Source organism: Vibrio sp. YIC-376, from assembly GCF_052353105.1.
GTDB lineage: Bacteria > Pseudomonadota > Gammaproteobacteria > Enterobacterales > Vibrionaceae > Vibrio.
Window position 1 is genome coordinate 1 of record NZ_JBBWFK010000013.1, and the last position, 57,671, is coordinate 57,671.

Here is a 57,671-nt window from a genome sequence, read left to right on the forward strand (position 1 = left end):
TCAGATTGATGACGAACCCCACTTTTAAGGTGGGGTTCTGTTTTTTTTGCGGCCGCAGGCCGCGATCGCGATATTTTTTGTTAGATAAACTCTAGAGCGTTAGTGTTCTTAAATTGGCGTATATAAGTGAGGATTTGCGCTATTTCACCTCGATTTAGGCCGAGTTTACGCAGAGTGCTCACCACCAACGCTATCTTCTTGATGTTTTGAGCAGCCGCCGCCAACCAGCACTGCATCTGCACCTTGGCTAACCCTCGAAAGCGAGCGTATCGATGACCGTGATGTTGTTTTGCATCGGCGAAGCTTCTTTCTACCGTTTCACTTCTCCGCCTGTAGGTTTTCTTTCCATAAGCAGAGAGCCGCATCTGGTTGGCTCTATCCATGGCCTCCGTATAGATATGCCTCGTGATGACCTTCTTCATGTTTTTACTTTGAGTACAGTCATCACGCATTGGGCAGAACGCACATTCTTTAGGGTCTGAGTGATACTCTCGGTAAGCGCCGCGTGACGTCGTCTTGTAGATAAGGTCCTGTCCGTTGGGGCAACGATAGCTGTCTTTTTCTTTGTTATAGATAAAGTGTTTCTTCTTGAAGGCATTCTTTGTGCGTGATGGTCGGCGATAGCCGAACACGCCAAGTATCCCTCGGCGCTCAAGGGATTCAGCAACAGGGGCCGTGAAGTAACCGGCATCAAGACCAACGGCGATAGGATTGAGGTTAAACTGTTCAAGCGTGTGGTCGAGACGGCAGATATAAGGCTGGGAGTCATTGACATTCCCCGCGGTCGCATGGGTATCAACGATGATGCCATGCTGACCATCAACCGTGCGATGGTCGAGATAGAAGAACCCTTGCGGCTTATTGTCTCGGGTCATGAAGCCACTTTCTGGGTCAGTCGTACTGCTCTTCGTGTTATTAGCTTTCTGCTCAGAAGTTCGTTCTTTAAGTGGCTTCTTTCCCTCTTTTGCTCGGTCTAGTGCAACGTCTTCATCCAGCATATCTAAATATGCACTCGCTCGGACTGCCGTTTGTTTATTGGTGTGCTTGTTTTTGTTCGCGTTCGCTTTGAGGTGAGTGCTGTCAGTAAAGAGCTCTTGTCCAGCGACTAAGCCTTTAGCCATCGCTTGTTGAACGATGTTAATAAAGATACGTTCGAAGACATCCGTACCATTGAAGCGACGGATACGGTTTTGACTGAGTGTCGAGGCATGGATGACCTTTTCAGTGAGGGACATGCGGAGGAACCAACGATATGCGACATTCACTTCGATTTCTTTGACAAGCTGACGCTCGCTTTTTACGCCGAAGATGTACCCCAGTAGGATAATTTTGAATAGGCGGACAGGGTCTACAGGTGGTCGGCCATTGTCTTTGCAATAGAGGTGGGCGACTTCATCACGAATGAATTCAAAATCGATAGCAGAGTCAATTTTACGCACAAGGTGGTCTTTGGGAACAAGTTGTTCCATCGTCACCATTTCAAGTTCGTATTGTTGTGGAGAAGGTTCTTGAAGCATGTCGAGGTATCCAGATTTCGATACTCCTATTAGATCAAAGGACTAGCCTGATGGCTAGTCCTTTGTCAGCAGTCTGAGCCTGACATAGTCAGGCTCTTTTCATTTATAAAGCATATCGCCAGACAACAGCCAGCTTAGTCGATACGTAACTCTTTTAGCATCGACTCAGGCAGAGCGAGCTCATCATTCTTATTTACAGATACGCCTGCATCTAAAATGTTCTTAGCAATTTGCTTCGCTTCATCTAGCGAGTGCATTGCAGCAGTACCACATTGGTATTCATTTAGCTCAGGAATTTTGTTCTGGCTTTCTACTTTAAGTACATCTTCCATCGATGCAATCCACGCATCTGCCACTTGTTGCTCCGAAGGAGTACCAATCAAGCTCATGTAGAATCCGGTACGGCATCCCATTGGTGAAATATCAATAATCTCAACACTGTCACCGTTTAAGTGATTACGCATAAAGCCTGCGTAAAGATGCTCAAGAGTGTGGATCCCTTTCTCAGAAAGGATGTCTTTGTTTGGTGCAGTAAAGCGTAAATCGAAGACAGTAATGGTGTCCCCTTTTGGGGTTTGCATGGTTTTCGCAACTCGCACTGCTGGCGCATGCATACGAGTGTGATCCACAGTAAAACTATCGAGTAAAGGCATTACATCTCTCCTGATTGTAATTCCAACACCTATGGGCGTTGGTTTTTCTATTCGTCCCTACAAGGGTTAAAAGAACCAGCTGCTGTTGTCTTCCAGTTCCTGACGACATTGCTTCAGCTGCCAGCCATAATTCTTCGCGGTTTGTTCTACACGCCGCGCGACTTTAACTAAGCTAGGCTTCCTTTTATAAGTTCCACGTTGATAACCGCCTCTACCTTCATGATAGGCAAGATACTGGTTATATGGATCCCATAAAGAGATGCCGAGCTGACGACGGGTTTCATGGGTATACCAACCGACAAACATCATTGAATCATCAAAGTCAGTACGCGAGCCACCTTGCCCCGTCGAATCTTGAAAATCATCCCAGGCAGGATCTTGCGCTTGGGCGTACCCATAAGCGCTGCTGACTCGTCCCCAGGGAATAAAACCTAGCACGTAATCTTTGGGTGGTTTTGCATCATGTCGGTAGCCACTTTCTTGCTTAATGATGGCCATTGCAACATGGATTGGAGTTCCCCACTCCTCTTCCATATCTTTGGCATCACCATACCAACCAGACTTTTCTCGGAATATCTCGCACAGGTTATCTTGCTGCTTTGGTGGAGCCGTCGCACACCCTGCGAGCAACACACTGCCTAGCACCGATACCATTAGAGGCTTAATATTCACTTCCACCCAATCCTTATGATTTCGTTATTGTTTTAAATAAGAAAAGTAGTCAGCCAAGAAGTCATCAAAACTCATCGTATCACTTAACTCTGCCTGCTTCTGTTTTTCGATTGAAGCAGCAACTTCCGCTTCCATCATCTCTTGTGAGTAAAATTGGTAACTATGATTCAAATTCTCTTCACGATGCTTCAAACCCAGAGTGCACCCAACTTTTCCTAAACTGCCTAATTCTTTAGTCAGCTCTAACAACTGACCTGATGTTGTCTGCTCAGGGTTATCAATCCACTCAGAGAGCTTATTGCAAACATCTTGATATGCATTGTCTTCAGAGACTGCATCCATCGCTACTGCAATTTGGCGAAGCTCAGCAAAAACTCGATGCGCCCAATCTTGCAGAGACAAACGCTCGCCATTACAACCTATCTGTAACATCAGGCCTTTTTCACGACCAGAAACAATCACTTTGTTCCAGTTGTCACGCCAACACTCCAGCTCACAATTGTCCATTGGATCTGAGTCTGATAATGCAGCCCAAGTCAGGAATAAATCGAGGAAACGCACTTGTTCTTCAGTCACACCGACAGCACTGAATGGGTTCACATCCAAAGAGCGCACTTCGATGTACTCAACGCCTGCACGCTTTAATGCTTCTGATGGTTTCTCACCACTCTTAGCAACACGTTTGGGACGAATTGGTGCATACAGTTCATTTTCAATTTGCAAAATATTCGAGTTAAGCTGGCGGTATTCACCATCCACCTTGACACCGATTTTGGCAAATTCTTCTGACGGATGATTAATCGCGTCGTTTAAACCTTCAAGATACTGATCGATACTATTAAAGCCAATTTTTAACGAACTTTGCGCACTATTCGTGTATCCCAAATCACTTAATCGCAGAGAAGTCGATTTTGGTAAATACAAAGTGCCACCAAGGTTCTCAAACGGTAATTTCGTTTCCCGACCTTTAATAAATGAACCACATAGCGCTGGTGATGCACCAAAGAAGAATGGGATCATCCAACCAAAGCGGTAGTAATTACGAATCAGATCAAAATAAGCGGCAGATTTTGTTTCCTGACGAGTCTCTGAATCCTGCTCACCATAAAGCGCATCCCAAAACGAATCAGGAAATGAAAAGTTAAAGTGAACACCAGAAATAATCTGCATCAAACTGCCGTAACGACGCTTTAGGCCCGCACGGTAAAGCGTCTTCATTCGAGCTGAGTTTGAAGAGCCGTATTGGGCAAGTTGAATATCGTCTTCATTATCGACATAACACGGCATCGAAAGTGGCCACATCTTTTCTTCACCCATTTTAGTTTGGGTAAAGTGATGAATATCTTTCAGTTGTGCTATTAGTTCCGGAATATCATGAGAGACAGGAGTGATAAACTCGAGTAACGACTCTGAGAAATCCGTAGTAATCCACTGGTTTGTGAACGCTGAGCCCACCCCCTCTGGATGAGGTGTTGTTGCCAGATGTCCATCCTGACGATAGCGCAAAGTTTCGCGCTCAACACCGCGTCCAAACTGCTTAAATACTTCGGGGTTTGATGCAACTTTTTCCAGTCGCGCAGCAAAATCAGTCAAAATGAGGTTCGCTTATATTAGGAGCAGGACACTTGCCATCCGAAGCAAGTGAAAGCTAAGTTATTGATAATCGGTTCATCTAGATAAATAACCCACGAAAAGTCACTTATGTAGATGCATAGCGGAGAGCACGCCCTCCGCTATTAGATGTGTACTCTATCGAATGATTTCAAGCTCTTCCACGTCTTTCCCTAACTTTTCTAGTTGAGGGCGGAGTGATTTTGCATCACCAACAACGACAATTTGATAGTCGTTTGGATTAAACCATTTTTTCGCCAGCGTATTTAAAGTCTCTTTATCGACTTTTTCTACAATGGAATTTCGTTGTTGTAAGTAATCTTTATCAAGATTGTACTTAAAGATATTACTGATGAGTTCTGCTTTTTGTGTCGGCGTTTCGTACTTGAGTGCATCTTTTTGACCCACCGCCTGACGCATGAATTTCAACTCATCGTCAGTCATACCAGATTCAGAGAATGCTTTCATTTCATTTTCCATCTCTATGATTGACGCAACGGTTGAATCAGCACGTACTTGCGCAGTAAAAACAACAGAGCCAGTTTCTGGATTTCCAGAGAAGTATCCGTAAGCACCATACGTATAGCCTTTCTCTTCTCGAAGATTTTGGTTAATACGGCTGTTAAAGTTCCCCGACAAATTAAAGTTCGCCAGCTGGCCAAGGAAGAACTCACCGGTCGCATCGTACGGCATTCCCTGACGAACCATCATAACAACACTCTGAGGCGCTCCTGGTTTATCCACAAGATGAACTTTTTGCGAACCCAATGCAGAAATGTTTTGCGGTGCGTACAGCGGAGCCGCATCATCTTGCCAATTTGACCAAAACGCTAGCTTCTGCTCGATATCCTTTTTATTGACGTCACCCACCACAGTGATCTGCGCACCATGTGGCGTGTAGTGCGTTGCATAAAACTCACGGATATCATTGAGAGTCAGTGCCTTCATTCCAGCCTGTGTGCCGTCTTCAGGTCGGGCAAAAGTGGAATCACCGTAAAGCACCTGGCGGCTGGCTTGCTCGGCCATCCAACTTGGACTTTGGTGCTCATAAACCAAACCTTCCAGAGCTTGCTCTTTCACACGGTCAAAATCTTCTTGCTTGAATGCTGGTGATAGAAGAACTTCTTCGACAATCTTCAACGTCGGTTCTAAATTTTTCTCTAATGCAGAAACACTGATGTTCGTCGTGTAATCCGTCGCATCGACAGAGATAACACTACCCAGCCTATCTAACTCAGCCTGAATTTCTTCCATGCTACGTTTTGTCGTTCCCTCTTGCAGCATTGCTGCTGTCAGTTGAGCCAGTCCCTCTTGACCATTTTCAACAAAACGCGTTCCTGCAGGTAAACGGAATTGCATCATAACGGTTGGTGTCTCATTGCTGACAGTACCCAACAGTTGAGAACCATTGTCGAAATGCACCGAGTACAGTTCCGGCATGGTTGCCTCAACCGGATCACCAATAGGTGGCTGAACTGAACGATCGAAGTCGTCAGTTGCACGACGGTAAGCAAGCTGATCATCAGTAATCTTTTTGTACTCTGGTAGCGTGCGTTCTGGCGTCACAAACGTTGCTGATTTTACAGCCAAATCCGTTTTCCCTGTTGGTACAACACTCAAGGTTACTTTTGATTTACCTTTAATAAAATCACTGTACGCTTTCTCAACCGATGCTGGCGTCACAGCTCGAATTTGCTCCAGCTGTTCCTCAATCATGTCTGGCTTACCAAAGAAGGTCTCGTTAGATGCCAACTGAGTCACTTTGCCCTTAACACTTTCCAGCGCGAAAATGGCGTCAGCTTCAGCCTTGCCAGTTAACTGTTCAAGGCGATCTTCTGTTACACCCTGTTGTGAAAACTTGTTCAGTGACTGTATGACTTCATCATACAACTTAGTCAGGTCACCCTTATCACCGGAATCCCCCATCGCATAAACGAAGAAGGTACAAGACAGTTCGGCACAATCATGGAATGAGCCCGCATCGACCGCTTTCTGAGTTTTAACCAGTTCTTGGTAAAGCACACTGTTCGTGCCACCGCCAAGAACTTCAGATAGTGTATCGAGTGAAGCCTGGCTCTCTTCGCCACTGTATGTGGTTGGCCATGCAATCATCACCATCGGCTGCTGTATACGATCTTCTAAGGTGATGTATTTGCTTTCGCTCAGTTTTGTCGGTTGCTTTGCAGCATTCTCGACTTCCGGGCCACGAGGAATAGAACCAAAGTACTTGTTAACCCAGTCAAGTGTCTGTTCGACATCTACGTCACCACCAATGGTCAAGGTGGCATTATTCGGACCATACCAGCGCAAGAAGAAAGCTTTAAGGTCATTCACGTCAACGCGATCTAAATCTTCGACGTAACCAATGGTTTGCCATGAATATGGGTGACCTTCTGGGTATAGCGCTTCTGATATACGCTCCCAAATCAAACCATAAGGACGGTTGTCGTAGCGCTGTGCACGTTCATTCTTAACTGTTGAGCGCTGAATCTCAAACTTGTGTTGTGACACAGCATCCAGCAAGAACCCCATGCGGTCTGATTCGAGCCACAGCATTTTTTCTAGTTGGTTGGCTGGTACGGTTTCAAAATAGTTTGTGCGGTCACGATTGGTTGTCCCGTTAAGCGTACCACCCGCCTCAGTGATGATTTTGAAATGCTCTTGATCACCAACATTCTCTGAACCTTGGAACATCATGTGCTCAAAAAAGTGTGCAAAACCAGACTTGCCGATTTCCTCTCTCGCTGAACCAACATGATAAGTCACATCAACATGTACGAGCGGATCGGAGTCTTCTGGCGCGAGAATGACGGTAAGCCCGTTATCAAGTTTGTATTTTTGGTAAGGGATTTTAACTTTGCCTTCTTCCGCTTGTGACGACTCAACGAAAGTGACCCCTTCAGGCAGTGATGAAACAGGGGATTGTGATACACAACCCGTGATCACTAGCAGTGAACACGCGCCAACCCAAAAAATTCTCATGTACTTTCCTTAAAATAATCCGAGATAGATGGCTGCTAGAAGGCTGTACCTAGCGGCCTTTCCAAAAAATATCAGAACTACACACGGCAGGAATTTCATCCGTAACCAACCCGCCGCTAAACACAACGGATCACCAATAACCGGTAACCAGCTGAAAAATAAAACCCAGTAACCATATTTAGATAGCCACTTTAACGCGGTATGACCATGTTTTTCATATTGGGTTTTATTTGGGATCCATAACCCTAACCAGTAGTTAGTCAAACCACCAAGAGTGTTGCCTATCGTGGCGACGAGAATTACGGAATAGACGGAATATTGATTTAAAGAAAGGGTGGCGACTAACCCCGCCTCAGAGCCACCGGGTAATAAGGTGGCACTGAGAAAGCCGGTCATAAAAAGCACCCACAATGCAGAATCAGAAAACCAATGAGCTAAGTTTTCAAAGCCTGCATTAAATGCTTCTAGCATGTCATATCAAGCAATACCTTGCCTCTAGTCCGCCCGGATTCCACTTGTTCGTGAGCCGCAACCACCTCATCCATTGGGTAGATATGTTGTACCTCAGATTTTAGTAAACCTACATCAGCCATGTACAGCAACGAATCCAGCTGCTCTGGCTTAGGTTCAACTAACATACCGCTTGCTTCTATACCCAACAATTTCGCTTGCTCACAAATTAACTCGGCGGTGATCGTAGGCACAGTGATAACTCTTGCATCAGGCTTGAGGCATTTAAGCGCATCTAACGCAGCATCACCACCCACTAAATCAATCAAAACATCTATATCTTCAACACGTTCTGACACTGGACCTAATTGATAGTTCACTGCATGAACACCAAGTGACGTAAGATAATCTACATTTCGCTCACTGCAGGTAGTAAATACTTCAGCCTTACTTGCCGTTGCCAATTGCACGGCGATATGTCCTACGCCACCCGCACCGGCAAGAATTAAGACACGATCGCTTTCGGTGACATTGGCTTTACCCAAAGCCTGAGCAGCGGTTTGCCCAGCAAGGGGAAGTACAGCCGCCGAATCCAGTGTCACATTGCTTGGCACGTGGCTTAGCTCTGATTCTGGTACGCATACATACTGACTGTATCCACCACCTTTCACAGGGAAGCCGATGAAACCGGCAACTTTATCTCCGATAGCGAAACGGGACGTTTGCTCACCACAAGATACGACTTCACCTGAGATGTCATAACCCGGAACCCAAGGCAACTTATCTTTATTCTGAGCAGCAGCCCAGCCAAGTCCAGCACGGGTCTTTACATCAATAGGGTTCACACCTGAGAAAAAAACTTTAACTAAGACTTCATCTGATGTTGGTGTTGGCGTCGGGGCATTCTGAATCGCAAGTACGTTTGCAGTGCCAAATTCAGTGATAACGATCTGTTTGTGTTCCATAACCCATTCCTTGAAAGACAAAAAGGGATGCCGTAGCATCCCTTTGACTATAAACCATTTTGTTTAACGAAGTTAATGGTCACTTTGTAATTTGGCGGATAATTTTATCTCCAGCACAATCACAGCCACTGCGTGCTACAAAACTTCTACCCGACCAGAGCAAGTAGAATACCGGCCGCAACTGCAGAGCCAAGAACACCAGCGACGTTAGGACCCATAGCATGCATCAACAAGAAGTTTTGTGAGTTTGCTTCTAAGCCCACCTTATTCACAACACGCGCCGCCATAGGTACTGCTGAAACACCAGCTGCACCAATCAACGGGTTGATGTCTTCTTTCGAGAACTTATTCAGTAACTTCGCCATCAGAACGCCTGCAGCAGTACCGATGCTAAAAGCAATCGCACCCAGCGCTAAAATACCCAGCGTTTCCAGATTCAAAAATTTGTCAGCTTGCAACTTAGAGCCAACACCAATCCCAAGGAAGATGGTAACGATATTGATAAGCTCGTTTTGCGCCGTTTTCGATAAACGGTCCACAACACCAGCTTCACGCATCAAGTTACCAAGACAGAACATCCCAACCAGAGGCGTTGCCGACGGCAAGAATAGAATGGTCATCAGGAGCACAGCAAGCGGGAAGATGACTTTTTCCCATTTACCGACATGGCGCAACTGAGCCATTTTAATCTGACGCTCTTCTGTCGTGGTTAAGGCTTTCATGATTGGTGGCTGAATAATTGGTACCAACGCCATGTAGCTATAAGCCGCAACCGCAATAGCACCCAGTAAATCGGGCGACAGCTTGCTCGCCAGAAAAATAGCCGTTGGACCATCAGCACCACCGATAATCGCGATAGATGATGCATCGGCCATGGTGAATTCCATACCAGGAATGTAGTTCAGTAAAATCGCTCCAAATAGCGTAGCAAAAATACCAAACTGAGCTGCAGCACCTAACCAAAGCGTTTTCGGGTTCGCAATCAAGGCACCAAAGTCTGTCATCGCGCCTACGCCCATAAAGATCAATAACGGGAAAACACCCGATTCGATCCCGATGTGGTAGACGTAGTAAAGCAATCCACCTGGCTCGGTAAAACCAGCGTTTGGAATATTCGCCAAAATGGCGCCAAACCCGATTGGAAGCAGAAGTAATGGTTCAAAGCCCTTTCGAATCGCTAAAAACAGCAGGGTACAGCCAACCAACATCATACAGATTTGGCCGAACTCAAAGTTAGCGATCCCTGTTTCTGACCATAGGGTCATCAATCCGTCCATGATACTCCCTTACGCCAGACTCAGAAGAGGTGCACCTACGGTCACGGCATCACCTTCTTTTACATTCAACTCCTGAACGATACCACCACGAGCCGCACGAATTTCCGTTTCCATCTTCATTGCTTCAAGGATTAGCAACACATCACCCTCTGCAACCTCAGCACCTGGCTTAACATTGACTTTAAAGATGTTGCCCGCAAGAGGAGCTGGTACAAATTCAGCAGAAGTGCTGGCTGTTGCAGCAGGAGCCGTTGATTTTGCTGGTGTAGCTGAAGGTGTCACGGATGTCAGTTCACCCTGCGGACCAACTTCTACTTCATAAACCTGTCCATCAACACGAACGCTGTAAGTTTCTACACCGCCAGCAGCTTGAGCTACAGGTGCAGCAGCCGCTTCTAGAGTAGGAGCTGGCTCAAAGGCTTCTGGATTACCTCGGTTTTTAAGGAACTTCAGGCCAACCTGTGGGAACAGCGCGTAAGTTAGTACGTCATCAACTCGCTCGCTCGCAAGTTTAATGCCTTCTGATTTTGCTTTATCCATAAGATCGACAGTCAGAGCTTCCATTTCAGGCTCTAATAAATCTGCAGGACGGCACGTGATAGGCTCTTTACCTTCAAGTACTCTAGCTTGTAACTCGGCATTAAGTTGCGCTGGTGCTTGACCGTACTCACCTTTTAACAGGCCAGCAGTTTCCTTAGTAATGCTCTTGTAGCGTTCACCTGTAAGAACGTTAATAACCGCTTGAGTACCAACAATTTGCGAAGTTGGTGTTACCAATGGAATAAAACCAAGATCTTCACGAACGCGAGGGATCTCTTCTAATACCTCATCAATACGATCAGCTGCGCCCTGCTCTTTAAGCTGGCCTTCCATGTTGGTTAGCATGCCACCAGGCACCTGAGCGATAAGGATACGAGAGTCAACACCTTTCAACTGACCTTCCCACTTCGCGTATTTCTTGCGAACTTCACGGAAGTAAGCAGCAATAGGCTCAATCTCGTCCAATTTCAGATTAGTATCACGCTCAGTTCCCTGTAGCATCGCCACAACTGTTTCTGTTGGCGTATGCCCGTACGTACTGCTCATTGATGAAATGGCAGTATCAAGGATATCAATACCAGCTTCTACCGCTTTAATCGCAGTTGCTGTGGATAGCCCAGTGGTCGCATGGCAGTGAAGTGCTAACGGGACGTGACATGAAGCTTTGATTCGAGTGATCAACTCTTCGGCTTCATAAGGTTTTAGTAAGCCTGACATATCTTTAATACAGATAGAATGGCAGCCTAAGTCTTCCAAACGTTTTGCCAGATCAACCCACGTCTCTGTGTTGTGTACAGGGCTGGTTGTGTAAGACAGCGTACCTTGTGCGTGAGCGCCAACATCCACCGTCGCTTTTACAGCTTTTTGGAAATTTCGCACATCATTCATGGCATCAAAAATACGGAACACATCCATTCCATTAGCATGAGCGCGTTCAACAAACTTCTCTACTACGTCGTCGGCATAATGGCGGTATCCTAAAAGATTTTGACCACGCAATAACATTTGCATCGGGGTATTTGGCATCGCTTTCTTCAATTCTCGTAAGCGCTCCCATGGGTCTTCCCCAAGGAATCGAATGCAAGAATCAAACGTTGCTCCTCCCCAAGTCTCTAAAGACCAGTATCCAATCTTATCCAATTCAGCCGCAATCGGCAGCATATCATCGATACGCATGCGAGTAGCAAACAATGATTGATGGGCGTCTCGAAGGACCACATCCGTAATAGCTAGTGGTTTAGACATTCTCTTAAACTCCTTTTAATCCTATTTCGGCTACTTCGCGATAGAGGCGCGATGTTTATGAATCGCAGCCGAGATCGCCGCCACGACTTGTGGACTAACAGCGGAAGAGGTTGATTGAATATTGTTGTTTGTTTTTGGGCTTGTGATCGGCTCTAGTACTTCTTTTGGTACTAATTTCGACATGAGCCGCACGAGATAAACAAGCATAGTGAGGAAAATAAATACAACCGCCATCCCAGTAACCATGAGAGCGGCCGCATCTACTAGCAGGCTTCCTATATTAGTCATGTTGCTTCCTTTCTTTGTCATCCTGACAGGCGCAGGATTTTAATTGTGTCAGATCCCGACCCGAGGATTATCTCGACTGGTTAAATTTTGTCAATTTTGTTTAAGGAAGGTTTGTAGTAATCCCTACAAATGATTATTCATTCACTACCTAGATCACAATTCGTGTGCAAATGCTGCAGGAAAAGTACCTGATTAATTAACAGACAGACTAAATGAAAACGGACATAAAAACTGCGATTAGGGTGTCAAACCCGCTTCAAAGATGATAGGAAAAAGTTGATAACAAACAACTACATAATTACATTTAACATTATCACAACAATAAACAAATAAAGTAATTACATTGTCAGTTTAAGGCAGTTCGAAGACAGAAGAAACAAGATTAGAATTGAGCCATCAATCCAATCTGCGATTTGAAGTGAGGCGATTAGAATAGCAGAATTTTGAATAAACGAGCATGAATTGGTATCAAATCAGTACGGATGCTCTATCAAATGAGAAGTACATTCAGCAGATATGAAAAAGCCCCGCATAAGCGGGGCTTCTTAAGAAGTGGCGCGTCCTGGAGGATTCGAACCTCCGACCGCCTGGTTCGTAGCCAGGTACTCTATCCAGCTGAGCTAAGGACGCGCAGTTTTCGATATCAATTCCTACAAACATCTAGGCATCAATATCAGGGCATTACCCTCAATAAGTGGCGCGTCCTGGAGGATTCGAACCTCCGACCGCCTGGTTCGTAGCCAGGTACTCTATCCAGCTGAGCTAAGGACGCGCAGTTTTCGATATCAATTCCTATAAACATCTAGGTATCAATATCAGGGCATTACCCTCAATAAGTGGCGCGTCCTGGAGGATTCGAACCTCCGACCGCCTGGTTCGTAGCCAGGTACTCTATCCAGCTGAGCTAAGGACGCGCAGTTTTCGATATCAATTCCTATAAACATCTAGGTATCAATATCAGGGCATTACCCTCAATAAGTGGCGCGTCCTGGAGGATTCGAACCTCCGACCGCCTGGTTCGTAGCCAGGTACTCTATCCAGCTGAGCTAAGGACGCGCAGTTTTCGATATCAATTCCCACAAACATCTAGGTATCAATATCAGGGCATTACCCTCAATAAGTGGCGCGTCCTGGAGGATTCGAACCTCCGACCGCCTGGTTCGTAGCCAGGTACTCTATCCAGCTGAGCTAAGGACGCACACGTTTCGATATCAACTTTAGTCAATATCAGGGCAATACCCTAAATTCTTTTTCAAAAAAGTCAGACTAATTTGAAATGTGGCGCGTCCTGGAGGATTCGAACCTCCGACCGCCTGGTTCGTAGCCAGGTACTCTATCCAGCTGAGCTAAGGACGCACATTTTGTGAAATACATCACATTATTTTTCTTTAAGAACAAAAAAAATTGACTGCTACGTCAATAAATGGCGGTGAGGGAGGGATTCGAACCCTCGATGCGGCTACAAACCGCATACTCCCTTAGCAGGGGAGCGCCTTCGGCCTCTCGGCCACCTCACCGCATTATTCATACTCGAATACATCATCAAAGAATAACGTAAAAGAATATGGCGCGTCCTGGAGGATTCGAACCTCCGACCGCCTGGTTCGTAGCCAGGTACTCTATCCAGCTGAGCTAAGGACGCACATTGTTCTTTGTTTGGTTGCTAAATCAAACAAGGCAAGAATGGCGGTGAGGGAGGGATTCGAACCCTCGATGCGGCTACAAACCGCATACTCCCTTAGCAGGGGAGCGCCTTCGGCCTCTCGGCCACCTCACCGTCTTGCGGAGGCACATATTACGTTTTACCAAAAATAAGTCAAACACTTTCTTTGAAAAAAACCTTAAAAAACGCTCAACCGTTGCGGATTTAATCAAAGTGACTATTAAACGAACTTTACCACCCTATTATGATGAAAAAAAGAGAGTCTTCTCTTAAAAAATGACATTTATCAGAAACTAAAAAGGCCAGCCGATAGGCTAGCCTTTTCCATTCAAACTAAGCTCTGTAAACAGAAGTATCTTAGTAGTTACCTGAAGCAACGTTACCATTGCCTTTTTCTGCTTGAATGCGCATGTAGATTTCTTCACGGTGAACTGACACTTCTTTCGGAGCGTTAACGCCGATGCGCACTTGGTTACCTTTAACACCTAGTACAGTTACAGTCACCTCATCACCAATCATCAGTGTTTCGCCTACGCGACGAGTCAAAATTAGCATTCTGTGCTCCTTGAGTAATCTCTAAATTTTCTTGCTACAAAGCCATTATCCAATAAAAGTTATATTTTCGTAAACTACCTTGTTATCGAAAATCATCCTAATAAGGCATGTTTTTGCTGAATGTTCAATGCTTCAGAGGACATAATGTAAGCATCATGAAGAATGTTTGCCGCGATATCCACGTTTTCAGGTGATAAAACTAGCATCATAGTGAGTGCATTTGTCGCGCAGAAATTGATCTCAATATCTTGCTGTAACAACAAATCGCATGCGTGCTCAACCATTCCATTGGCTTCAAGCCCAACTGCGGTTAACAGGCTAACCATTTCACTATTACGGATTTTATCGCTGAAGACCAGATCGAACTTGGCACATGCATCTTGTTTTATCATGATACCTGTTCGTTCTGTTTCCTCGATCACATTCCAAATGTCGATACCTAACATCTGACATTGCTTTGTAGCACTTGATAAATGTTCTTTATCAACTTCAATAATGGCAAGATCACGTTGAATAGCTATACCAGATACAGCTTGAGTACCTGTATCCCCCTTGACTAAGCTGCCTTCATTCACATCAAATGTCGAAAGCACGCGCAGAGGTACATTATTCTTCCATGCAAATTGCACTGAAGGTAAGTGTAAAACCTTAGCTCCACGGCTTGCCATTGCTTCCATTGAAGGGAAATCAATCACAGCCATTTTTTGAGCCGTTTTCACTACACGTGGGTCACAAGTATAAATACCATCAACGTCGGTAAAGATTTGACACTCATCAGCACGCAACGCGCCTGCTAGTGTCACAGCGCTCGTATCTGAGCCACCTCGACCTAATGTGGTGATATCCCCATTTTCATTCACACCTTGAAAACCCGCGACAATGACAATTTGCTCTTGTTCAAGCAAAGCCATTATTCTCGTAGTATCAATGTGCTTAATCGTTGCGTCATTGTGTTGGTTATCTGTCACAATGTTCGCTTGTGCTCCGGTAAGTGAGCGAGATGCATAACCCAATTTGTTCAGGGTCATTGCCAGTAGCGCCATAGACACTTGCTCACCAGCAGAGAGCAAAACATCAAGTTCGCGGGCTGTAGGAACACTATCGACCTGTTTAGCCAGATCCATCAGCCTGTTTGTTTCTCCTGACATAGCAGAAACAACTACGACAACTTGATTACCATCATTTTTCGCTTTAATGATGTGTTCAGCAACTTGGTGGATTCTTTCAATAGAACCCATAGAAGTTCCGCCAAACTTTTGCACGATAAGGGGCTTTTTCACCAGTCTTCACCTTCCCAAGACCAAAGTCTCATTAGGACCACTAACATTTTGTTCGTTAAAATTAATGTAAGTGGCAGTTACAACAAAAACCAAGTAGCTTAACTAACCTGATTAATTATCGGTCAATTAAACCACTTGGTTACCGTTAAAAAATTACGCCCAATCAAAGAAAAATTGATTGAGCGTAAATTTGTTATTTATTGCTTATAAACGCTCTTCCAGCCAAGGCTGAACTGCTTTAATTGCCTCTGGCAATGCCGCGACGTCAGTACCACCAGCTTGAGCCATATCTGGACGACCGCCGCCTTTACCACCGACTTGTTCAGCAACCATTTTAACCAGATCACCAGCCTTCACTTTGCCAACAAGATCTTTTGTCACACCAGCAATCAGACCAACTTTGTCATCAGCGACGTTTGCCAGAAGTACAACACCAGAGCCCATTTGGTTCTTGATGTCATCAACCATGGTGCGTAAGTTTTTGCTGTCTGCGCCTTCTAAAGCTGCAATCAATACTTTCGTACCATTTACTTCTGTCGCTTTACCCATGATGTTCGCACTTTCTGCTGCAGCCATCTTGTCTTTCAGCTTTTGAATTTCTTTTTCAAGCGCTTTCGATTTTTGTGCAGATTCTGCAAGCTTCTCTTCGTATTTAGCCGTCTGAGTTTCGATTGCGTCCAGAGCCGCTTCACCAGTTACCGCTTCGATACGACGAACACCCGCTGCAATGCCACTTTCTGAGATGATCTTGAACAGACCAATATCACCAGTGCTTGAAGCGTGGATACCACCACAAAGCTCAGTAGAGAAGTCACCCATCGATAGTACACGAACTTCGTCGTCGTATTTCTCACCAAACAACGCCATCGCACCTTTCTTCTTCGCAGACTCGACGTCCATAATATTGGTTTCGATAACGTGGTTACGGCGGATTTGAGCATTAACCAGACGCTCAACTTCTTTCAACTCTTCAGCTGTAACAGCTTCCAGGTGCGAGAAGTCAAAACGAAGGTTTTCTGGTCGAACTAAAGAGCCTTTTTGCAGTACGTGTTCGCCTAGTACTCGACGAAGTGCTTCGTGCATTAAGTGTGTAGCAGAGTGGTTTAATGAGGTTGCGGCACGACGCTCTGCGTCGACAATTGTTGCCACTTCATCACCTTTAGCAAGAACGCCTTCAGCCATTACGCCGTGGTGTGCAATTGCGCTACCCAGTTTCTGAGTATCCTCAACACGGAAGATACCTGATTCAGTGCGAATTTCACCAGTATCACCACACTGGCCACCAGACTCAGCGTAGAACGGCGTTTCAGCCAAAACGATAATCGCTTTATCGCCAGCAGACAGAGAATCAACTTCGTTGCCTTCAACGAACATGGCTTCTACTGAACTTGAGCCTTTTGTACCTGTGTAGCCACAGAACTCAGTTTCAGCGTCTACTTTGATTACGGCATTGTAGTCTGTACCAAACTGGCCAGCTTCACGAGCACGTTGACGCTGCTCTTCCATCGCTTTCTCAAAACCAACCTCGTCAATTGTGAATTCACGTTCACGTGCAACGTCGTTAGTTAAGTCAGCTGGGAAACCGTAAGTATCGTAAAGTTTAAATACTGTTTCGCCGTCTAGCTCTTTGCCATCTAAGTTATCTAGCGCTTCGTTTAGAATCGACATACCACGTTCAAGTGTACGACCAAAGTTTTCTTCTTCGATACGCAGAACTTTTTCTACTAACGCTTGTTGGCGTTTCAGTTCTTCACCTGCCGTACCCATGATATCAGCAAGTACACCAACCAATTTGTGGAAGAATGCACCTTGTGCACCTAGCTTGTTACCGTGGCGAACAGCACGACGGATAATACGGCGTAGAACATAACCACGACCTTCATTTGAAGGCATGACACCATCAACGATCAGGAATGAACACGAACGGATGTGGTCAGCAATAACACGTAAAGACTGGTTAGATAAGTCATCGTAACCAACCACTTCAGCAGCTGCTTTGATAAGCGCCTGGAATACGTCGATTTCGTAGTTTGAGTGAACGCCCTGCATGATTGCAGAGATACGCTCGATACCCATGCCTGTATCTACAGATGGTTTTGGTAGCGGCTCCATTGTACCGTCTGCATGACGGTTGAACTGCATGAATACGTTGTTCCAGATCTCGATGAAACGGTCACCATCTTCCTCTGGCGTGCCAGGACGGCCACCCCAGATGTGCTCACCGTGATCATAGAAGATTTCAGTACACGGACCACAAGGACCAGTGTCACCCATTTGCCAGAAGTTATCTGACTCGTATGGCTTGCCACCTTTCTTGTCGCCAATGCGAATAATGCGGTCAGCTGGAACGCCTACTTTTTTGTTCCAGATATCAAATGCTTCGTCGTCGGTTTCATAAACGGTCACCAGTAGACGATCTTTAGGCAGTTGAAGAACTTCTGTTAAAAATTCCCAAGCGTATGCAATCGCGTCTTCTTTGAAGTAATCGCCAAAGCTGAAGTTACCTAGCATTTCAAAGAAAGTATGGTGGCGAGCTGTGAAGCCCACGTTTTCCAGGTCATTATGTTTACCGCCAGCACGTACACAACGTTGAGCCGTAGTCGCTCGAGTATAGGCTCGTTTTTCCAAGCCTAAGAAACAATCTTTAAATTGGTTCATACCTGCGTTAGTAAACAGCAGAGTTGGGTCGTTATGTGGTACTAACGATGAACTTTCTACGATTTGGTGTCCTTTGCTTTCAAAGAACTTGAGGAACGAGTTACGAACCTCGTCAGTGCTCATGTACATGCAGCTCTTCCTGAAAATAGTCGAGTTAGAATTTTGCCGTATTGTAGATCATGCAATCAGCTACGACTAGTTTTCTTGCGGAAAAGAGGGGTTAGAAGAAAAATTTTGAAGAAAAACAGAAATCAACGAGAGAGAATATCCTTTAATCATGCTCCTCAAAGCTCAATGCATAGCTAATTTGTTCAAAAGAATAACCACGATATTGCATAAAACGCACCTGTTTAGCGTACTCTTTCTGATCTTTGGCTTTTATTGCTTTGAATTTTTTGTCCGCAGCCATTCTCGCCAATTCAAACCAATCTTGCGGCTCTTCTGCCATCGCTTCTTCAATCACCGATTCGGACACACGCTTCTGGGCTAATTCTTGGCGAATCCTACGCTCACCGTGGCCTTTATAGACATGCTGGCGAATCTGGCTTTTGGCATAACGTAAATCGTCGAGATAATTATGATCCAAACAGAAATTTATCGCGGCTTCGATATCAGCATCTTCATACCCTTTCAAAGCAAGCTTTTGATGCAGTTCATACTGACCGTGATCACGTCGGCTCAAAAGTTGGATGGCGGCTTCTTTACTAGATAGGGTTGGTGCTTGACGCTTTTGGTACATAGTGATCCTAAACCTATTATTCCTGTACAAGCTTGGTTTTTAGCAACTCAGATACAGCAGATATAACAAAGCCCTGCAGTGCAGGGCTTTTCATTGTTCTAATCAAGCTGAAGATTAAAACTCTTCTTCTTGCTTCTCTGCTACTTCAACAGCTTCTGGTGCTTCATGAGCTGCTGGTGATAGCAACATTTCGCGTAGTTTCGTGTCGATAGTTTTCGCCACTTGCGGATTTTCGCGAAGGTAGTTACAAGCGTTTGCTTTACCTTGACCAATCTTGTCACCATTGTAGCTGTACCAAGCGCCCGCTTTTTCAACCAGCTTGTGCTTCACGCCCAAGTCAATCAGCTCACCTTCTCGGTTAAAGCCCTGACCGTACATGATTTGTGTATTTGCTTCTTTAAACGGTGCTGCAATCTTGTTCTTAACAACTTTGATACGAGTTTCGTTACCGACAACTTCGTCGCCTTCTTTGATCGCGCCAGTACGACGGATATCCAGACGAACAGAAGCGTAGAACTTAAGTGCGTTACCACCAGTTGTGGTTTCTGGGTTACCAAACATCACACCAATTTTCATACGGATTTGGTTGATGAAGATACACATACAGTTAGACTGCTTTAGGTTACCAGTTAGCTTACGCATTGCTTGAGAAAGCATACGAGCTTGAAGACCCATGTGGCTGTCGCCCATTTCGCCTTCAATTTCTGCTTTTGGTGTCAGAGCGGCAACAGAGTCGACAACCATAACGTCGATAGCACCAGAGCGTGCTAATGCATCACAAATTTCCAGCGCTTGCTCACCAGTATCTGGCTGAGAAACCAATAGCGCATCGATATCAACACCAAGTTTTTTCGCATAAACTGGATCCAGAGCGTGCTCTGCATCGATAAACGCACACGTTTTACCTTCGCGCTGTGCTGCAGCGATTAACTCTAGAGTTAGCGTTGTTTTACCTGAAGATTCTGGACCGTAGATTTCTACGATACGACCCATTGGTAAACCACCAGCACCCAAAGCAATATCAAGAGAAAGAGAACCCGTTGAGATGGTTTCTACGTCCATTGCGCGGTTATCGCCAAGGCGCATGATTGAGCCTTTACCGAATTGTTTTTCAATTTGACCTAGCGCAGCGGCGAGCGCTTTCTGTTTGTTCTCGTCCATTACTTTCTCCGATTTATTCATCTTCTTTGGGCGACGAATAGTCATTAAACTTTTCTTAAGCAGTTATCCTGCTCAGCAATGAAAGTCATTATACTGTTGATTCATACAGTGTCTATACCTGTATGAAAAAAATTTGGGTTGTACTGCACCATATTTTGCTCCAGACCTTATCACGTCTGGGCTAAGGAAATTTTAAATTTTCTCAGACAAATGTTGATAGATTCGAGTGAGTGCATGAAATACAGCTTGCTCCCGCACCTCGGCACGATCACCATCAAAATGCATAGTTTCCACCAAAAGCCAGTCTTGCTTATCTGCAAATGCAAAGCATACTGTTCCTACTGGCTTCTCTTCACTGCCGCCTCCCGGCCCTGCAATACCACTGATCGACACTCCAATCGTCGCATTCGAGTGCTTAAGCGCTCCCTGAACCATTTCAATCACGACAGGTTCACTGACTGCGCCGTTCTCCTCAAGAGTCTGAGAACGTACGCCAAGCATTTCCATTTTCGCTTCGTTGCTGTAAGTCACAAAAGCGCGGTCCAGCCATCCTGAGCTGCCTGCTATATCTGTAATTGCAGCAGCAACGCCACCGCCTGTGCAAGACTCAGCCGTCGTCATTATATGCCCATGTTGCGCGAGTAGAGCCCCTAAATCTGCACTTAATTTCGTTGTTCTTTCCATAGCCAAAATGCCCGTTGTCTCTTTTTACTTGAAGGGGATTCACGTATCCTAAGCCGCTCCGGAAATAAACAAAAGAACTTACCTGTGAAAGCTGAACAAAAACACACTCCGATGATGCAGCAATACCTCAAGCTCAAAGCTGAGAACCCTGAAATTTTGCTGTTCTACCGCATGGGCGATTTCTACGAGCTCTTTTATGATGATGCTAAGCGTGCGTCTCAGTTGCTCGATATCTCCTTAACCAAACGTGGTGCTTCTGCCGGAGAGCCGATTCCTATGGCGGGTGTACCGTTTCATGCCGTAGAAGGGTATTTAGCCAAACTTGTTCAGCTTGGTGAGTCTGTTGCTATCTGTGAGCAGATTGGTGACCCAGCCACCAGTAAAGGTCCTGTTGAACGAAAAGTTGTGCGTATTGTGACTCCGGGCACTGTGACAGATGAAGCCCTACTTTCTGAACGCATCGACAACTTAATTGCGGCGATTTATCACCATAACGGTAAGTTTGGCTACGCAACGCTGGATATCACTTCAGGCCGCTTTCAATTAACAGAACCTGAAACAGAAGAATCGATGGCGGCAGAACTCCAACGTACAGCCCCTCGTGAGTTACTGTTTCCTGAAGATTTTGAGCCCGTTCACTTGATGTCGAGCCGCAACGGTAACCGTCGTCGTCCGGTATGGGAGTTTGAACTCGATACCGCGAAGCAACAGCTGAACCAGCAATTTGGCACCAAAGACTTAGTTGGCTTTGGCGTAGAACACGCTGCGCTTGGCTTATGTGCTGCAGGTTGTTTGATCCAATACGTCAAAGACACACAGCGTACCGCGCTACCGCACATTCGCTCTTTAACCTTCGATCGTCAGGATCATTCCGTTATTTTGGATGCAGCAACACGTCGCAATCTCGAAATCACTCACAATCTAGCGGGAGGTGTCGATAATACGTTAGCAGCCATACTCGACCACTGCGCAACTCCAATGGGTAGTCGCATGCTCAAACGTTGGTTGCATCAGCCAATGCGTTGTATCGATACACTGAACAACCGTCTGGATGCGATTGGCGAAATTAAAGATCAAGGCGTGTTTGCTGATCTACAGCCAGTGCTAAAACAGATCGGCGATATCGAACGTATCTTGGCTCGCCTTGCTTTGCGTTCAGCCCGTCCGCGTGATATGGCTCGTCTACGTCACGCAATGCAGCAACTTCCTGAACTGGAGGGAATTACTGCCTCTTTAGCTCATCCATACCTTGTGAAGTTAGCGCAGTTTGCTGCACCTATCGACGATGTCTGCGAGTTACTGGAACGTGCAATCAAGGAAAACCCACCCGTGGTCATCCGTGACGGTGGCGTTATCGCTGAAGGCTACAATGATGAGCTGGACGAGTGGCGTAAACTTGCCGATGGTGCAACTGAATACTTAGATAAGCTCGAAGCGGATGAACGCGAGCGTCACGGTATCGATACGCTAAAAGTGGGTTACAACAACGTACATGGTTTCTATATTCAGGTCAGTCGTGGTCAAAGCAAACTGGTACCACCGCATTATGTGCGTCGTCAAACGCTGAAAAATGCAGAGCGCTACATTATTCCTGAGCTGAAAGAGCACGAGGACAAAGTGCTTAACTCAAAATCCAAAGCCCTTGCGTTGGAAAAACAGCTATGGGAAGAGCTGTTTGATCTGCTGATGCCAAATCTTGAGAAGCTGCAAAACTTAGCTTCGGCTATTTCTCAGCTGGACGTGCTGCAAAACCTAGCAGAACGTGCAGACTCGCTCGATTACTGTCGTCCGACACTTGTCAAAGAGCCGGGAATCCAGATTCAATCAGGTCGTCATCCTGTCGTAGAGCAAGTTACAAGCGATCCATTTATCGCCAACCCGATCGATCTCAACCCAAGCAGAAAAATGTTGATCATCACTGGTCCAAACATGGGTGGTAAATCCACATACATGCGTCAAACCGCATTGATCGCTTTGATGGCTCACATCGGTTCATACGTGCCAGCGGAATCCGCTCAAATCGGCTCGTTAGATCGCATCTTTACTCGTATTGGTGCATCCGATGACTTGGCTTCTGGACGCTCCACGTTCATGGTCGAAATGACAGAAACAGCAAATATTCTGCACAACGCCACTAAGAACAGCTTAGTGTTAATGGATGAAATTGGTCGAGGCACCAGCACTTATGATGGTCTTTCTCTGGCATGGGCAAGCGCAGAGTGGCTGGCAACACAGATAGGTGCTTTGACTCTGTTTGCCACGCACTACTTTGAATTAACAGAGCTGCCAAGCCAGTTACCAAATCTGGCTAATGTTCATTTGGATGCCGTCGAACACGGGGACAGCATTGCATTTATGCACGCGGTTCAGGAAGGAGCAGCAAGCAAATCTTTCGGTCTCGCTGTTGCAGGACTGGCCGGGGTACCTAAAACCGTCATTAAAAATGCGCGTAACAAACTGTCTCAGCTTGAGCAGTTGAGCCATGGTAGTAACTCCCCTCGCCCAAGTACTGTGGATGTGGCAAATCAGCTAAGCCTGATCCCTGAACCAAGCGAAGTGGAGCAAGCCTTGTCGAACATTGACCCCGATGACCTGACACCTCGCCAAGCACTCGAAGAACTGTATCGTCTAAAGAAAATGCTTTAGCCATTAAAGATCATCGGCTTAAAACGCAAAAAGGCTATGGTTACCCATAGCCTTTTTAATTTATACAAGATGCAGATTAATCATCTTCAACGTTAAACAAGTTTTCCATATTCAAACCTTGTTTAATCAATACTTCACGTAGACGACGCAAGCCTTCCACCTGGATTTGACGCACTCGCTCTCGAGTTAACCCAATTTCACGTCCAACCTCTTCCAGTGTTGATGGCTCATAACCAAGGAGCCCAAAGCGACGAGCCAACACTTCTTTCTGTTTTGGATTCAGTTCTTCAAGCCAATGAATCAATGAAGATTTAATATCATCGTCTTGAGTAGAGACTTCAGGGTCTGAATTGTTTGCATCAGGGATAATGTCGAGTAGTGCTTTTTCTCCATCGCCACCGATCGGAGTATCGACTGAGCTGATGCGCTCGTTCAGACGAAGCATCTTGCTAACGTCTTCCACTGGAATATCCAGCTGAGCTGCAATCTCTTCTGCAGTTGGTTCATGATCGAGCTTCTGGGAAAGTTCACGCGCAGTACGCAGATAAATGTTCAGCTCTTTCACAACATGAATCGGTAGACGGATTGTACGAGTTTGGTTCATCAACGCACGCTCAATCGTTTGTCGAATCCACCATGTTGCGTATGTAGAGAAACGGAAACCACGCTCCGGATCGAACTTCTCAACCGCACGGATCAAACCTAAGTTACCTTCTTCGATAAGATCAAGCAGAGCCAAACCACGGTTACTGTAACGGCGAGAGATCTTCACAACCAAACGCAAGTTACTTTCGATCATACGCTTACGAGCAGCTTCGTCACCACGCAATGCACGGCGAGCATACAGCACTTCTTCTTCAGCGGTAAGTAGAGGTGAGAAGCCAATTTCGCCCAAATACAACTGAGTGGCATCTAAGCTTTTGCTGCTCGCATCAAACTCTTCACGCGCAGCCGTTTTGCCTTCTGTAGGTGATGATTTTTCGAGTTCATCTTCGACTTCAACGGACTTCATTTCCTCTTCGTCGAATTCAAACTCGTCAACTTTGGATACTGTGTTGCTGATACTCATAACGCCTCCCCCTGGCGAGTTAGCAAGACATGACAACTACTTATGTCGCTAAATGGTTTCGCAAGTTGTTTTTCAAAGTTTTATGGCAAATAGCGTTTTGGATTCACTGATTTACCTTGGTAGCGAATTTCAAAGTGTAATTTAACGGACTTAGAGCCTGAACTACCCATCGTGGCTATTTTTTGTCCGCTTGAGACACTTTGTCCTTCAGATACCAGCAGCTTGTCGTTGTGAGCGTATGCGCTTAAATAATTGTCGTTATGCTTCACTATAATTAGGTTGCCATAACCTCTTAGCGCATTACCGGAATACACGACCGTGCCGGCTGCGGTTGAAACGATAGGCTGACCACGCTGTCCTGCGATATCTATGCCTTTATTTCCCTGTTCTCCCGCTGAAAAGTTCTTGATTACTCTCCCTTTTGTAGGCCATAACCACTTAGATACATTCTCATTTTTCGCTGTAGTTGTTGGCGTCGTTTTCTGCAGATTTTGGTTATCTTTTGAACCAACATACTCCTTTGTTTTGGTTTGTTCAACCATCTTTGGAGGCGGTTTTTGTACTACTTTAGGAGTAGTAACCTGCACTTTTGGAGTAGAGTTTTTACTTGAATTTACAGGCTGTGACACTGTTGATGTTTTAGTCACTGGGGGTAGTGTCTTCGCAACCACAGGAGCCACAACGGGTTCGACTTTATGCCCGTATTTAGGGGCAATATATTTCGGAGCCCAAAGTTTTAGGCGCTGACCGGGATAGATCGTGTAGGGTTGAGAAAGATCATTGTAACGAACAAGATCATTTACATCTTTATCTGTGACGTAAGCTATGAAATAAAGCGTGTCTCCTTTCTTTACTTCATAGTAACTCCCTCTATAGCTTCCTCTCTCAACATTTGAGTAATCTTTTTTTAAGCTTGATACAGGTGCAGGTGAGTGAGCCGCGCAACCCAGAAGTCCCGCAGCTAATATAGAGCTAATACCAATTCGACGTAATAACTTGCTCACCTATCCTTAACCCTTACGCTAAGTCACCTGCTACCAGAGGGACGAATCTAACCATTTCCACTACAGTAGAAATATACTCCTCGCCTCTACGCTCAATTTTTAATAGCTGTTGTTCAGCCTCACCAACAGGAATAACCATCTTACCGCCATCTTTTAACTGCGCCAGAAGTGCTTGGGGAATGACTTCCGCCGCAGCGGTGACGATGATGGCATCAAATGGGCCTTTGCTTTCCCAGCCTAGCCAACCATCTCCGTGTTTGGTCGAGACATTGTAAATATCAAGCTGCTTCAAACGACGCTTCGCTTCCCATTGTAAGGATTTGATTCGTTCGACAGAGCAAACATGATCCACGATTTGCGCTAACACCGCGGTTTGATAGCCTGAACCAGTACCAATTTCCAAAACATTGCTGGTACGTTCAAGTTCTAGCAACTCTGTCATACGAGCCACTATGTAAGGCTGAGAAATAGTTTGTCCCTGACCAATCGGTAACGCATTGTTATCGTAGGCTTGGTGCACCATCGCCTGAGAAACAAAACGCTCTCTAGGCAAGTGGTGAATTGCATCCAAAACTCGTTGATCTTTGATGCCACTGGCGACCAAAAATTCAATCAACCGGTCAGCATGTGGGTTACTCATTACTTCTCTTCCTTCAACCAACTGTCCATGGCACGCAGAGACTCATGGGCTGTGAGATCGACTTGCAGAGGGGTAATCGATACCCGACCATGCTCGATTGCATAAAAGTCGGTACCTTCACCCGCATCTTGCTCTTTTCCTGGAGGGCCTAACCAATAAATATCATGACCTCGCGGATCTTTCTGCTTGATCATATTCTCGGCATGATGGCGCGCCCCTAAACGAGTCACTTCAATTTCACCCAGTTTTTCTAGTGGCAGATCTGGTACGTTAACATTTAATAAACGGTTGGTTGGAATGGGCATAGCTAAATGTTGTTGTACCAGCTTACGTGCAATTTTTGCTGCTGAGTCAAAATGGTGTTTTCCAACCAGAGAGAAAGCGACAGACTGAACACCAAGAAAGTGACCTTCCATTGCCGCAGCAACCGTGCCCGAATACAGCACGTCATCGCCCAAGTTCGCTCCATGGTTGATGCCGGTAAGAACAAGATCCGGCAGGTCACCTTTCATTAGCTCATTCAGAGCAAAGTGAACACAATCCGTTGGGGTTCCTTGTACCGAATAGGTATTTGGCGCAATCTCTGTCACGCGCAGTGGCTGTTCTAACGTCAACGAGTTTGAGGCTCCTGAACGGTTTCTGTCCGGTGCGACAATCGTAACTTCAGCAATATCTCTCAACTCATCTGCAAGAGCATGAATTCCCTGAGCGTAAACACCATCGTCATTGCTTATAAGAATGCGCAGTGGCTTGATGCTTGATGAACCTAGTTCCATTAGTATTCTCTTTCTACTTTAACCTCGTTGACTAACTCACGTACAATCGACGTAGCAAAAGACCCAGCATCTAATGAGAAAGTCAGCGTAATATTATTACCTTCAACGTTCCAAGCGAAATCTTGCGGCTTTAACGCGATATTACGACGGTCATGGCGCATACGGTTACCGCGAATAAGAGCCATCAGATCAGGCTCTTCATCCAGAAATGGCTGCTCTAACGCAAGAGCATCAGCTTGTGTCGGTAAAGCATTGTCACCAGCTAATGCAGCGGTAATTGACGCCTTTCCATCGATAAGCTGAGCCTGGATTTCTGCCATGTTATCTGCATCGACCACAATGTTACCTGAGGACGTTTGTGCGACATCACCTAAGATAAACTTATCGAACACATCCTGTTCCAGACGTGCTGATACGATACGGTTAAATATCCACGAACGCGCCGCAGACAGATAGAGACTGCGCTTATTTTGATTGCGAGTACGTACGTTTTCACGTCCCCAGCGGCGAGCTTCTTCCAGATTATTACCATCGTTACCAAAACGCTGGCTCCCAAAATAGTTTGGCACACCGACTTGTTTAATTTTTTCAAGACGTTGTTCCACGTCTGCGATATCTGTAACTTCAGACAAAGTGACAACAAACTCGTTCCCAACCAAATCGCCAGGACGCAGTTTTTTGTTGTGACGATCTGTTGCCAGAATTTCAATACTCGGGTACTGCGCTAAAAACGCACTGAAATCAGGTGTGTCACCTTTAGGTAAATGAATGCTTAACCATTGCTCTGTCACCGCATGGCGATCTTTTAAACCTGCCCAGCTCACATCCTTAGATTTCACACCACACGCTTTGGCTAACTCATTAGCGACGAAGCTGGTGTTCTCACCTGTTTTACGAATACGCACCATCAAGTGCTCCCCTTCACCAGTGAAGGAAAAGCCCAGATCTTCGCGAACCTGGAAATGTTCCGGTTGCGCTTTAATTTTTGCTGATGCTACCGGCTTACCCGCGAGGTAAGCCAATGAAGATAAAATGTCTGACATGATTTATTTCCGCTGTTCACACAGCATTAAAGAGCAATTATTGCTTGAAAAGAAGCACAACTGCTTCTGTAGCAATACCTTCTTTGCGTCCAGTAAAACCCAGGCGCTCTGTCGTGGTTGCTTTAACGTTGATGTTGCTGATATCGGTTTCAAGATCTTGAGCGATTGCTGCACACATAGCTTCAATGTACGGAGCCATTTTTGGTGTCTGAGCTATGATGGTAATGTCCGCATTGCCTAATCGATATCCTTGATCTTTTACTCGGCGGTAGACATCTTTGAGTAACTCACGGCTGTCAGCGCCTTTCCATTTATCGTCAGTATCAGGAAAATGACGACCAATATCACCCGCTGCAATAGCACCAAGCAACGCATCACTTAACGCATGCAGGGCGACATCACCATCTGAGTGTGCAATGAGTCCTTGTTCATAAGGAACAGAGACACCGCCGATAATAACCGGGCCTTCACCACCAAATTTATGCACGTCAAAACCGTGACCAATTCGAATCATTTCTTATCCTTACTTACTCGCCGCGCTCACGACTTAGATAAAACTCAGCCAATGCGAGATCTTCTGGCTGAGTAATTTTTATATTGCTCGCATTGCCTTGAACCAAAGCAGGGGTTTCTCCCAACCACTCTAAAGCCGATGCTTCATCCGTGATGGCGATACCTTGCTGCAATGCAGCATCCAAGGCCCGTTTTAACTGCTGAGTTTTAAACATTTGTGGGGTTAGTGCATGCCACAATGCTTCTCTATCTACAGTATGATCAATATCCTGTGCTGGATTTGCACGTTTCATCGTATCTCTCACCGGCGAAGCAAGAATGCCGCCCGTAGGATGACCAACACAAACATCAATCAGACGGTCAATATCCGTTAAAGATACACAAGGTCTTGCAGCGTCGTGGACAAGTACCCACTCACAGGAGAATTGTGCACTTACATAGTTTAGTCCTGAAAGCACAGAGTCGGCTCTTTCTTTACCACCCGCAACTCGAATCACATCTGGATGATTTGCAATGGATAGCTCAGGGTAATATGGGTCACCTGCCGTAATCGCCACCACCACTTTAGAGATTTTAGGATGTGAGAGAAGTTTCTCAACGGTATGCTCTAGCACCGCCTTTCCATCAATCAATAAATACTGCTTGGGACGATCTGCTTTCATTCGGCTGCCGACACCAGCAGCAGGAACAATAGCGATATGTGATGAGACTGAATCCAACATCTTACTGGTTGTCCTCACCAACAATTCGGTAGAAAGTCTCACCATCTCTGACTAAGCCAAGTTCATGACGCGCTCTTTCTTCAATCGCATCAATACCTTGCCTTAAGTCGTCAATTTCAGCAAACATTTCATTATTGCGAGCTTGTAGCTTGCTGTTCACTTGCTGCTGTACTTCAATTTCATCTTTTACTGCATAGTAATCAGACACCCCGTTCTTGCCGAACCAGAGAGTGTATTGAAGTAAGCCAAACAGTAAGGTAAGGGCTATAACAAAGATTCGCATATCGTTGCTAACATTCTGTACCGGAAGGAATTAGATAAGATGACATATATAGCATAAATGCGTGATTGCCTCTAGGGCAGAAAGGAAGACTCACAAACTCCTCACATGAAAGAGTGTAAAGAAACGCTATTTCAGCCCTGCGACATAAAAAAATACCCCGCCGAAGCGAGGTATCTATAAAGAGCGATAAAGCTAAGCTAATAATTATGCTTGGCCTTTATCTTCTTTAAGACCGCTTTCTTGTAAAAACGGGGGAGCGCGCTCACCTAGAGCTTCCTCGATACGGATAAGTTGGTTGCTTTCTTTAGGCATAGCAGCAACACGGTCAGAACGGCTCATCGCTCTTAATTACCCGTATTTAAACAAAAACCCCCGCCGTAGCGAGGGTTTCAAAGTTTATAAAACCAATATTAATTCAATAAGAATTAAGCTTGGCCTTTAACTTCTTTAAGACCGTTGAAAGGAGCGCGCTCACCTAGAGCTTCCTCGATACGGATAAGTTGGTTGCTTTCTTTTAGGCATAGCAGCAACACGGTCAGAACGGCTCATCGCTCTTAATTACCCGTATTAAAACAAAAACCCCCGCCGTAGCGAGGGTTTCAAAGTTTATAAAACCAATATTAATTCAATAAGAATTAAGCTTGGCCTTTAACTTCTTTAAGACCGTTGAAAGGAGCGCGCTCACCTAGAGCTTCCTCGATACGGATAAGTTGGTTGTACTTAGCAACACGGTCAGAACGGCTCATAGAACCAGTCTTGATTTGACCTGCAGCTGTACCTACCGCTAGGTCAGCGATAGTTGCATCTTCAGTTTCGCCAGAACGGTGAGAGATTACTGCTGTGTAACCTGCGTCTTTAGCCATCTTGATTGCAGCTAGAGTCTCAGTTAGAGAACCGATTTGGTTGAACTTGATTAGGATAGAGTTAGCGATGCCTTTCTCGATACCTTCAGCTAGGATCTTAGTGTTTGTAACGAATAGGTCGTCACCAACAAGTTGGATCTTATCGCCTAGAAGTTGAGTTTGGTGTGCGAAACCAGCCCAGTCAGACTCGTCTAGACCATCTTCGATAGATACGATTGGGAATTGCTCTACTAGACCAGCTAGGTAGTGGTTGAACTCTTCAGAAGTGAAAGTTTTACCTTCACCTTTCATGTTGTAGATGCCAGCGTCTTTGTCGAAGAACTCAGATGCAGCACAGTCCATAGCTAGAGTAACGTCTTTGCCTAGCTCGTAACCAGCAGCTGCAACAGCTTCTGCGATAACTTCTAGCGCTTCAGCGTTAGATTTTAGGTTAGGAGCGAAACCACCTTCGTCACCAACAGCTGTGTTGTAACCTTTAGACTTAAGTACTTTAGCTAGGTTGTGGAATACTTCAGCACCGATACGTAGAGCTTCTTTAAGAGTTTTCGCGCCAACTGGTTGGATCATGAACTCTTGGATGTCAACGTTGTTATCTGCGTGCTCACCACCGTTGATGATGTTCATCATTGGTAGAGGCATAGAGAATTGACCAGGAGTGCCGTTTAGTTCAGCGATGTGCTCGTATAGAGGCATGCCTTTAGCTGCTGCAGCAGCTTTAGCGTTTGCTAGAGAAACAGCTAGGATAGCGTTAGCACCGAATTTAGATTTGTTTTCAGTACCATCTAGTTCGATCATTACTGCATCGATTGCAGCTTGGTCTTTAGCATCTTTGCCAACTAGAGCTTCAGCGATTGGGCCATTTACAGCTTCAATTGCTTTAAGAACACCTTTACCTAGGAAACGCGCTTTGTCACCGTCACGTAGCTCAAGAGCTTCGCGAGAACCTGTAGATGCACCAGATGGAGCTGCTGCCATACCTACGAAACCGCCTTCTAGGTGTACTTCAGCTTCTACAGTTGGGTTACCACGTGAGTCGATGATTTCACGACCTAGAACTTTAACGATCTTAGACATTAATGTTTCCTCTCGTTTCAAATATAAATGTCAATTTTAAAGGGCAGCAGCACAACCTTCGCAGCCACCCGTATCCCTTAAATTACTTCTCGAACTCGCCGCGTGAGAATTGACCCGCAGCCTTAACGAAGCCCGCAAACAATGGGTGACCATCGCGAGGCGTCGATGTAAATTCTGGATGGAACTGCGCTGCTACAAACCATGGGTGAGCAGGGTTCTCAATCACTTCAACCAATTTCTTGTCTGCAGATAAGCCTGAAACTTTTAGGCCAGCTTTTTCAATCTGCGGACGAAGATTGTTGTTTACTTCATAACGGTGGCGGTGACGTTCATGGATCGTCGCGCTACCGTAAAGTTGGTAAGCTTTAGTACCTTTTTCCAGGTGGCATAGCTGAGAACCCAGGCGCATTGTACCGCCAAGATCAGAAGTCTCAGTACGCTCTTCTACGTTACCTTCACTATCTACCCATTCAGTAATCAAACCTACCACAGGGTACTTAGTGTTTTTGTTAAATTCTGTTGAATGTGCACCTTCCATGCCCGCAACGTTACGAGCGTACTCGATAAGCGCTACTTGCATACCTAGACAAATACCTAGGTAAGGAACCTTGTTTTCACGTGCGTATTGAGCTGCACGGATCTTGCCTTCAACACCACGATCGCCGAAACCACCTGGTACTAGGATAGCATCTAGACCTTCTAGAACTTCTACACCTTTGGTTTCAATATCTTGTGAATCTACGTACTTAATTGTTACGTTTAGACGGTTTTTCAAGCCAGCGTGCTTAAGCGCTTCGTTTACAGATTTGTAAGCGTCTGGTAGTTCGATGTATTTACCTACCATACCGATGGTTACGTCACCAGTTGGGTTCGCTTCTTCGTAGATAACCTGTTCCCATTCAGAAAGGTCAGCTTCTGGCGCATTGATACCGAAACGAGCACACACTAGGTCGTCCAGGCCTTGAGATTTCACTAGTTGAGGGATCTTGTAGATTGAATCTACGTCCTTCATTGAAATTACCGCTTTCTCAGGAACGTTACAGAATAGCGCAATCTTCTTACGCTCGTTCGCTGGAATCATACGATCGCTACGGCAAACTAGAATATCTGGTTGGATACCGATAGATAGTAGCTCTTTTACAGAGTGCTGAGTCGGTTTAGTTTTTACTTCACCTGCCGCAGCAAGGTAAGGAACTAGAGTCAGGTGCATGAACATCGCGCGTTCACGGCCTACTTCGATTGCCAACTGACGAATCGCTTCCATAAACGGCAGTGATTCGATATCACCAACAGTACCGCCAACTTCAACAATAGCAATATCGTGGCCTTCAGAACCAGCGATTACGCGGTCTTTGATTGCGTTAGTGATATGAGGGATAACCTGAATCGTTGCACCTAGGTAATCACCACGACGCTCTTTACGAAGTACGTCGGCATAAACACGACCTGCAGTGAAGTTGTTACGCTTAGTCATCTTCGTGCGGATGAATCGCTCGTAGTGACCAAGGTCAAGGTCAGTCTCTGCGCCATCTTCCGTAACGAACACTTCACCGTGTTGAGTTGGGCTCATAGTACCCGGATCAACGTTGATGTAAGGGTCAAGCTTCATCATAGTCACTTTAAGACCACGAGCTTCAAGAATAGCCGCAAGAGATGCTGCTGCAATACCTTTACCTAGAGAGGATACAACCCCGCCAGTAACAAAAATGTAATTTGTCGTCATGTTTAACCTGAAATTGGTTGAATGAGGGAAATGGAGTGCTTCTGGACGGGAGATAAATATACCAGAAGCTCCTTACCGCCACAACGTGAAATCTATCACACCGCAATTTTTTATTTTTTGCTTCAAATCAAAGTGGACAGAGAGAAACTAAAGTGCGTATTTATGTTCTGAGTCAATCTTGCCCCATAAATAGCATTCTCTACCCATTCCAACTTTACTCTTCCGTTTTCACTTCATCCCAAAACTTATCAAGCTCGGTCAAAGAGCAATCTTTGAGTCCCCTGCCAGATTGAGCTACTTTCACTTCCACCTGCTTAAAGCGTCTTGCAAACTTCAAGTTCGCTTTACCTAATGCAACCTCTGGATCTTTGCCTAGATGACGAGCCAGATTGACGGTAGCAAAAAGCAAATCGCCCAACTCAAGCTCAACTTTTTCCTCATCCGGGTCAATTTGAAGCGCTTCTTCCATGACTTCATCAACTTCTTCCCGAACCTTGCCAACGACAGGACCAAGTGAGTCCCAGTCAAAACCGTATTTCGCACATTTTTTCTGAATCTTTGTAGCACGAGAAAGCGCCGGCAAAGAGTTTGGTATTGAGTCTAGGATACTTTCTTCCGATTTGCCTACTTGTGCTTTTTCTTTCGCCTTTTCTGCTTCCCAGTTCGCCGTAATTTCAGCATCGGATTCAAACTCAACATCAGAAAAAACATGAGGATGACGACGAGTCAGTTTTTCATTAACGGTTTCTACCACATCAGAAAATTCAAACAGCCCCTGCTCTTTGGCCAACTGGCTGTAAAAAATCACCTGAAACAGCAAGTCGCCCAGCTCTTCTTTAAGATTCGGCCAATCACGATTTTGAATCGCATCAACGACTTCGTAGGTTTCTTCTATCGTATGCGGCACAATGGTGTCGAAGCTTTGTTTCAGATCCCACGGACAACCACTCTCAGGATCGCGCAACTGCGCCATGATTGCTTCAAGCTGTTCAATTGGATGACTCATATACTTTTATTCCTTTAAACAAAAAAGGTGAGCAGCATAACCACTCACCTCTATTTAATTTGATTGTTTAACTCTCTAAATAGTTAACGTTGTAGCTAGGCGACAAGCAAACGAGACTCCTGAGCATGGTTCGCCATGTGATGGGCCTGAGCCGGCACCCCGGAGTGCGTGCAGTCAACAACGCTACAACGATAACTATGACGAGAGTTTTAGCCGAGACGTTTTACGGACATAACATCTTTTATTTGTTCAACACGTTTAGAAACGCGAGACAGCGCTTCCACATTGCTCACTTCGAGATCAAAGTCCATGATGGCCAGTTGACGACGATAATCGAGGCGGCTCTTCATGCTGGTGACTTTGATTTTTTCGTTCGCTAATAGGGTTGTGATGTCTTTAAGCAGACCACCACGCTCCATCGCTTCTACCCGTACGGTGAGAATGTATGAGCCGACAAAGCCGCTACCCCAGACGGTATCTATGATTCGCTCTGGCGCATGATGTCGTAACTCTTCTAGCTGCTCACAGTCACTACGGTGAACCGAAATACCACGACCTTGTGTTATGTAGCCACAGATCTCATCACCCGGAATTGGTTGACAACAACGAGCGAGGTGCGTCATCAGGTTATCTACACCTTCTACGACGACGGCATCTTTCTTAGGTCGGCTTTGAGCAGATGCTTTTTGCTCTGCTTCCTGCAATTTCTCTAGTGCTTGCTGGTCTTCTTCTTCAGCGGTCGGCTTATTTACCAGGGCATTAATATGATTAATGATCTGGTTGATGCGCAAATCTCCACTACCTACACCGACAAAGAGCTCATCTGGTGACTTGACGTTGAATCGCTTCAGCGCATAGCGCTCTGCATCTTTCAACGTAGCTCCAATCTTAACCAGTTCGTGCTCTAAGATTTCACGTCCGGCCTCTAAGTTTTTCTCACGACTCTGTTTACGGAACCAAGCGTTAATTTTAGCGCGAGCACGTCCGGAGTGAACGAAGCCCAGTGAAGGGTTCAACCAGTCACGTGATGGGTTTGGTTCTTTAGAAGTGATGATCTCTACCTGATCGCCCATATGAAGTTTATGGGTAAACGGCACAATGCGTCCTCCCACTTTGGCACCGATACAACGGTGACCAACTTCAGAGTGAATATGGTAAGCAAAATCCAGAGGCGTTGCGCCCATCGGTAAATCCACCACATCACCACGAGGCGTAAATGCGTAGACGCGATCATCAAAGACCTGACTGCGCAGCTCATCCAGCATCTCACCAGAATCGGACATCTCTTCTTGCCAATCCAGTAGTTTGCGTAGCCAGGTGATTTTTTCATCGTAGCCACTGCGAGCACTCGTGCCTTCTTTGTACTTCCAGTGAGCCGCGACACCAAGCTCCGATTCCTCGTGCATTTGCTTGGTTCGAATCTGGATCTCGATGGTTTTGCCTTCTGGTCCAAGAATCACTGTGTGGATTGATTGGTAACCGTTGGGTTTCGGGTTCGCAACGTAGTCATCGAACTCGCTTGGCAGATGCTTGTACTTAGTGTGAACCACACCTAGAGCGGCATAACAGTCTTGCAGTTTATCCGCAATGATACGTACTGCTCGCACATCGAAAAGCTCATCAAACGCCAAGCTCTTCTTCTGCATTTTTCGCCAGATACTGTAGATGTGTTTTGGTCGACCGCTCACTTCAGCATTAATGCCAGAAGCTTTCATCTCTTGAGTGAGATCTTCGACAAAGTCTTTTATGTACTGCTCACGGACAATACGACGCTCAGCTAACTGCTTTGCTATTTGCTTGTAGGTATCTGGCTGCTGGTAGCGGAAAGCGTAATCTTCAATTTCCCATTTAAGCTGACCGATGCCAAGTCGGTTAGCCAGCGGTGCATAGATGTTGGCACACTCTTTAGCGGCAGCACGTCGGACTTCATCCGGCGCTTTTTTCACTTCTATCAGGTTGCAGATGCGCTCTGCCAGTTTGATTACGACGCAACGAAAATCATCAACCATGGCAAGCAACATGCGACGAACGTTGTCTACCTGAGACGACGCAGCAGTGCTTTCCATAGTGACATTGAGTTGACCGATAGCGGCCATTTCTTCAACGCCATCAATCAGCTTTACAATTTCTTTGCTGTACTTCTCTTCAAACAATTCTCTTTTGAAGGCACCGCTTGAAACCAATGGGAACAGTTGAGCAGCCACTAGAGTCGCTTTATCCATAGACAAAGTGATCAGAATTTCGATCATCTCTCGTCCACGCCACAGCAATAATTCCGCTTGTTCGTTATCTACCAGAATAGACTGGCAGTCTTTATATACTTCGATTAAGCGCGATGCTGTGTTTTTCTCTTGCCCCAGACTAGCCACCCAGCGCTCGAGTTCAAACTGTTCATCTTGATTTAAATGCGCGCTTCTTACCGCAACCATCTCATCATCCTAATTATTATATTCGTGTGGTTTGACTAACACCGTTCAGATTAGTTTATACCCAAGTAACGCCAAACTGCTTAGATAAGAGAGAGTGACTTGGATATACAGTCCACGCGTTAAGCGCTGACTTTTTGACCCCACCACAAGTAAAGGGCCGATGTCCTAATAACTAGGACTTTTCAAACAAGGCCATTGATTCTAAATGGCTGGTATGCGGGAACATATCCAACATACCTAACTTGGTTAATTTGTAGCCTTGTTCCAGTAAGCTCTGACTGTCCCTTGCAAGGGTAGCAGGATTACAAGAAACATAAACCACGCGCTGGGCACCAAGTGTGGAAACTTGATCGATGATCCCGCTCGCTCCGGCACGTGCTGGGTCTAGCAGCACTTTATCAAACTTCTCTGCCGCCCATGCCTGACCTTCAAAGTCCAACTCAAGGTTAGCGTGATAAAATTGCGCGTTATTGATTTGGTTCAATGATGCATTATTTGTGGCTTTTTCCACCATCTCAGCCACACCTTCTACACCCACAACGTGTTTCGCTAACTTAGCGATTGGCAAACTAAAATTACCAAGACCACAGAACAAATCTAACACTCGATCGCTCTTTTGCGGGTCTAACCACTCAATCGCCTGTTCCACCATTTGGCGGTTTACTGTCTGGTTTACCTGAATAAAGTTGTTCGGTGTAAATGGAATCTTCACACCAATTTCTTGATAGAACGGTGTTTCACCTTCAACTAAGTCCAGCTGATCAGTTTCTGGCATCAGGTACAAGGTCGCGTTATGGCGCTGCGCAAGCTCGATTAAAGCCTCTATTTCTGATTCAGCGAGCTTATTCAAATGTCGCAGAATTATGCACGGCCCGTTGTCTCCTAATACCAGCTCTACGTGACCAAGCTGCTCTGGCTTTTTAAAACTCTGCAGCAGAGTGTAAATTTCTGGCAATAACACATTAAGCTGCGGCGCTAAAACCGGGCAATCAGTCACTTGGGCAATCTGCTTGCTTTGCTTTTTACGGAAACCAAAATGCAGTTGATGCGTTTTTTTATCCACAAACAAACTCACTCGCGCACGGCGTCGGTAACCCAACGTTTCACCTAATACTGGCTCATCCAACTCGATATCATGACCGGCAAATTTTCGCATTAGCTGACGCAGTGTCTGCTGTTTGTGCGTCAATTGTTGGTCATAATCCAAATGCTGCAAATCACAACCGCCACATTCATGGTAATGCGGGCAGAATGGCTCAACACGTGTGTCACTCGGCTGCAAAATTTTGATAAGCTTACCGCGGGCAAACTTACTTTTTTCTTCCACCAGTTGAGTAACGACCTCTTCACCAGGCAAAGCTCCTTCGATAAATAGTGGCTTTTTATTCAGGTAGGCGATACCTGCGCCGTGGTGATCCAAACGCTCAACATGTACTGCCTGATGACGAGAGTTGAGTTGGGTTTTCTTTTTAGGTTGGAAGATACGTGCCATGCTCTGTGCCTGATTTGTGTCTATTTGCTTTACGGCTTCACTATTATTGATTGCAGCCGTTGTGTGAATCGAATGACTTGATTATGCTTACCGTTTATCCGGTGACGTCACTTCTTTACTCAAGGCAATATGACTACTCTTGAGAAATAATGCGTTATTTTCCCATATCCAGACTCCAATGTAATTAGATAATAGAAACATGACCAGATATGGCTTACGAGCACGTGTAATAACACTGACTCTCGCTCCCACTCTCATTATTGGCTTATTACTGAGCGGCTTTTTCTCATTTAACCGCTATCAGGATCTTGAGAAACAAGTCATTACCACCGGCAATAGCATCATTGAACCACTAGCCATTGCCAGTGAATCTCACTTACTGACAGAAAGCCGAGAAGCCGTTCGTCGCCTTATCAGCTACGCTCACCGCAAAAATTCGAAACTGGTCCGAAGCATTGCCGTCTTTGACTCGAACCACGAGTTATTTGTTACTTCAAACTTTCATCCCAATTTCGAAGCGTTGATGTTTCCGAAAGACAAACCAATCCCGCCATTGGGAAATTCGGAAATCTACGATAACTACCTGATACTGCGTGTGCCTATCTTATCTGAAGGTCATTATCTTGCGGATCTATCGAACAAAAGCCAAGCGACCAAAGCCATTGGTTATATTGCGGTGGAGCTCGACCTATCTTCTTTGCGCCTTCAGCAATACCAGGAAGTTTTCTCTGCATTTTTAGTGCTTATTTTAGGTCTTGGTCTGGCCAGCGTGTTTGCATCCCGCTTAATGCATGATGTCACTCAGCCGATCACTCACATGAAAAACGTCGTAGACCGTATTCGACGTGGACATTTGGACGTTCGTATTGAAGGCAAAATGCACGGTGAGCTCGATCAGTTGAAAAACGGTATCAACGCCATGGCGGTTTCTCTGTCGGAATACCACGTCGAGATGCAACACAGTATCGATCAGGCAACCTCTGACCTACGTGAAACCTTAGAGCAGTTGGAAATTCAGAACGTTGAGTTAGACATCGCGAAGAAGCGTGCACAAGAAGCAGCGCGGGTGAAGTCAGAGTTCCTGGCTAATATGTCTCATGAGCTACGAACACCTCTGAACGGCGTGATTGGCTTTACGCGCCAGATGCTGAAAACTCAGTTATCAAACAGCCAGACAGATTACCTTCAGACCATTGAAAAATCAGCAAATAATCTTCTCAACATCATCAATGACATTCTCGACTTTTCGAAATTGGAAGCAGGTAAACTGGCTCTGGAAAACATTCCGTTTGATTTCCGCGAAAGTCTGGAAGAAGTTATCAGCCTGCAAGCCACCAGCGCCCATGAGAAGGGGCTGGAAATCACGCTTAAAGTTGATCCTAAGATCCCACCTGGTTTGGTTGGTGACCCTCTGCGTATCCAGCAAGTTCTGACAAACCTGGTAGGTAACTCGATCAAATTTACTGAGCGTGGCAACATCGACATCAGTGTTGAGATGCGATCTCAGTCCGGCGATTCCGTTGAGCTGCAATTTATGGTGCGCGATACCGGTATTGGTATTTCAGAGCGTCAGCAAGCACAGCTGTTCCAGGCATTTAGCCAAGCCGATGCAAGTATTTCTCGCCGCTATGGCGGTACGGGGCTGGGGCTGGTTATTACTCAGAAACTGGTTAGCCAGATGGGCGGAGAAATTAGCCTAACCAGTCGCCTGCACCAAGGCTCAACCTTCTGGTTCACCCTGCGCCTCCATTCGACAGAGATGCCAATGAGTGATCTTATCGAAGTTGATCTTTTGACTGGTAAACAATTGCTGTTGGTAGAACCTAACATGCAGGCCGCATCTGTGACACAGCAGATTCTGAGCCAAGAAGGCATACTGGTAACCTATCGCTCATCCTTACCAGAAGTTGACGAGCATTATGATTATGTCTTACTGAATCTGGCGCCTAACCAGACTTACGATGAGCAATCCGTGACTGCTTGGATCGAACAAGCAAAACGTCTGGCACCAAGCGTAATCATGGGCACGCCAAGCACAGAACTTGCGCTTGCTGAACAGATCATGACTAATCATCATATTCAGTGCCTCACAAAACCTCTGTCGAGACGTCGATTGCTGCAAAGCCTTATCAGTGAGCGTGTTGAATCACCGCAACCTTTAATAACACCAATACCGACCGTACAAGAAGAGCGTTTACCGCTGCACGTATTAGCCGTTGATGATAACCCAGCGAACTTGAAGCTGATTGCAGCATTACTGAAAGAGCGTGTTAAAACAGTGACCGCTTGCAGTAACGGCCAACAAGCGGTGAATCTGGCGACTGAGAAGAAATACGACATGATCTTCATGGATATTCAGATGCCACATATGGATGGTGTGACGGCATGTAAGCACATCAAGCAAATTGAGCTTAATAAAGACACACCGGTGATTGCGGTAACCGCACATGCAATGGCTGGAGAGAGGGATCGACTTCTTGCTGCGGGTATGGATGACTACCTCACCAAACCGATAGAAGAACACGTGCTGCAACAGGTTTTGGTTCACTGGAACCCAAATGCCTGCACCGAAAGCGTAGGTAAAGTCGCGCCTTCTTATGTTGATGAAGATGAAAATACCATACCTAACGCGACAGAAACCGCTCATCAGGATGTCATTATCGATTGGCAAGCAGCACTAAAGCAGAGCGCTAACAAAGAAGACTTAGCGAAAGATATGCTGCGCATGCTGGTCGAATTTATTCCTGAAGTGGATGGCATTGTCTCCAAGGCACTGGAAGAAGAGGATTTCTCACGTGATGATCTCATTCATGTGATCCACAAACTGCACGGCAGCAGTTCCTACTGTGGTGTTCCAAGGCTGAAATCCCTATGTGCCACGTTGGAGCAGGCCTTACGCTCTGGTTCCAGCATTGAAGATATTGAACCTGAAATGTTTGAGCTTCAGGACGAGATGATTAAGGTGACAACAACCGCGAAGCTCTACCTCAGCAATGATGGTCACGTCCATGATTAAAAAAGCCAGAGCATCTGCTCTGGCTTTTTGCATTCGGCTTACTGATTAGGATTCAAGCAGTACAGTTGCTACCGCGTAGTGTCGTTCATCCGAAATAGAAAGGTGGATATGCTTTACGCCCATGGTGTGAGCGATTTGTTTCGCCACGCCGGATAACGCTAACACGGGCTTACCTAACTCATCATTAGTCACGCTAAAATCGTGAAAGGTTACCCCTTTCGCAATCCCCGTCCCTAATGCTTTAGAGGCGGCTTCTTTTACTGCAAAACGCTTGGCGAGATAACGTCCTTTCTGCTTTAGCTGTCCAAACTTGCTCATCTCTTCTTCACAGAGAATGCGTTGGGCGAATGACTCTCCACTGCGAACCAGCGCTTTTTCAATACGCTCAATCTCCGCGATGTCAGTACCTAAACCTAAAATAGCCATCCTTAATGCCTAATTATTTACGCGCTGCGACCATTAACGCTTTCATATCAGCCACGGCCTTTTCCAGACCGTCGAATACTGCACGGCCAATGATTGAGTGGCCAATATTCAACTCGTAAATCTCTGGCAGAGCCGCAATAGGAGCAACGTTGTGGTAAGTCAGACCGTGGCCCGCATTGACAATAATACCCAAATCATTTGCATAGCTTGCGCCTGCTGCGATTTTCTTCAGTTCAGCTTGCTGCTCTTCTTCAGTTTCCGCATCCGCATAGTGGCCAGTATGCAGCTCAACGTATGGAGCACCACATTGTTTTGCAGCATCAATCTGTTGACGGTCTGCATCAATAAACAGCGATACTTTGATGCCCGCTTCAGTTAGTTTCTCAGTCGCCGCCTTCACTTTAGCAAGCTGGCCAACCACATCCAAACCACCTTCTGTCGTCAATTCTTCACGCTTCTCCGGAACCAGACAAACGAACTCAGGCTTAGTTTTGAGCGCAATCTCAACCATTTCATCCGTTACCGCCATCTCAAGATTCATGCGCGTCTGGATAGTTTCACGCAAGATACGTACATCACGATCCAAAATATGGCGACGGTCTTCACGTAAGTGAATAGTGATACCGTCCGCACCCGCTCGCTCTGCGATTTCCGCAGCATGAACAGGATCCGGGTACTTTGTACCACGTGCATTACGCAATGTAGCAATATGGTCGATATTAACGCCTAAGTAGATTGAGCTCATTTTCCGTTACTCCGTGCTCTAGGAAAGTGTGTCTGAATGAACAATTCACGACTTTTTAAAGGTTTGCCGCCAAGATACGGCTTTAGTGCTATACGTGTAAAGCGTTTTGCCGCTTTTAACTGCCCTTTAGTGACGAACCGCCGCTCACTGATGGCAATCAATTCATTTCCTAAAAAAGTTAGGTTGTCACGCCTCACTGAAGCAATGAATCCCTTCTGCTCACGATAACGATAAGTCATATCAGGATCCACTGGCTCACCTGTCCCGGCACAGTGCATAAAATCGACGCCGTAGCCCATAGAAGAAAGCAATGCCAACTCAAAACGGCGCAGAGCTGGTTCTGGGTTATCACACTGAGCCAGCTCCGTTAATGCATGCAGATAATCATGAAAAAGCGCAGGCATTGGCACTTCCGCCATCAGTACTCGCCCCACTAACTCATTAACATACATGGCAGAGTAGAGATTGATACCGCTTAGCGGCAACCCAAGACTGATGGGCTCTGCTTGGCGCAAGGTTTTCATTGAACCTTTGCCTGACCATTTGAGTAATAAAGGCGTGAACGGCTGCAGTGCACCTTTCAGAGTCGAGCGTTTGCTGCGTGCGCCTTTTGCCATTAACGTGACGCGGCCGTACTCCTCGCTGAAAACATCAAGGATTAAGCTCGATTCACTGTATGGACGTCGGTGCAATACAAAACAGCGTTGGAAGCCTTCTGAGGACAGGTTTCTCATCTCAATCAGTGTGCCTAATAGTCTAGAATAAAAAAATAAGGAGCCCAGAGGCTCCCTATTTGAATCAATGCTGGAGCGAAGTGTCTTCGCTTCAAGCTTATAGATCGTCTATGTAACCTAGTGAACGCAGAGCGCGTTCGTCATCAGCCCAACCGGATTTCACTTTAACCCAAGTTTCCAGGTAAACCTTGCGACCAAACAGCTCTTCCATGTCCAGACGAGCTTCACGACCAATCGTTTTGATCTTCTCGCCGCCTTTACCAATCACCATTTTCTTCTGACCGCTACGCTCAACAAGAATCAGGGCGTTGATATGGAAGCCATCCGTTTCCGGATTGTAATCAAAACGTTCAATCTCAACCGTCACTGAGTATGGCAGCTCGTCACCCGTGAAGCGCATTAGCTTCTCACGCACGATTTCTGACGCCATGAAACGCTGAGAACGGTCTGTCACGTACTCTTCTGGGAAGTGATGCGCTGCTTTAGGTAAGTGATCTCGCACATGCTTGCGCAATACATCAAGGTTCTTACCGTGTTTAGCTGAGATTGGCACCACGTCAACGAAGTTCATCTTCTTCGACATGTCCATCATGTGCAGCATCACGTCGTTGCGGTCTTGCACGTTGTCTACTTTGTTGACACAAAGAACGACAGGGAAGTTCGCCTTCTGAAGCTTGTTCAGCACCATTTCGTCATCGTTGGTCCAGTGTGTACCATCAACCAAGAAGAACACTAGGTTCACATCACTCAGTGATGAGTTTGCAGCGCGGTTCATCAAACGGTTGATTGCGCGTTTTTCTTCGATGTGAAGTCCTGGAGTATCGACGTAAATCGCCTGGTAATCCCCATCGGTATCCACACCCATGATACGGTGGCGAGTGGTTTGTGGCTTACGTGACGTGATAGAAATCTTCTGACCCAGAATTTTGTTCAGAAGTGTCGATTTACCCACGTTTGGGCGACCAACAATAGCAATGAAGCCACAATGCTGGTTTTCTGGTGAACTTACTTCACCGTGTGATGCAAAATATGCATCAATGTCGAATTCGTTATCAGCCATTACTTAATTGCTCTAGTGCTGTTTCTGCTGCCGCCTGTTCTGCCTTGCGGCGGCTGGTGCCTTTACCGATTACAGGTTTATCCACACCTGCTACGTCGCACTCAACCGTGAACTCTTGGTTGTGCGCTTCACCTTTAATATTAGTCACTGTATAAACAGGCAGCGGTTTTCTTCTGCCTTGCAGGAACTCTTGTAGGCGAGTTTTTGGGTCTTTTTGTGATACACCAGGTTTAATAGCGTCAAGACGAGACTGGTACCAGCTCAGTACAATGCCGCGCACTTGTTCAATATCACTATCAAGGTAAATTGAACCGATAATGGCTTCTACCGCATCGGCAAGAATAGAGTCACGGCGAAAACCGCCACTCTTCAATTCACCTGGACCTAATTTTAAATAATCTCCTAGACCAAATTCACGGCCCAGTTCCGCCAATGTGTGCCCACGAACTAAGGTAGCGCGCATACGGCTCATGTCACCTTCGTTCACTTTTGGAAAACGATGGTACAGATCATCAGCGATGACAAAACTTAAAATTGAATCGCCCAGAAACTCAAGACGTTCATTGTGCTTACTGTGGGCGCTGCGATGAGTCAGCGCCAAGTTGATAAGCTCAGCATCTTTAAACTGATAGCCAAGCTTTCTCTCTAGTTTATCTATTGGAGAATTCATACTCTCTCGATATTAATGTTTATTTCTCTATATAGTTGGAGTTGCAGCTAGGCGACAAATAAATTCAGCCCTATGAGCATAGATGAACTATGTAATTAGGGCGTCCGGAGCTCCGGTGAATTTATGCAGTCAACGATGCTGCGACTTCAAATATGACGAGAAGTTAGTGAATGCCACCGATGCGGTTAAAACGCACACCTGTTGGAATCCATGAAGGTAGAACGCTATCTGCGCCACGCTCAAACTCGAAGCTGATCCAAATGGCGACAGCTTTGCCGACTAAGTTTGCTTCTGGGACGAAGCCCCAGTATCTGCTGTCAGCACTGTTATCACGGTTATCACCCATAACAAAGTACTGTCCTTGTGGTACAACCCATTCTGTTGTGCCGCTACGCGGAAAGTACTGCTCCACATGGTTGCGAACGATTGGGTTGACCAAAATATTGTGCTCAACGTTACCCAGTTTTTCATCCAATTGGATCATCGGGATACCATTTGAGCTAAATTGACTTTCTTTTACGTTACTTAAGTGTACAGGTTTACAATCAGAATCACCTTTCGTCTGAATACAAATCTGCTTATCCGTTGAATAACGCACAATATCACCCGGCATACCGACAACACGCTTGATGTAGTCAATGCTCGGCTGAGGCGGGTATTTAAACACCACAATATCGCCACGCTCCGGTTTGCCAGTTTCTAATAGCTCAGTACGCCACACAGGGTCTTTCAAACCGTAGGCGTATTTTTCAACCAGAATAAAATCCCCGACTAACAACGTTGGCATCATTGAGCCAGATGGGATCTGAAACGGTTCATAAATAAAAGAACGTAAGACGAGTACAAACGCAATCACAGGGAAGATAGATACGCTGTTTTCAACCCACCAAGGCTGGCGCTCCACTTTTTGCAGCGTAACTGCATCCAGACCATTGGTTGTTTGTGCTTCGATCTCTGCGACTTTTGCCTGACGTTTTTTCGCAAACACCAGCTTCTCCAAAAGCCAAACTACACCAGTTACCAAGGTCACGATAACCAGAATCAGTGAGAATGTATTCGCCATTAAGTTCCCTTATCTAAAAATGCGAAAGTGAAAGAGCGTTAACTCTTTCACTTATTTTAAGTTCTAACGTCTTATGACCAACAAGAATGGAACAAAGTTCAAATCTAGTCTTTGCCTACGTGAAGAATCGCCAGGAACGCTTCTTGAGGCAGTTCTACGTTACCGATCTGCTTCATACGTTTCTTACCTTCTTTCTGTTTCTTCAGAAGTTTCTTCTTACGGCTCACGTCACCACCGTAACATTTCGCGATTACGTTCTTACGTAGCTGTTTAACGGTAGAGCGCGCGATAATGTGGTTACCGATGGCAGCCTGAATCGCGATATCAAACATCTGACGAGGGATGAATTCTTTCATCTTCTCAACCAACTGACGACCACGAGTCTGAGACTGATCTTTGTGCGTGATTAGCGCTAGTGCATCCACTTTGTCACCGTTTAGAAGTACGTCTACACGAACCATGTTCGACTCTTCAAAACGTTGGAAGTTGTAATCCAGAGACGCGTAACCGCGAGAGGTTGACTTCAAACGGTCGAAGAAGTCGAGAACCACCTCAGCCATTGGGATGTCGTAAGTCACTGCGACTTGGTTACCGTGGTAAACCATATCAACCTGAATACCACGCTTCTCCACACACAGGGTGATAACGTTACCCAAGTAGTCAGCCGGTACCAGGATGTTACAACGTGCGATTGGTTCACGAATTTCAGCGATGTCGTTTATCGCAGGAAGTTTCGCCGGACTATCAACATAAAGAATATCGCCGTCTGTTTTCTTAACTTCGTAAACTACCGTTGGTGCTGTTGTAATCAGATCCAGATCGTATTCACGTTCAAGACGCTCTTGGATGATTTCCATGTGCAGCATACCAAGGAAGCCACAACGGAAACCAAAGCCTAGTGCTGCTGAGTTTTCTGGTTCGTAGAACAATGATGCATCGTTTAAGCTGAGTTTGCCTAGAGCATCACGGAAACTTTCGTAATCGTCAGATGCTACCGGGAATAGTCCTGCGTATACCTGAGGTTTTACTTTCTTAAAACCTGGTAGTGGTTTATCACTGCCATTCTTAGCCGTGGTCAAAGTATCACCTACTGGCGCACCCAGAATGTCTTTGATACCACAAACAACCCAACCTACTTCACCAGTATTCAGAACATCAGTGTCCACTTGCTTCGGAGTAAAGATACCAAGACGGTCTACACCCCAAGATTGGCCAGTGCTCATCACTTTGATTTTGTCGTTTTTCTTCAGTGAGCCATTTTTGATACGCACTAAAGACACTACGCCAAGGTAGTTATCAAACCATGAGTCGATGATCAGCGCTTGCAGTGGTCCATCTGGATCACCTTCAGGTGCAGGGATCGCTGATACGATGTTTTCCAGAACGTCATCAACACCCAGACCTGTTTTCGCAGAACAGCGGGTTGCGTCCATCGCGTCGATACCAACGATTTCTTCAATTTCTTCAGCAACACGATCTGGATCTGCTGCTGGTAGATCGATCTTGTTTAGGATTGGCACAACTTCCAGATCCATTTCGATCGCTGTGTAACAGTTAGCAAGTGTTTGCGCTTCTACACCCTGACCAGCATCAACCACCAATAGCGCGCCTTCACAAGCTGCCAGAGAACGTGATACTTCGTATGCAAAGTCTACGTGTCCCGGAGTATCGATGAAGTTCAGCTGATAGGTTTCACCGTCTTTAGCGGTGTAGTTTAGAGTCACACTCTGAGATTTAATGGTGATACCACGCTCACGTTCAAGATCCATAGAATCCAGAACCTGTGCGGCCATTTCACGATCGCTTAATCCTCCACAAACTTGGATTAGACGGTCTGACAGGGTCGACTTACCATGGTCGATGTGGGCGATAATCGAAAAGTTACGAATGTGCTTCATAGATTTAGGCTGACTAACTCTTTACAAATAAGGACAGTAAGAAAGCCATCACTGATGGCATTTCAATCAAGTTGGCCGATTCTACCGAATTTCGTTAACGGGCGCACGTAATTTAAGGTACATACCCAAATTACGTCGTGATGCGGGGTGCAAAGCTTACTGGATGGGCTCTCCAAGCACTCGAATCAAAGTAACTTGACGCTGTGATTCATCTTCCAGTGGACGAGAAACGCGTTTCGCTAACCACGCGCCACCAGCAGCAAAAACCACTGAAGATAAAATAATGATACCTTCTCCACCAGACATTAAAGGCGCAAATAATAGATGACCAAAGAGCGCACCAAGAATCAAACCGAACAGCGGTAATAAGTACACTGCCATGGCAGATTTAATTAAGCTGGATTCAGGGAAGCCGATTTCTACGATCTGCCCAATTTGCACTGATTTTTCTGTACGCAAATGCCATGACAAGCTTTTATTGCCTAAGGCTTTCGTCACCACACCAGTGCCGCAGCTTTTTTGCGAAGAACAGCTGCTGCAACTGGTTTGCTGCTCACAGCTCAAATCAATCTCATATTGCTTACCGTGACGCTCGACCCCTGTCACAGTCGCTAACGCGGTCATCATTGCACATTACTCATGTTTACTGGTTTTGGGTTACTTTAAATGTAACAGATTGAGCGATACGTTGCGCCGTTGCTGGCGGAATATCACCTACAACAGAAATTTCATAGTCACCGTTGACGTAGCTATGCAGCGTTCTGCGCCCCTGACGAACAAGCTGGCCTTTCAACGAGTGCTCATCTTTATTCGCAACATAGACAGAGAAACTAAATAAGCCATCCGAATACATTTGGCTCTCTACCATTTGCTCACTTACTGCCATACGGTACCGATTTAACTCATTCGGCTGAAAACCATCAGGTGTCCAACCGACAACCCAATCACTGGTACTTATATCACCTTTCGGCATAGTTAGCACTGCAGGTAGCTGAACCTCTTCCAGACCACTCATCAATTCGGCAATTTTCGGATTGACCGTGTATGAGATGGTGCGATATTGCTCCAGAACCTCGCCATCGCGGTCGATAAGATCTGCGCGCAGTGGGAGCTTGCTCTTTTCGTCTACCCAAAGGATGTAGGAATAACGCAAGCCATCTTTTGGTACGATACGTACAACCTGAGTCGCCACGCCCGCTTCACGAGCTCGCCCAACTTGCACATAATCGTAATAGAGGTTCAAGTCATCAATATTGGTATTTAACATAGGAATGGTTGGAGCAACCATGTTACCCGACTCGATGGTAAACGGTTCTGTTCCGGTTTCTATGTAGCTAACCTCTCTGCCACGACGAATGACTTCGCGTACAGGTCCGCTTAGATAGACAAGATGAGCGTATTGCGCTTCACCGTGAGATGAGTGACGGTACAGCAAAGGCTCAATGCTGTTCTTTTTGATAAGGATATAAGAGAGTTCGTAACTTAAATTCTTACTCGCCTCGCTCATTTGATGCAATAAAGCCTCCGCTGGCTTATCACCAGCAAAGGCTTGCGAAGACATCACACTGAACAGGGCGCAAGCGCTGATCAGAAATTTTTTCATTCAACATCCGAAGTCAGAGGTGCATCTTGCTGAGATACATCGCTGTTAATTCTTAATTGCAGTTCATAGTCTCGCAGCATAGCATGAACACGCTTACGTTGCTCCTGCATATTTGCTTCCCCCATTGAACGCTCTACGGATTCACGAGTCAAGCTCACTGGTTCCGCACTGCCTGCAAACGGAATAGTTTGCAATACAGGAAGTTGTTCTGTTTGAGACGACGTCGGATCGCTACCACCGTACTGCTGCACACCTAAAATGACGACTAAAGATACACATGCTGCAACAGCAACTTGCCCAAACTGAGTTAACCAACCTGGCAACTGACGTTTCGCTTTTTGCGGTTCTGGTTGAGACTCTTTTAGTGCGTCAGCAATTGAAATTACGTTTGCACTGTGCGAGTCGACAGCACGATGCACTGGCTCGTTTTCTAACGCTAACGCCACGCTTTCAGCAATATTCCACTCAGGTTTTGCTGGCGCTTCGCCTCGCATCACATCACCAATCAAGTGATAGTTTTGCCAAGCTTCACGGCTCTCTTGATCGTGCCCTAATTCCTGAATTAAAGCTTTATCGATCAATTCTCCATCCATGAGAGCTGAAAGTTTTTCTTTGTCAGCCATTGTTTTCACCATAGTTATTACTTGTACTAGCGCTATAAAAGAGGTTTGATTTTCTTTTCCACCGCTTCACGAGCACGGAAGATACGTGAGCGTACCGTTCCTACCGGGCAATCCATTACTTCAGCAATTTCTTCATAACTTAAGCCATCTAGCTCTCGTAACGTCATTGCTGTCTTTAAATCTTCAGGTAAGGCATCTATTGCACTGAACACTACCCGCTGCAATTCTTTGGACAACGTTAAGTTCTCAGGGTTCGAAATTTCTTTAAGTGCATTACCTGTTTCGTAAAATTCAGCTTCTTCAGCATCAACATCTGTCGCTGGAGGTCTGCGCCCTTGAGCCACAATGTGATTTTTCGCAGTATTCACCGCAATGCGATACAGCCACGTATAAAACGCACTTTCCCCACGAAAACTGGGGATAGCTCGGTAAGCCTTGATAAATGCTTCTTGTGCTACATCTGGTACATCGCCAGGATTACTTACGTATCTGGAAATAAGATTGCATACCTTGTTCTGATATTTCGTTACCAGCAGGTTGAATGCTTGCTTATCGCCATTCTGAACTCGCTCAATCAATACTTGATCGGTCAGCTGCTCGTTCATTCGAGCGGATACTCCTATTTGTTATGCCCCTACTCTTCTCAGATATGGGTACTATTTATGCAAAACGTAGTATTGACACCACTGCTTACTTGAGCACTATTGTGACTGCAATGTGAAAGAGAAAGTTCCATGGGTTCTCAATTTTTTAATCATTGTTTTTTCACAGTGTGATGTCATGCGCCAAATCCCTACTCTACTTAACTTAAATCTAAGTTTGTCAGACGAGCATATTAAGGGGAAATGGGTATAATAAACGTCCTCTGTACAAATTGTGCTGGGTAGAGCATGGAAAAGCAATGGCATTGAGAAACTATTACTTTTCATTTGCATGGCTGTTGGCTGTCTGAATAATGCGTTTTCAAATAAAACTCAGGGAATGTTCGTGTGTATCGGGGAAATTGACCTACGCATGTCAAAAAGAAGAGTGGCTCAAGTCACCAGAGTAACTGCAATTTAGATAAACCTCCCAACTTAGCCCTTCGTGACGGATGTCACGCTTATGAAAATGCACATGGTGTGCGAATAATATACAAGATAACGTTGTTGTCTTAGCTTGGGATTATGAAAGTAATATGAACACGAATCGTGAACATGAATGTGATGTGTTAGTGGTAGGGAGTGGCGCTGCAGGCTTGTCGTTAGCTTTACGTGTCGCGAACCACTGTAAAGTGATGGTACTAAGTAAAGGACCACGCAGCGAAGGGGCTACGTATTACGCTCAAGGCGGTATCGCAGCGGTGTTTGATGAATCAGATACAATCGAATCACATGTCGAAGATACGCAAATCGCAGGCGATGGTATTTGCGATGAAGAGACCGTAAGATTCATTGCAGAGCACTCTAAAGAATGCGTACAGTGGCTCATTGATGGCGGTGTACCATTCGACCGCGAAGAAGACGACTCGGATGAAGAACCTCGTTACCACCTGACTCGTGAAGGCGGCCACAGTTGTCGTCGTATTCTTCATGCTGCCGATGCAACTGGCATGGCAATGCAAACTTCCTTACAAGACAACGCTCACAATCATCCAAACATTCATGTTCTTGAACGCCACAACGCTCTTGACCTTATCACTGAAGATAAAATTGGTGGTGATAAAAACAAAGTGATTGGTGCTTACATTTGGAACCGCAACGACGAACACGTAGAAACGGTTCGTGCGAAATTTGTGGTTCTTGCCACTGGTGGTGCTTCAAAAGTCTATCAATACACGTCAAACCCGGATGTTTCATCTGGTGATGGTATCGCCATTGCGTGGCGTGCTGGCTGTCGCGTGGCAAACTTGGAATTCAACCAATTCCACCCAACCTGTCTGTACCACCCTGAAGCGCGTAACTTCCTGCTTACGGAAGCATTGCGTGGTGAAGGTGCATACTTGCGCCGCCCGGACGGTTCTCGTTTTATGCCAGACTTCGATGAGCGCAAAGAGTTAGCACCGCGTGATGTCGTTGCTCGAGCTATCGACTTCGAAATGAAACGTCTCGGTGCTGATTGTATGTACCTCGACATCAGTCATAAGCCTGCAGACTTCATCACCAAGCACTTCCCAACCATCTACTCTCGTTTGATGGATTTGGGTATCGATATGACCAAAGAGCCGATCCCGATTGTTCCTGCGGCGCACTATACCTGTGGTGGCGTCATCGTCGATAGAAATGGCTGTACCGATCTGCAAAACTTATATGCCATTGGTGAGGTGAGTTATACCGGCCTGCACGGCGCAAACCGTATGGCATCAAACTCACTGTTAGAGTGCGTGGTTTACGCATGGTCTGCAGCTAAGGATATTCTCAAGCACCAGTCTGAAGTCAAACTGGCGGCTAAAGTCCCTTGCTGGGATGAAAGCCAGGTAACTAACAGCGATGAAGAAGTTATCATTCAGCATAACTGGCACGAACTACGACTGTTTATGTGGGACTACATGGGAATCGTACGCACAGATAAGCGATTAGAACGTGCATTGCGCCGTATTCAAATGTTGCAGCAAGAGACACATGAATACTACAGCAACTTCCGTGTATCCAATAACCTGCTTGAGCTGCGTAACCTACTGCAAGTTGCCGAACTAATGGTTCGCTGTGCAATGCAACGCAAAGAGAGCCGTGGTTTGCACTACACCCTGGATTATCCTGAACAATTGGAAAATAGTGGGCCAACCATTCTCGTGCCTGCGAAGCAGAAAAGCGAATAATGACCCGTCAACAAGGAGCCTCGGCTCCTTGTTTCATTTCCCACTGACGCAATACGACAACAAGTTGGCGATATTGCTGCTCACTGCAACTGTCTCGCCAAACGGTCACATCATCACCTGATTCCAGTTTCAAAGAAACTTTTAAAGGAAAAGCCGATATGTCGACGTCTCTTAACTGCGTTTTACCTGATTCACTTCTGACCGTCCCATCGTAATGAACGTACCACCGCCCTTTACCAGCAGGAATAACTGAGCCGTGCTCAAAGTACAGCTTGGCAATCATTAATAACAAATGAATCGATAATACAATGGGGATGTCTGAGAGGGTGACAGCCCAAGTCATGAGGATGAGAAAAATGATATGAATGACTTGGGCAGTAATTGATAAAGAAAGCGTAAGATTAACGGACTTTGCTGAGGTTATGGGCGACAATTTTATCAACCATCGAGGCGTGACCTAGGTTTTCACTGCGGCCATGTCCCATTATCCAGGTGAACAAATCAGGATCATCGCACTCAAGCAGAGAAACAAAATCATGCTGTTCCTGTTCACTCAGCGCATCAAAGCACTCTTCAAAAAACGGCATAATAACCACATCAAGCTCAAGCATTCCACGACGGCAAGCCCATTTAATACGCGCTTTTTCTTCCGGAGTGTACATTCATTATTCCTTCATAGATGTCTTGTTGTTAATCCGGAGTGTAACAAGGGATGTGCTACGTCACTAGTGCCCCGGTCACAATACGATAGCTAAAGCTGACAAATGCTTCATCTACAATTAACATAGCTGAAAAATATCTTCAAAAGGCATTGTAATCATGGAATGGCAAACTCGCTTTTTAGCACTAGACCTCTCAACTCAGGATGCTTTACCCGAGCTATCTATCTCATTATTGGACAACCTAGGTATGATCACCATGGTTGGTGACGACAAAAAATCCTACCTGCATGGCCAGGTCACCTGCGATGTGGTTTCTCTTGAGCGAGATCAGTCAACGCTGGGAGCGCATTGTGACGCAAAAGGCAAAGTGTGGAGTGTTTTCCGTTTGTTCCATCACCAAGATGGCTACGGCATGATCCAGCCGAAATCAGCCATTGAAGTCGAGCTAAAAGAAATTAAAAAGTACGCCGTGTTTTCAAAAGTGACCATCGAGGAATCAAATGACATTATCCTTGGTGTTGCAGGAATCAAAGCTGATGAGTTTATCGCCAGCTTGAGTGAAGACGCGGGAGACGTTCGCGGAATTAACGGCGGTACTGCAGTCAAAGTCGCGGATAACCGATGGTTACTCGTACTGACCAGTGAAGCTGCGCAATCATTGGCTGAAAGCAGTGACGCAACACTGACTCGTCATGAGCTGTGGAGTCGTTTTGATATTGATTCTGCTCTGCCATTTGTGCCAGCGGCTGCGCAAAACGAGCACATTCCACAAGCACTTAACATACAAGCTCTTGGTGGCATTAGCTTTACTAAAGGCTGTTACACTGGGCAAGAAACCGTGGCACGTGCAAAATACCGCGGCACCAATAAGCGTGCGATGTACATCGTCAAAGGCGCAACAGCGACAAACCTAAGTGATGACCCGATAGAACTAGAACGTAGCGTTGGCGAGAACTGGCGTTCAGTCGGAACTCTGCTGACTCATTACCAATTTAATGACAACCAGGCTATCGGCTTGATTGTTCTGCCAAATAATTTAGATGACGACACCCGCTTACGCTTAGCTTCCCAACCTGAATGCGAATGGACCATCGCCGAACTGCCTTACAGCCTTGACGATGAATAAAACTATTCATACTCCTTTGATGCAGTACCTTGCCGAACAAAACATAACGTTTCGATTGCTACCGCATCAAAGACCCGCAACAACCATTGAGGATGCCGCGCAACAACGCGGCATTCGCCCCTCCCAGATGGTGAAAGCCATATTACTGCGCGATATGGGGAATCTTTATGCACTCGCGTGTGCACCAGGTGACCGCAGTGTTGATCCTAAAAAAGTGCGTTCTCTTCTCCAATGTCGGCGTATGACTTGTGTTGATCAAGCGGACGTTGAAAGCATTACTGGCTATCAAATTGGCACTGTCACACCACTGTTACTTAAGCGCCATATGCCTGTCGTATTTGACCGGAGCCTTTTTGAAGAAAGGGAAGTAACTATCAGTAGCGGTGATCGAATGGCCGGACTTGCTTTATCAATCGCTGATCTAGCAAGGTTATGCCAACCAACTGTGGCTGATATTTGCCGATAACTCTGCCTGACAATGTAATCGATTGCAACCACAAGCAAAAAATGCGATCGAAATCACATTTAACGTTATCACCTAAAGAATTTTTAATCATTTTTAAAACATAAATAGTCACCAGGGGAAAACTCGTATATGATGCTCGTGTTGGTCAAGTTTTCAACAGGACTTGGCCGACAAAAAGTGGTTTCGCGGATTTCCATAACAATATTTGTTAAATCAGCATCCCACTTTGTGTAATGCATCTGTGACTATTCGCCCGCTGAAGCGGGCATTTTTTTGTGTGAACTTTTTCTACACCTTTTCATCTAACATTGTGTGAAGCGATATGAAAACGGAATGAATGTTGGAAAAGAAACATTTAGCAAACATTCATTTTGCTTCTATTCTTAATCTTGTAACAAAACTATTGCTTAATGCCCCACGTAAGAAGGAGTGCAAAACAAGTTAATGTTCCTTCATAGGTGATATTTGAGGTAAGCCTCACGCTATTTAAGATATACACCTGTCATTTTGTTTGTGACAGCACAAATATCTAAACTGTTACATCTCACCTGTACTGAATAGTATTGCCATCACAATAATTTCGCGTCAAAAACGTAGAATAACCTGAGCTAGGTAAGAGAAAAGGAAAGTAAATATGAGACTGTTTAAGCGCTATACTCCAGGTATGATTGCTAAACATATAAGTCGTCTTTTTAAAGGAAGAATTTATATTTACGGGGTCGGTAGGTTTGAGTTTGATAATGGGAAACTGATACTGCCTGAAAAAGCGGAACAACGTCATTTCAGAGCGGTAAAAGAGATCAACCAGGAAATCATGAAACTCCGATGCGCATATGCTTAGCTAAACATCGATGATAAAAAGGCTGAATAATTCAGCCTTTTTTTGCATCCTTGTACCGTCCTAAATAAGGTTGACTCTTTACTGACGGGCTAATTCCGGTAGATGTCCTTTCAAACCAAGCGCTCGCTTCATGATCTCATCTTTCGCACCGGGCAGTTGTCCCGCTAAACTCAAGCCAATACCACGAACCAACTTCTTAGCCGGATTCTCACCGGAGAACAAATCACGAAAGCCTTGCATTGCGGCAATCATCTTGGCGGCTTCGGCTTTACGCCAGCGCTCGTATGCACGAAGGTTGCGCTTAGTTCCAATATCCTGCCCCTGCTTCCACAGCGTTAAGACTTCCTGAGCTAAACTTGCTGCATCCAGAAGCCCGAGGTTTACGCCCTGTCCAGCAAGTGGATGAATGGTATGGGCGGCATCGCCAACCAACGCCACACGCTCTACGACAAAGTCACGTGCATAACGCATTTTTAATGGAAAAGCGGCACGCTCACCCATCACTTCACACAAACCAAGTCGCACATCAAATTCGCTGGTTAACGCTTTATTGAAATCATGCTCATCCATTGCAAGTAGCTGCTCCGCTCGGTTTGGTTCCGTCGACCAAACAATAGAACACATGTTCGCTTGAGACATCGGCAACAACGCTAAAGGACCGTGAGGAGTGAAAATCTGACGTGCAATGTTGTTGTGAGGTTCTGCAGTTTTTACATTCGCAACCAACGCACAATGACCGTAATCCCAATGAGTGAGCGGAATGTCCATTTGATTACGTAACCAAGAGTTCGCACCATCCGCACCGACCACCAGTTTCGCCGTCATCGCTTGTCCATTATCCAGCGTTAACCAACTCTCCTGTTCACCAACCGCTAAAGTGGCGCAACGGGCTGGCATAAACAGCGTAACGTTGTCCTGTTTCTGAACTTGCTCCAGCAGTGCCAGTTGAATTACTCTGTTTTCAACAATATGACCCAAATCAGGCTGCGCCATACTTTGCGCATCAAACTCTATTTTGGCAAAGCTATCCTGTTCCCAAACCTCCATACCATAGTATGGAGACGCTCTGCGCTGTTCGATACCCTGCCAGGCTCCGAGCTTACGCAATATGGTTTCACTAGAGCGACTCAATGCAGACACGCGCACATCGGGTAGTTCATTAAGCTTATCGTCAGGTACGCTACCTTCTATGACAGCGATACGCAGGTCACTGTCTTTGAATGCGGCGGCAAGCGCCAACCCAACCATCCCACCGCCGATGATGGCGATATCTACACTTTGCATCATTGCTTTTACTTACCTAATAACTGATTTTACCTAAGAACTGATAGTTATCTAATTCGTTGCAACCGATCATCGTTTCACTAAGCCAAGAGTATGGCGCAGAAGTGGCTGCTTAAAAATAGAAAGGTTATCCATCGCGGCTAAAGCGGCATTACGCCCGATTCGCATCGCGGGTAAATCATTTGAAAAAATATGCACGAGCGAGCTCGTTAACCAGATGGTTTCACTGCGGTCGGTTTCGCGTCGCTGACTAAAACGCATTAGGCCCTGATAGCGCCCCGCGTCATCACTTTGTTTGACCACTTCTTCAGCTAGAGACACGACATCACGGATCCCAAGGTTAAAACCTTGCCCCGCAATAGGATGAAGCGTTTGAGCAGCATTGCCTACAATAGCAAAGCGGTGCGAAATGTTCTGCTTACGATGACGCAGTA

At 45.8% G+C, this 57,671-nt stretch carries 51 protein-coding genes and 9 tRNA genes (1 of these 60 running past the window's edge); 6 read left to right on the plus strand and 54 right to left on the minus strand.

Annotation, left to right across the window (positions count from 1 at the left end; genetic code table 11):
• Positions 1 to 80 precede the first annotated feature (80 nt).
• The 25 genes from WJM94_RS19645 to pncC form a co-directional block, all read right to left on the minus strand.
• Entirely contained in the window at positions 81 to 1,517 is a 1,437-nt protein-coding gene (locus WJM94_RS19645) for an IS1182 family transposase (protein WP_444493534.1), read from the minus strand.
• A gap of 134 nt (positions 1,518 to 1,651) precedes the next feature.
• Positions 1,652 to 2,170, minus strand: coding sequence for an S-ribosylhomocysteine lyase (luxS, locus tag WJM94_RS19650; RefSeq protein WP_444495885.1), 519 nt, complete (start codon positions 2,168 to 2,170; stop codon positions 1,652 to 1,654).
• A 66-nt stretch (positions 2,171 to 2,236) separates the two neighbouring features.
• Positions 2,237 to 2,824 (minus strand): transglycosylase SLT domain-containing protein, encoded by a 588-nt coding sequence (locus WJM94_RS19655; protein ID WP_444495965.1) that lies wholly within the window; start codon positions 2,822 to 2,824, stop codon positions 2,237 to 2,239.
• Between the two features lie 42 nt (positions 2,825 to 2,866).
• A complete protein-coding gene (gene gshA / locus WJM94_RS19660) occupies positions 2,867 to 4,435 on the minus strand; it encodes a glutamate--cysteine ligase (RefSeq protein ID WP_444495886.1) in 1,569 nt (522 codons plus the stop codon).
• Between the two features lie 156 nt (positions 4,436 to 4,591).
• Positions 4,592 to 7,435 (minus strand): M16 family metallopeptidase, encoded by a 2,844-nt coding sequence (locus WJM94_RS19665; protein WP_444495887.1) that lies wholly within the window; start codon positions 7,433 to 7,435, stop codon positions 4,592 to 4,594.
• A 9-nt stretch (positions 7,436 to 7,444) separates the two neighbouring features.
• Positions 7,445 to 7,906, minus strand: a complete 462-nt coding sequence (locus WJM94_RS19670) for a YqaA family protein (RefSeq protein ID WP_444495888.1) — start codon at positions 7,904 to 7,906, stop codon at positions 7,445 to 7,447.
• Entirely contained in the window at positions 7,900 to 8,850 is a 951-nt protein-coding gene (locus tag WJM94_RS19675; RefSeq protein WP_444495889.1) for an NADP-dependent oxidoreductase, read from the minus strand. The genes WJM94_RS19670 and WJM94_RS19675 overlap by 7 nt, the downstream gene beginning before the upstream one ends.
• A 146-nt stretch (positions 8,851 to 8,996) precedes the next feature.
• Entirely contained in the window at positions 8,997 to 10,127 is a 1,131-nt protein-coding gene (locus WJM94_RS19680) for a sodium ion-translocating decarboxylase subunit beta (RefSeq protein WP_444495890.1), read from the minus strand.
• A 9-nt stretch (positions 10,128 to 10,136) separates the two neighbouring features.
• Entirely contained in the window at positions 10,137 to 11,912 is a 1,776-nt protein-coding gene (gene oadA, locus WJM94_RS19685) for a sodium-extruding oxaloacetate decarboxylase subunit alpha (protein WP_444495891.1), read from the minus strand.
• A 30-nt stretch (positions 11,913 to 11,942) separates the two neighbouring features.
• The gene (locus WJM94_RS19690) at positions 11,943 to 12,200 is read right to left on the minus strand and encodes an oxaloacetate decarboxylase subunit gamma (protein ID WP_444495892.1); all 258 of its coding nucleotides are present in this window, start codon (positions 12,198 to 12,200) and stop codon (positions 11,943 to 11,945) included.
• Between the two features lie 553 nt (positions 12,201 to 12,753).
• Positions 12,754 to 12,830: transfer RNA gene (locus WJM94_RS19695), tRNA-Arg, on the minus strand.
• 65 nt (positions 12,831 to 12,895) lie between these two features.
• Positions 12,896 to 12,972, minus strand: a tRNA-Arg gene (locus tag WJM94_RS19700).
• Between the two features lie 65 nt (positions 12,973 to 13,037).
• Positions 13,038 to 13,114: transfer RNA gene (locus tag WJM94_RS19705), tRNA-Arg, on the minus strand.
• A 65-nt stretch (positions 13,115 to 13,179) separates the two neighbouring features.
• Positions 13,180 to 13,256: transfer RNA gene (locus WJM94_RS19710), tRNA-Arg, on the minus strand.
• Between the two features lie 65 nt (positions 13,257 to 13,321).
• Positions 13,322 to 13,398: transfer RNA gene (locus WJM94_RS19715), tRNA-Arg, on the minus strand.
• Positions 13,399 to 13,479: 81 nt separating this feature from the next.
• Positions 13,480 to 13,556: transfer RNA gene (locus tag WJM94_RS19720), tRNA-Arg, on the minus strand.
• A 68-nt stretch (positions 13,557 to 13,624) separates the two neighbouring features.
• Positions 13,625 to 13,717, minus strand: a tRNA-Ser gene (locus WJM94_RS19725).
• A gap of 48 nt (positions 13,718 to 13,765) precedes the next feature.
• Positions 13,766 to 13,842 (minus strand) — tRNA-Arg (locus tag WJM94_RS19730).
• A gap of 42 nt (positions 13,843 to 13,884) precedes the next feature.
• Positions 13,885 to 13,977, minus strand: a tRNA-Ser gene (locus tag WJM94_RS19735).
• 243 nt (positions 13,978 to 14,220) lie between these two features.
• Positions 14,221 to 14,418 carry a carbon storage regulator CsrA gene (gene csrA / locus WJM94_RS19740; protein ID WP_004415691.1) on the minus strand — a complete coding sequence of 66 codons (198 nt, stop codon included), beginning with the start codon at positions 14,416 to 14,418 and terminating at the stop codon, positions 14,221 to 14,223.
• 92 nt (positions 14,419 to 14,510) lie between these two features.
• Positions 14,511 to 15,698, minus strand: coding sequence for an aspartate kinase (locus WJM94_RS19745; RefSeq protein ID WP_444495893.1), 1,188 nt, complete (start codon positions 15,696 to 15,698; stop codon positions 14,511 to 14,513).
• Between the two features lie 204 nt (positions 15,699 to 15,902).
• Positions 15,903 to 18,485, minus strand: coding sequence for an alanine--tRNA ligase (gene alaS / locus WJM94_RS19750; protein ID WP_444495894.1), 2,583 nt, complete (start codon positions 18,483 to 18,485; stop codon positions 15,903 to 15,905).
• A gap of 142 nt (positions 18,486 to 18,627) precedes the next feature.
• Positions 18,628 to 19,095: a recombination regulator RecX gene (gene recX, locus WJM94_RS19755; RefSeq protein ID WP_444495895.1), complete on the minus strand. Its 468-nt coding sequence runs from the start codon at positions 19,093 to 19,095 to the stop codon at positions 18,628 to 18,630.
• Between the two features lie 114 nt (positions 19,096 to 19,209).
• The gene (gene recA, locus WJM94_RS19760; protein ID WP_444495966.1) at positions 19,210 to 20,256 is read right to left on the minus strand and encodes a recombinase RecA; all 1,047 of its coding nucleotides are present in this window, start codon (positions 20,254 to 20,256) and stop codon (positions 19,210 to 19,212) included.
• Between the two features lie 192 nt (positions 20,257 to 20,448).
• Complete coding sequence (gene pncC / locus WJM94_RS19765) at positions 20,449 to 20,940, minus strand: nicotinamide-nucleotide amidase (RefSeq protein WP_444495896.1); 492 nt, start codon at positions 20,938 to 20,940, stop codon at positions 20,449 to 20,451.
• Between the two features lie 84 nt (positions 20,941 to 21,024).
• Here pncC and mutS point away from each other — a divergent pair, with 84 nt between their 5' ends.
• The gene (gene mutS, locus WJM94_RS19770) at positions 21,025 to 23,586 is read left to right on the plus strand and encodes a DNA mismatch repair protein MutS (protein ID WP_444495897.1); all 2,562 of its coding nucleotides are present in this window, start codon (positions 21,025 to 21,027) and stop codon (positions 23,584 to 23,586) included.
• Between the two features lie 76 nt (positions 23,587 to 23,662).
• On the opposite strand, the gene rpoS is transcribed toward mutS, so the two are convergent.
• The 14 genes from rpoS to rlmD form a co-directional block, all read right to left on the minus strand.
• Positions 23,663 to 24,655: an RNA polymerase sigma factor RpoS gene (rpoS, locus tag WJM94_RS19775; protein WP_444495898.1), complete on the minus strand. Its 993-nt coding sequence runs from the start codon at positions 24,653 to 24,655 to the stop codon at positions 23,663 to 23,665.
• Between the two features lie 80 nt (positions 24,656 to 24,735).
• The gene (locus tag WJM94_RS19780) at positions 24,736 to 25,659 is read right to left on the minus strand and encodes a peptidoglycan DD-metalloendopeptidase family protein (RefSeq protein ID WP_444495899.1); all 924 of its coding nucleotides are present in this window, start codon (positions 25,657 to 25,659) and stop codon (positions 24,736 to 24,738) included.
• Between the two features lie 13 nt (positions 25,660 to 25,672).
• Positions 25,673 to 26,299 (minus strand): protein-L-isoaspartate(D-aspartate) O-methyltransferase, encoded by a 627-nt coding sequence (locus WJM94_RS19785; protein WP_444495900.1) that lies wholly within the window; start codon positions 26,297 to 26,299, stop codon positions 25,673 to 25,675.
• The gene (gene surE / locus WJM94_RS19790) at positions 26,299 to 27,075 is read right to left on the minus strand and encodes a 5'/3'-nucleotidase SurE (RefSeq protein WP_444495901.1); all 777 of its coding nucleotides are present in this window, start codon (positions 27,073 to 27,075) and stop codon (positions 26,299 to 26,301) included. The genes WJM94_RS19785 and surE overlap by 1 nt, the downstream gene beginning before the upstream one ends.
• A complete protein-coding gene (truD, locus tag WJM94_RS19795; RefSeq protein ID WP_444495902.1) occupies positions 27,075 to 28,118 on the minus strand; it encodes a tRNA pseudouridine(13) synthase TruD in 1,044 nt (347 codons plus the stop codon). Before truD ends, surE begins: the two co-directional genes overlap by 1 nt.
• Before the next feature lie 37 nt (positions 28,119 to 28,155).
• On the minus strand, positions 28,156 to 28,632 hold the full coding sequence (gene ispF / locus WJM94_RS19800; protein ID WP_444495903.1) for a 2-C-methyl-D-erythritol 2,4-cyclodiphosphate synthase: 477 nt from the start codon (positions 28,630 to 28,632) through the stop codon (positions 28,156 to 28,158).
• Between the two features lie 13 nt (positions 28,633 to 28,645).
• Complete coding sequence (gene ispD / locus WJM94_RS19805; RefSeq protein WP_444495904.1) at positions 28,646 to 29,353, minus strand: 2-C-methyl-D-erythritol 4-phosphate cytidylyltransferase; 708 nt, start codon at positions 29,351 to 29,353, stop codon at positions 28,646 to 28,648.
• Between the two features lies 1 nt (position 29,354).
• Entirely contained in the window at positions 29,355 to 29,636 is a 282-nt protein-coding gene (gene ftsB / locus WJM94_RS19810; RefSeq protein WP_444495905.1) for a cell division protein FtsB, read from the minus strand.
• A gap of 204 nt (positions 29,637 to 29,840) precedes the next feature.
• Positions 29,841 to 29,975 (minus strand): hypothetical protein, encoded by a 135-nt coding sequence (locus WJM94_RS19815; protein WP_444495906.1) that lies wholly within the window; start codon positions 29,973 to 29,975, stop codon positions 29,841 to 29,843.
• Between the two features lie 296 nt (positions 29,976 to 30,271).
• Entirely contained in the window at positions 30,272 to 31,573 is a 1,302-nt protein-coding gene (gene eno, locus WJM94_RS19820) for a phosphopyruvate hydratase (protein ID WP_444495907.1), read from the minus strand.
• A gap of 82 nt (positions 31,574 to 31,655) precedes the next feature.
• Complete coding sequence (locus tag WJM94_RS19825; protein WP_444495908.1) at positions 31,656 to 33,296, minus strand: CTP synthase; 1,641 nt, start codon at positions 33,294 to 33,296, stop codon at positions 31,656 to 31,658.
• A gap of 214 nt (positions 33,297 to 33,510) precedes the next feature.
• Positions 33,511 to 34,302, minus strand: a complete 792-nt coding sequence (gene mazG, locus WJM94_RS19830; protein WP_444495909.1) for a nucleoside triphosphate pyrophosphohydrolase — start codon at positions 34,300 to 34,302, stop codon at positions 33,511 to 33,513.
• A gap of 209 nt (positions 34,303 to 34,511) precedes the next feature.
• Positions 34,512 to 36,731 (minus strand): GTP diphosphokinase, encoded by a 2,220-nt coding sequence (gene relA, locus WJM94_RS19835; RefSeq protein ID WP_444495910.1) that lies wholly within the window; start codon positions 36,729 to 36,731, stop codon positions 34,512 to 34,514.
• Between the two features lie 172 nt (positions 36,732 to 36,903).
• A complete protein-coding gene (gene rlmD, locus WJM94_RS19840) occupies positions 36,904 to 38,223 on the minus strand; it encodes a 23S rRNA (uracil(1939)-C(5))-methyltransferase RlmD (protein ID WP_444495911.1) in 1,320 nt (439 codons plus the stop codon).
• A 199-nt stretch (positions 38,224 to 38,422) separates the two neighbouring features.
• Here rlmD and barA point away from each other — a divergent pair, with 199 nt between their 5' ends.
• Positions 38,423 to 41,239 (plus strand): two-component sensor histidine kinase BarA, encoded by a 2,817-nt coding sequence (gene barA, locus WJM94_RS19845; protein ID WP_444495912.1) that lies wholly within the window; start codon positions 38,423 to 38,425, stop codon positions 41,237 to 41,239.
• A 45-nt stretch (positions 41,240 to 41,284) separates the two neighbouring features.
• Here the strand turns inward: barA and acpS are convergent, their stop codons facing one another.
• From acpS to rpoE, 11 genes are all read right to left on the minus strand, one after another.
• On the minus strand, positions 41,285 to 41,665 hold the full coding sequence (gene acpS, locus WJM94_RS19850) for a holo-ACP synthase (protein ID WP_444495913.1): 381 nt from the start codon (positions 41,663 to 41,665) through the stop codon (positions 41,285 to 41,287).
• A gap of 13 nt (positions 41,666 to 41,678) precedes the next feature.
• A complete protein-coding gene (pdxJ, locus tag WJM94_RS19855) occupies positions 41,679 to 42,410 on the minus strand; it encodes a pyridoxine 5'-phosphate synthase (protein WP_444495914.1) in 732 nt (243 codons plus the stop codon).
• Positions 42,407 to 43,144, minus strand: a complete 738-nt coding sequence (gene recO, locus WJM94_RS19860) for a DNA repair protein RecO (protein ID WP_444495915.1) — start codon at positions 43,142 to 43,144, stop codon at positions 42,407 to 42,409. The genes pdxJ and recO overlap by 4 nt, the downstream gene beginning before the upstream one ends.
• 97 nt (positions 43,145 to 43,241) lie before the next feature.
• Entirely contained in the window at positions 43,242 to 44,204 is a 963-nt protein-coding gene (gene era, locus WJM94_RS19865; protein WP_444495916.1) for a GTPase Era, read from the minus strand.
• Positions 44,197 to 44,874, minus strand: a complete 678-nt coding sequence (rnc, locus tag WJM94_RS19870; protein ID WP_444495917.1) for a ribonuclease III — start codon at positions 44,872 to 44,874, stop codon at positions 44,197 to 44,199. Before rnc ends, era begins: the two co-directional genes overlap by 8 nt.
• A gap of 163 nt (positions 44,875 to 45,037) precedes the next feature.
• Positions 45,038 to 45,937, minus strand: a complete 900-nt coding sequence (gene lepB / locus WJM94_RS19875; protein ID WP_444495918.1) for a signal peptidase I — start codon at positions 45,935 to 45,937, stop codon at positions 45,038 to 45,040.
• A gap of 104 nt (positions 45,938 to 46,041) precedes the next feature.
• The gene (gene lepA, locus WJM94_RS19880) at positions 46,042 to 47,835 is read right to left on the minus strand and encodes a translation elongation factor 4 (RefSeq protein ID WP_444495919.1); all 1,794 of its coding nucleotides are present in this window, start codon (positions 47,833 to 47,835) and stop codon (positions 46,042 to 46,044) included.
• A gap of 156 nt (positions 47,836 to 47,991) precedes the next feature.
• On the minus strand, positions 47,992 to 48,462 hold the full coding sequence (locus tag WJM94_RS19885) for a SoxR reducing system RseC family protein (RefSeq protein ID WP_444495920.1): 471 nt from the start codon (positions 48,460 to 48,462) through the stop codon (positions 47,992 to 47,994).
• Between the two features lie 16 nt (positions 48,463 to 48,478).
• Positions 48,479 to 49,438 carry a sigma-E factor regulatory protein RseB gene (gene rseB, locus WJM94_RS19890; RefSeq protein WP_444495921.1) on the minus strand — a complete coding sequence of 320 codons (960 nt, stop codon included), beginning with the start codon at positions 49,436 to 49,438 and terminating at the stop codon, positions 48,479 to 48,481.
• Entirely contained in the window at positions 49,435 to 50,061 is a 627-nt protein-coding gene (locus tag WJM94_RS19895; RefSeq protein ID WP_444495922.1) for an RseA family anti-sigma factor, read from the minus strand. Before WJM94_RS19895 ends, rseB begins: the two co-directional genes overlap by 4 nt.
• Positions 50,062 to 50,093: 32 nt before the next feature.
• On the minus strand, positions 50,094 to 50,666 hold the full coding sequence (gene rpoE, locus WJM94_RS19900; protein WP_444495923.1) for an RNA polymerase sigma factor RpoE: 573 nt from the start codon (positions 50,664 to 50,666) through the stop codon (positions 50,094 to 50,096).
• Positions 50,667 to 51,238: 572 nt separating this feature from the next.
• Between rpoE and nadB the strand changes: the two genes are divergently transcribed.
• Positions 51,239 to 52,858, plus strand: coding sequence for an L-aspartate oxidase (gene nadB / locus WJM94_RS19905; RefSeq protein WP_444495924.1), 1,620 nt, complete (start codon positions 51,239 to 51,241; stop codon positions 52,856 to 52,858).
• A 7-nt stretch (positions 52,859 to 52,865) separates the two neighbouring features.
• Here the strand turns inward: nadB and WJM94_RS19910 are convergent, their stop codons facing one another.
• On the minus strand, positions 52,866 to 53,300 hold the full coding sequence (locus tag WJM94_RS19910) for a protein YgfX (RefSeq protein WP_444495925.1): 435 nt from the start codon (positions 53,298 to 53,300) through the stop codon (positions 52,866 to 52,868).
• On the minus strand, positions 53,260 to 53,520 hold the full coding sequence (locus tag WJM94_RS19915) for an FAD assembly factor SdhE (RefSeq protein WP_182011201.1): 261 nt from the start codon (positions 53,518 to 53,520) through the stop codon (positions 53,260 to 53,262). Before WJM94_RS19915 ends, WJM94_RS19910 begins: the two co-directional genes overlap by 41 nt.
• 157 nt (positions 53,521 to 53,677) lie before the next feature.
• Between WJM94_RS19915 and ygfZ the strand changes: the two genes are divergently transcribed.
• The 3 genes from ygfZ (at position 53,678) to WJM94_RS19930 (ending at position 55,953) form a co-directional block, all read left to right on the plus strand.
• Positions 53,678 to 54,646 (plus strand): tRNA-modifying protein YgfZ, encoded by a 969-nt coding sequence (ygfZ, locus tag WJM94_RS19920; RefSeq protein ID WP_444495926.1) that lies wholly within the window; start codon positions 53,678 to 53,680, stop codon positions 54,644 to 54,646.
• Positions 54,639 to 55,112 carry an aminoacyl-tRNA deacylase gene (locus WJM94_RS19925; RefSeq protein WP_444495927.1) on the plus strand — a complete coding sequence of 158 codons (474 nt, stop codon included), beginning with the start codon at positions 54,639 to 54,641 and terminating at the stop codon, positions 55,110 to 55,112. The genes ygfZ and WJM94_RS19925 overlap by 8 nt, the downstream gene beginning before the upstream one ends.
• A gap of 634 nt (positions 55,113 to 55,746) precedes the next feature.
• Positions 55,747 to 55,953, plus strand: coding sequence for a DUF1107 domain-containing protein (locus WJM94_RS19930; protein WP_041153835.1), 207 nt, complete (start codon positions 55,747 to 55,749; stop codon positions 55,951 to 55,953).
• Positions 55,954 to 56,031: 78 nt separating this feature from the next.
• Here the strand turns inward: WJM94_RS19930 and WJM94_RS19935 are convergent, their stop codons facing one another.
• Positions 56,032 to 57,240, minus strand: a complete 1,209-nt coding sequence (locus tag WJM94_RS19935; protein ID WP_444495928.1) for an FAD-dependent 2-octaprenylphenol hydroxylase — start codon at positions 57,238 to 57,240, stop codon at positions 56,032 to 56,034.
• Between the two features lie 66 nt (positions 57,241 to 57,306).
• Positions 57,307 to 57,671 carry the 3' portion of a 2-octaprenyl-6-methoxyphenyl hydroxylase gene (ubiH, locus tag WJM94_RS19940; RefSeq protein ID WP_444495929.1) on the minus strand. Its footprint extends 814 nt past the window's final position, so only the last 365 of its 1,179 coding nucleotides appear in the window; its start codon lies beyond the right edge, outside the window; it ends in the stop codon at positions 57,307 to 57,309.

What these genes read in the sequence shown, in the direction of transcription:
- WJM94_RS19645 (WP_444493534.1), bottom strand. Translation starts at nt 1,517, where the DNA reads ATGCTTCAAGAACCTTCTCCACAACAATACGAACTTGAAATGGTGACG.
- luxS (WP_444495885.1), bottom strand. Translation starts at nt 2,170, where the DNA reads ATGCCTTTACTCGATAGTTTTACTGTGGATCACACTCGTATGCATGCG.
- WJM94_RS19655 (WP_444495965.1), bottom strand. Translation starts at nt 2,824, where the DNA reads ATGGTATCGGTGCTAGGCAGTGTGTTGCTCGCAGGGTGTGCGACGGCT.
- WJM94_RS19665 (WP_444495887.1), bottom strand. Translation starts at nt 7,435, where the DNA reads ATGAGAATTTTTTGGGTTGGCGCGTGTTCACTGCTAGTGATCACGGGT.
- WJM94_RS19670 (WP_444495888.1), bottom strand. Translation starts at nt 7,906, where the DNA reads ATGCTAGAAGCATTTAATGCAGGCTTTGAAAACTTAGCTCATTGGTTT.
- WJM94_RS19675 (WP_444495889.1), bottom strand. Translation starts at nt 8,850, where the DNA reads ATGGAACACAAACAGATCGTTATCACTGAATTTGGCACTGCAAACGTA.
- WJM94_RS19680 (WP_444495890.1), bottom strand. Translation starts at nt 10,127, where the DNA reads ATGGACGGATTGATGACCCTATGGTCAGAAACAGGGATCGCTAACTTT.
- oadA (WP_444495891.1), bottom strand. Translation starts at nt 11,912, where the DNA reads ATGTCTAAACCACTAGCTATTACGGATGTGGTCCTTCGAGACGCCCAT.
- WJM94_RS19690 (WP_444495892.1), bottom strand. Translation starts at nt 12,200, where the DNA reads ATGACTAATATAGGAAGCCTGCTAGTAGATGCGGCCGCTCTCATGGTT.
- csrA (WP_004415691.1), bottom strand. Translation starts at nt 14,418, where the DNA reads ATGCTAATTTTGACTCGTCGCGTAGGCGAAACACTGATGATTGGTGAT.
- alaS (WP_444495894.1), bottom strand. Translation starts at nt 18,485, where the DNA reads ATGTACATGAGCACTGACGAGGTTCGTAACTCGTTCCTCAAGTTCTTT.
- recX (WP_444495895.1), bottom strand. Translation starts at nt 19,095, where the DNA reads ATGTACCAAAAGCGTCAAGCACCAACCCTATCTAGTAAAGAAGCCGCC.
- recA (WP_444495966.1), bottom strand. Translation starts at nt 20,256, where the DNA reads ATGGACGAGAACAAACAGAAAGCGCTCGCCGCTGCGCTAGGTCAAATT.
- pncC (WP_444495896.1), bottom strand. Translation starts at nt 20,940, where the DNA reads ATGGAAAGAACAACGAAATTAAGTGCAGATTTAGGGGCTCTACTCGCG.
- rpoS (WP_444495898.1), bottom strand. Translation starts at nt 24,655, where the DNA reads ATGAGTATCAGCAACACAGTATCCAAAGTTGACGAGTTTGAATTCGAC.
- WJM94_RS19785 (WP_444495900.1), bottom strand. Translation starts at nt 26,299, where the DNA reads ATGAGTAACCCACATGCTGACCGGTTGATTGAATTTTTGGTCGCCAGT.
- surE (WP_444495901.1), bottom strand. Translation starts at nt 27,075, where the DNA reads ATGGAACTAGGTTCATCAAGCATCAAGCCACTGCGCATTCTTATAAGC.
- truD (WP_444495902.1), bottom strand. Translation starts at nt 28,118, where the DNA reads ATGTCAGACATTTTATCTTCATTGGCTTACCTCGCGGGTAAGCCGGTA.
- ispF (WP_444495903.1), bottom strand. Translation starts at nt 28,632, where the DNA reads ATGATTCGAATTGGTCACGGTTTTGACGTGCATAAATTTGGTGGTGAA.
- ispD (WP_444495904.1), bottom strand. Translation starts at nt 29,353, where the DNA reads ATGTTGGATTCAGTCTCATCACATATCGCTATTGTTCCTGCTGCTGGT.
- ftsB (WP_444495905.1), bottom strand. Translation starts at nt 29,636, where the DNA reads ATGCGAATCTTTGTTATAGCCCTTACCTTACTGTTTGGCTTACTTCAA.
- WJM94_RS19815 (WP_444495906.1), bottom strand. Translation starts at nt 29,975, where the DNA reads ATGAGCCGTTCTGACCGTGTTGCTGCTATGCCTAAAGAAAGCAACCAA.
- eno (WP_444495907.1), bottom strand. Translation starts at nt 31,573, where the DNA reads ATGTCTAAGATCGTTAAAGTTCTAGGTCGTGAAATCATCGACTCACGT.
- WJM94_RS19825 (WP_444495908.1), bottom strand. Translation starts at nt 33,296, where the DNA reads ATGACGACAAATTACATTTTTGTTACTGGCGGGGTTGTATCCTCTCTA.
- mazG (WP_444495909.1), bottom strand. Translation starts at nt 34,302, where the DNA reads ATGAGTCATCCAATTGAACAGCTTGAAGCAATCATGGCGCAGTTGCGC.
- relA (WP_444495910.1), bottom strand. Translation starts at nt 36,731, where the DNA reads ATGGTTGCGGTAAGAAGCGCGCATTTAAATCAAGATGAACAGTTTGAA.
- rlmD (WP_444495911.1), bottom strand. Translation starts at nt 38,223, where the DNA reads ATGGCACGTATCTTCCAACCTAAAAAGAAAACCCAACTCAACTCTCGT.
- barA (WP_444495912.1), top strand. Translation starts at nt 38,423, where the DNA reads ATGACCAGATATGGCTTACGAGCACGTGTAATAACACTGACTCTCGCT.
- acpS (WP_444495913.1), bottom strand. Translation starts at nt 41,665, where the DNA reads ATGGCTATTTTAGGTTTAGGTACTGACATCGCGGAGATTGAGCGTATT.
- pdxJ (WP_444495914.1), bottom strand. Translation starts at nt 42,410, where the DNA reads ATGAGCTCAATCTACTTAGGCGTTAATATCGACCATATTGCTACATTG.
- recO (WP_444495915.1), bottom strand. Translation starts at nt 43,144, where the DNA reads ATGAGAAACCTGTCCTCAGAAGGCTTCCAACGCTGTTTTGTATTGCAC.
- era (WP_444495916.1), bottom strand. Translation starts at nt 44,204, where the DNA reads ATGGCTGATAACGAATTCGACATTGATGCATATTTTGCATCACACGGT.
- rnc (WP_444495917.1), bottom strand. Translation starts at nt 44,874, where the DNA reads ATGAATTCTCCAATAGATAAACTAGAGAGAAAGCTTGGCTATCAGTTT.
- lepB (WP_444495918.1), bottom strand. Translation starts at nt 45,937, where the DNA reads ATGGCGAATACATTCTCACTGATTCTGGTTATCGTGACCTTGGTAACT.
- lepA (WP_444495919.1), bottom strand. Translation starts at nt 47,835, where the DNA reads ATGAAGCACATTCGTAACTTTTCGATTATCGCCCACATCGACCATGGT.
- WJM94_RS19885 (WP_444495920.1), bottom strand. Translation starts at nt 48,462, where the DNA reads ATGATGACCGCGTTAGCGACTGTGACAGGGGTCGAGCGTCACGGTAAG.
- rseB (WP_444495921.1), bottom strand. Translation starts at nt 49,438, where the DNA reads ATGAAAAAATTTCTGATCAGCGCTTGCGCCCTGTTCAGTGTGATGTCT.
- WJM94_RS19895 (WP_444495922.1), bottom strand. Translation starts at nt 50,061, where the DNA reads ATGGCTGACAAAGAAAAACTTTCAGCTCTCATGGATGGAGAATTGATC.
- rpoE (WP_444495923.1), bottom strand. Translation starts at nt 50,666, where the DNA reads ATGAACGAGCAGCTGACCGATCAAGTATTGATTGAGCGAGTTCAGAAT.
- nadB (WP_444495924.1), top strand. Translation starts at nt 51,239, where the DNA reads ATGAACACGAATCGTGAACATGAATGTGATGTGTTAGTGGTAGGGAGT.
- WJM94_RS19915 (WP_182011201.1), bottom strand. Translation starts at nt 53,520, where the DNA reads ATGTACACTCCGGAAGAAAAAGCGCGTATTAAATGGGCTTGCCGTCGT.
- ygfZ (WP_444495926.1), top strand. Translation starts at nt 53,678, where the DNA reads ATGGAATGGCAAACTCGCTTTTTAGCACTAGACCTCTCAACTCAGGAT.
- WJM94_RS19925 (WP_444495927.1), top strand. Translation starts at nt 54,639, where the DNA reads ATGAATAAAACTATTCATACTCCTTTGATGCAGTACCTTGCCGAACAA.
- WJM94_RS19930 (WP_041153835.1), top strand. Translation starts at nt 55,747, where the DNA reads ATGAGACTGTTTAAGCGCTATACTCCAGGTATGATTGCTAAACATATA.
- WJM94_RS19935 (WP_444495928.1), bottom strand. Translation starts at nt 57,240, where the DNA reads ATGATGCAAAGTGTAGATATCGCCATCATCGGCGGTGGGATGGTTGGG.